The 57671-nt window shown below is 38.4% G+C and carries 48 protein-coding genes, 1 pseudogene and 3 riboswitches (2 of these 52 cut by a window edge); of the genes and pseudogenes, 39 read left to right on the top strand and 10 right to left on the bottom strand.

The features are described from left to right. From J7W16_RS18035 to J7W16_RS18060, 6 genes are all read left to right on the top strand, one after another. Positions 1-232 carry the end of a DUF2264 domain-containing protein gene (locus J7W16_RS18035; RefSeq protein ID WP_210598883.1) on the top strand. It extends 920 nt beyond the left edge of the window, so 232 of the gene's 1152 nt are visible here — the last part of the coding sequence; its start codon lies beyond the left edge, outside the window; the stop codon is at positions 230-232. Between the two features lie 89 nt (positions 233-321). Beyond that, complete coding sequence (locus J7W16_RS18040; protein ID WP_210598884.1) at positions 322-1317, top strand: hydroxyacid dehydrogenase; 996 nt, start codon at positions 322-324, stop codon at positions 1315-1317. Positions 1318-1632: 315 nt separating this feature from the next. Continuing rightward, complete coding sequence (locus J7W16_RS18045) at positions 1633-2190, top strand: nitroreductase family protein (protein ID WP_210598885.1); 558 nt, start codon at positions 1633-1635, stop codon at positions 2188-2190. A gap of 459 nt (positions 2191-2649) precedes the next feature. Then, positions 2650-3729 (top strand): D-alanine--D-alanine ligase, encoded by a 1080-nt coding sequence (locus J7W16_RS18050; protein ID WP_210598886.1) that lies wholly within the window; start codon positions 2650-2652, stop codon positions 3727-3729. Between the two features lie 103 nt (positions 3730-3832). After that, a complete protein-coding gene (locus tag J7W16_RS18055; protein ID WP_419095853.1) occupies positions 3833-5203 on the top strand; it encodes a UDP-N-acetylmuramoyl-tripeptide--D-alanyl-D-alanine ligase in 1371 nt (456 codons plus the stop codon). 217 nt (positions 5204-5420) lie between these two features. Then, positions 5421-6776, top strand: coding sequence for a sodium-dependent transporter (locus J7W16_RS18060; RefSeq protein WP_210598888.1), 1356 nt, complete (start codon positions 5421-5423; stop codon positions 6774-6776). Between the two features lie 449 nt (positions 6777-7225). Here J7W16_RS18060 and J7W16_RS18065 read toward each other — a convergent pair whose 3' ends face one another. Continuing rightward, positions 7226-8299 (bottom strand): M20 family metallopeptidase, encoded by a 1074-nt coding sequence (locus tag J7W16_RS18065; protein ID WP_210598889.1) that lies wholly within the window; start codon positions 8297-8299, stop codon positions 7226-7228. 35 nt (positions 8300-8334) lie between these two features. Further along, positions 8335-9378: an ATP-grasp domain-containing protein gene (locus J7W16_RS18070; RefSeq protein WP_210598890.1), complete on the bottom strand. Its 1044-nt coding sequence runs from the start codon at positions 9376-9378 to the stop codon at positions 8335-8337. Between the two features lie 286 nt (positions 9379-9664). Between J7W16_RS18070 and J7W16_RS18075 the strand changes: the two genes are divergently transcribed. From J7W16_RS18075 to xylA, 4 genes and pseudogenes are all read left to right on the top strand, one after another. Beyond that, positions 9665-9823, top strand: coding sequence for a hypothetical protein (locus J7W16_RS18075; protein ID WP_210598891.1), 159 nt, complete (start codon positions 9665-9667; stop codon positions 9821-9823). A 63-nt stretch (positions 9824-9886) separates the two neighbouring features. After that, on the top strand, positions 9887-10036 hold the full coding sequence (locus tag J7W16_RS18080; RefSeq protein WP_210598892.1) for a hypothetical protein: 150 nt from the start codon (positions 9887-9889) through the stop codon (positions 10034-10036). 63 nt (positions 10037-10099) lie between these two features. Then, positions 10100-10234: pseudogene (locus J7W16_RS18085) on the top strand (hypothetical protein); the annotation flags it as partial. A 192-nt stretch (positions 10235-10426) separates the two neighbouring features. Then, entirely contained in the window at positions 10427-11752 is a 1326-nt protein-coding gene (xylA, locus tag J7W16_RS18090) for a xylose isomerase (RefSeq protein WP_210598894.1), read from the top strand. Between the two features lie 693 nt (positions 11753-12445). Here the strand turns inward: xylA and J7W16_RS18095 are convergent. Then, on the bottom strand, positions 12446-14053 hold the full coding sequence (locus tag J7W16_RS18095; protein ID WP_210598895.1) for a glycoside hydrolase family 43 protein: 1608 nt from the start codon (positions 14051-14053) through the stop codon (positions 12446-12448). Positions 14054-14134: 81 nt separating this feature from the next. Then, positions 14135-15322: an ROK family transcriptional regulator gene (locus J7W16_RS18100; protein ID WP_210598896.1), complete on the bottom strand. Its 1188-nt coding sequence runs from the start codon at positions 15320-15322 to the stop codon at positions 14135-14137. Positions 15323-15578: 256 nt separating this feature from the next. On the opposite strand from J7W16_RS18100, the gene J7W16_RS18105 reads away from it, so the two are divergent. The 3 genes from J7W16_RS18105 to J7W16_RS18115 all read left to right on the top strand — a co-directional run bounded on the left by J7W16_RS18105 (position 15579) and on the right by J7W16_RS18115 (position 18728). Then, positions 15579-16904 (top strand): extracellular solute-binding protein, encoded by a 1326-nt coding sequence (locus tag J7W16_RS18105; protein WP_210598897.1) that lies wholly within the window; start codon positions 15579-15581, stop codon positions 16902-16904. Between the two features lie 109 nt (positions 16905-17013). Then, the gene (locus J7W16_RS18110) at positions 17014-17892 is read left to right on the top strand and encodes a carbohydrate ABC transporter permease (RefSeq protein ID WP_210598898.1); all 879 of its coding nucleotides are present in this window, start codon (positions 17014-17016) and stop codon (positions 17890-17892) included. 14 nt (positions 17893-17906) lie between these two features. Beyond that, positions 17907-18728: a carbohydrate ABC transporter permease gene (locus J7W16_RS18115; RefSeq protein WP_210598899.1), complete on the top strand. Its 822-nt coding sequence runs from the start codon at positions 17907-17909 to the stop codon at positions 18726-18728. A gap of 27 nt (positions 18729-18755) precedes the next feature. Here J7W16_RS18115 and J7W16_RS18120 read toward each other — a convergent pair whose 3' ends face one another. Further along, the gene (locus J7W16_RS18120; protein ID WP_210598900.1) at positions 18756-19376 is read right to left on the bottom strand and encodes a YesL family protein; all 621 of its coding nucleotides are present in this window, start codon (positions 19374-19376) and stop codon (positions 18756-18758) included. Positions 19377-19565: 189 nt separating this feature from the next. Between J7W16_RS18120 and xylB the strand changes: the two genes are divergently transcribed. The 15 genes from xylB to J7W16_RS18195 all read left to right on the top strand — a co-directional run bounded on the left by xylB (position 19566) and on the right by J7W16_RS18195 (position 41191). Further along, positions 19566-21065, top strand: coding sequence for a xylulokinase (gene xylB / locus J7W16_RS18125; RefSeq protein WP_210598901.1), 1500 nt, complete (start codon positions 19566-19568; stop codon positions 21063-21065). A 248-nt stretch (positions 21066-21313) separates the two neighbouring features. Further along, a complete protein-coding gene (locus J7W16_RS22650; protein WP_210598902.1) occupies positions 21314-23383 on the top strand; it encodes a methyl-accepting chemotaxis protein in 2070 nt (689 codons plus the stop codon). 313 nt (positions 23384-23696) lie between these two features. Then, on the top strand, positions 23697-25232 hold the full coding sequence (locus J7W16_RS18135) for a response regulator transcription factor (RefSeq protein WP_210598903.1): 1536 nt from the start codon (positions 23697-23699) through the stop codon (positions 25230-25232). A gap of 9 nt (positions 25233-25241) precedes the next feature. Further along, complete coding sequence (locus J7W16_RS18140; RefSeq protein ID WP_210598904.1) at positions 25242-26999, top strand: sensor histidine kinase; 1758 nt, start codon at positions 25242-25244, stop codon at positions 26997-26999. 375 nt (positions 27000-27374) lie between these two features. Continuing rightward, a complete protein-coding gene (locus J7W16_RS18145) occupies positions 27375-28691 on the top strand; it encodes an ABC transporter substrate-binding protein (RefSeq protein WP_210598905.1) in 1317 nt (438 codons plus the stop codon). Between the two features lie 217 nt (positions 28692-28908). Beyond that, the gene (locus tag J7W16_RS18150; protein WP_210598930.1) at positions 28909-29817 is read left to right on the top strand and encodes a carbohydrate ABC transporter permease; all 909 of its coding nucleotides are present in this window, start codon (positions 28909-28911) and stop codon (positions 29815-29817) included. After that, positions 29810-30637, top strand: coding sequence for a carbohydrate ABC transporter permease (locus J7W16_RS18155; protein ID WP_210598906.1), 828 nt, complete (start codon positions 29810-29812; stop codon positions 30635-30637). Before J7W16_RS18150 ends, J7W16_RS18155 begins: the two co-directional genes overlap by 8 nt. A 35-nt stretch (positions 30638-30672) precedes the next feature. Further along, positions 30673-33726 carry a beta-galactosidase, LacZ type gene (gene lacZ, locus J7W16_RS18160; protein ID WP_210598907.1) on the top strand — a complete coding sequence of 1018 codons (3054 nt, stop codon included), beginning with the start codon at positions 30673-30675 and terminating at the stop codon, positions 33724-33726. A 408-nt stretch (positions 33727-34134) separates the two neighbouring features. Further along, positions 34135-36228, top strand: a complete 2094-nt coding sequence (locus tag J7W16_RS22655) for a methyl-accepting chemotaxis protein (RefSeq protein WP_210598908.1) — start codon at positions 34135-34137, stop codon at positions 36226-36228. A 152-nt stretch (positions 36229-36380) separates the two neighbouring features. Beyond that, positions 36381-36464: riboswitch (cyclic di-GMP riboswitch) on the top strand. Positions 36465-36523: 59 nt separating this feature from the next. Then, positions 36524-37021, top strand: a complete 498-nt coding sequence (locus J7W16_RS18170) for a hypothetical protein (RefSeq protein ID WP_210598909.1) — start codon at positions 36524-36526, stop codon at positions 37019-37021. A 17-nt stretch (positions 37022-37038) separates the two neighbouring features. Continuing rightward, a complete protein-coding gene (locus tag J7W16_RS18175) occupies positions 37039-37992 on the top strand; it encodes a DUF5667 domain-containing protein (protein ID WP_210598910.1) in 954 nt (317 codons plus the stop codon). Positions 37993-38111: 119 nt separating this feature from the next. After that, complete coding sequence (sigI, locus tag J7W16_RS18180; protein WP_210598911.1) at positions 38112-38834, top strand: RNA polymerase sigma-I factor; 723 nt, start codon at positions 38112-38114, stop codon at positions 38832-38834. After that, complete coding sequence (locus tag J7W16_RS18185) at positions 38831-40066, top strand: anti-sigma-I factor RsgI family protein (protein ID WP_210598912.1); 1236 nt, start codon at positions 38831-38833, stop codon at positions 40064-40066. Before sigI ends, J7W16_RS18185 begins: the two co-directional genes overlap by 4 nt. A gap of 117 nt (positions 40067-40183) precedes the next feature. After that, positions 40184-40483 carry a hypothetical protein gene (locus J7W16_RS18190; RefSeq protein ID WP_210598913.1) on the top strand — a complete coding sequence of 100 codons (300 nt, stop codon included), beginning with the start codon at positions 40184-40186 and terminating at the stop codon, positions 40481-40483. A 192-nt stretch (positions 40484-40675) separates the two neighbouring features. Then, positions 40676-41191, top strand: a complete 516-nt coding sequence (locus tag J7W16_RS18195) for a CBO0543 family protein (protein ID WP_210598914.1) — start codon at positions 40676-40678, stop codon at positions 41189-41191. A 367-nt stretch (positions 41192-41558) separates the two neighbouring features. Here the strand turns inward: J7W16_RS18195 and J7W16_RS18200 are convergent, their stop codons facing one another. The 3 genes from J7W16_RS18200 to J7W16_RS18210 form a co-directional block, all read right to left on the bottom strand. Then, positions 41559-41777 carry a hypothetical protein gene (locus J7W16_RS18200; RefSeq protein WP_210598915.1) on the bottom strand — a complete coding sequence of 73 codons (219 nt, stop codon included), beginning with the start codon at positions 41775-41777 and terminating at the stop codon, positions 41559-41561. 23 nt (positions 41778-41800) lie between these two features. Next, positions 41801-42091: a hypothetical protein gene (locus tag J7W16_RS18205; protein WP_210598916.1), complete on the bottom strand. Its 291-nt coding sequence runs from the start codon at positions 42089-42091 to the stop codon at positions 41801-41803. Between the two features lie 127 nt (positions 42092-42218). Further along, a complete protein-coding gene (locus J7W16_RS18210; protein WP_210598917.1) occupies positions 42219-42392 on the bottom strand; it encodes a hypothetical protein in 174 nt (57 codons plus the stop codon). A gap of 191 nt (positions 42393-42583) precedes the next feature. On the opposite strand from J7W16_RS18210, the gene J7W16_RS18215 reads away from it, so the two are divergent. Beyond that, on the top strand, positions 42584-42880 hold the full coding sequence (locus tag J7W16_RS18215) for a hypothetical protein (protein WP_210598918.1): 297 nt from the start codon (positions 42584-42586) through the stop codon (positions 42878-42880). Positions 42881-43245: 365 nt separating this feature from the next. Then, positions 43246-43431, top strand: coding sequence for a type Z 30S ribosomal protein S14 (locus J7W16_RS18220; protein ID WP_210598919.1), 186 nt, complete (start codon positions 43246-43248; stop codon positions 43429-43431). Between the two features lie 409 nt (positions 43432-43840). On the opposite strand, the gene J7W16_RS18225 is transcribed toward J7W16_RS18220, so the two are convergent. Next, complete coding sequence (locus J7W16_RS18225) at positions 43841-44017, bottom strand: hypothetical protein (RefSeq protein WP_210598920.1); 177 nt, start codon at positions 44015-44017, stop codon at positions 43841-43843. Positions 44018-44200: 183 nt separating this feature from the next. Between J7W16_RS18225 and J7W16_RS18230 the strand changes: the two genes are divergently transcribed. The 4 genes from J7W16_RS18230 to J7W16_RS18245 all read left to right on the top strand — a co-directional run bounded on the left by J7W16_RS18230 (position 44201) and on the right by J7W16_RS18245 (position 47968). After that, a complete protein-coding gene (locus J7W16_RS18230; RefSeq protein ID WP_210598932.1) occupies positions 44201-44371 on the top strand; it encodes a hypothetical protein in 171 nt (56 codons plus the stop codon). A gap of 211 nt (positions 44372-44582) precedes the next feature. Then, on the top strand, positions 44583-46292 hold the full coding sequence (locus J7W16_RS18235; RefSeq protein WP_210598921.1) for an ABC transporter ATP-binding protein: 1710 nt from the start codon (positions 44583-44585) through the stop codon (positions 46290-46292). A 173-nt stretch (positions 46293-46465) separates the two neighbouring features. Then, a complete protein-coding gene (locus J7W16_RS18240) occupies positions 46466-47134 on the top strand; it encodes a futalosine hydrolase (protein ID WP_210598922.1) in 669 nt (222 codons plus the stop codon). Next, on the top strand, positions 47135-47968 hold the full coding sequence (locus J7W16_RS18245) for a 1,4-dihydroxy-6-naphtoate synthase (RefSeq protein ID WP_210598923.1): 834 nt from the start codon (positions 47135-47137) through the stop codon (positions 47966-47968). A gap of 757 nt (positions 47969-48725) precedes the next feature. Here the strand turns inward: J7W16_RS18245 and J7W16_RS18250 are convergent. Further along, the gene (locus J7W16_RS18250; protein ID WP_210598924.1) at positions 48726-49907 is read right to left on the bottom strand and encodes a DHH family phosphoesterase; all 1182 of its coding nucleotides are present in this window, start codon (positions 49905-49907) and stop codon (positions 48726-48728) included. Positions 49908-50135: 228 nt separating this feature from the next. Here J7W16_RS18250 and J7W16_RS18255 point away from each other — a divergent pair, with 228 nt between their 5' ends. The 5 genes from J7W16_RS18255 to J7W16_RS18275 form a co-directional block, all read left to right on the top strand. After that, positions 50136-51095 (top strand): AAA family ATPase, encoded by a 960-nt coding sequence (locus J7W16_RS18255; protein WP_210598925.1) that lies wholly within the window; start codon positions 50136-50138, stop codon positions 51093-51095. Beyond that, positions 51095-52255 carry a DUF58 domain-containing protein gene (locus tag J7W16_RS18260; protein ID WP_246880101.1) on the top strand — a complete coding sequence of 387 codons (1161 nt, stop codon included), beginning with the start codon at positions 51095-51097 and terminating at the stop codon, positions 52253-52255. Before J7W16_RS18255 ends, J7W16_RS18260 begins: the two co-directional genes overlap by 1 nt. 26 nt (positions 52256-52281) lie before the next feature. Beyond that, a complete protein-coding gene (locus J7W16_RS18265; RefSeq protein ID WP_346726964.1) occupies positions 52282-54462 on the top strand; it encodes a DUF4129 domain-containing transglutaminase family protein in 2181 nt (726 codons plus the stop codon). 34 nt (positions 54463-54496) lie between these two features. Then, a riboswitch (purine riboswitch) is annotated at positions 54497-54598 on the top strand. A gap of 94 nt (positions 54599-54692) precedes the next feature. After that, on the top strand, positions 54693-56234 hold the full coding sequence (guaA, locus tag J7W16_RS18270; RefSeq protein WP_210598927.1) for a glutamine-hydrolyzing GMP synthase: 1542 nt from the start codon (positions 54693-54695) through the stop codon (positions 56232-56234). Positions 56235-56328: 94 nt separating this feature from the next. Next, positions 56329-56430, top strand: a riboswitch (purine riboswitch). 109 nt (positions 56431-56539) lie between these two features. Then, on the top strand, positions 56540-57671 hold the 5' portion of the coding sequence (locus tag J7W16_RS18275; RefSeq protein WP_210598928.1) for an NCS2 family permease. Its footprint extends 170 nt past the window's final position; the window shows 1132 of its 1302 coding nt (coding positions 1-1132); its start codon is at positions 56540-56542; its stop codon lies off the right edge, out of view.

Consider the following 57671-nt stretch of genomic DNA (forward strand, 5'->3'; position numbering starts at 1 on the left):
TGAAGCCCCTCAAACATTTACTGATTCAGGCTGGCTTACAATCGGATTTTGTGGCCATCAACCTGGAATTGGAGAATTCTATATTTCTACAGGCAGTCTTTATTTATGTTCGGTTGTATTTCTACCATTAGGATTACCGGAATCGGATCCATTTTGGAGTGATCCTGCAACGGAATGGACGTCTAAAAGGGCTTGGTCGGGCAAAGAGTTTCCTATTGATCATGCTTTCTGATCGTTGAGAAGATTAAGCCTAACGTTGACACATAAATAGTGGAAAGACAAAGCATTGTTTTTCAATTAATCAATGGAGTGGTGATTTAAATGGTTAAAGGTTTGTACATTATGGATCAAGATCCATTTGATCTTGTTTATCAAAAAGAAGTAAGAGATGAAATTGAGAGATTAGCAGGTATCGATGCATCTCCTATGTCAAAGGAGGAACTGCATCAGGATCTCTCCATCTTACAGGATGTAGAAGTCATTTTTTCTGGTTGGGGAGGCCCTGTACTTGACCAAACACTTCTAGATGCGGCCCCTCATTTGAAAGCATTCTTCTACGCGGCAGGGTCTGTAAAAGGTATTGTCACAGAGGAAACATGGAATCGAGACATACTTGTTACTAGTGCAGTAACAGCAAATGCGATACCTGTTGCAGAATTTACATTATCGCAAATTTTCTTTTGTTTAAAGAATGGGTGGCAGTTTACTAGAGAGATAAGGAAAACAAAACAGTTCCCTCCGAAACCATTTTCCTGTCAAGGGGCTTTTGGAAGTACGGTAGGATTAATATCCCTAAGTACTGTTGGGAAACAGGTTTGTGAATTACTTAAGCCGTTTGATATCAAGGTAATTGCCTATGATCCGTTTATTACAGAAGAGGTAGCAGAGCAATTGGGTGTGGAATTATGTAGCTTAGAAGATGTTTTTCTAAGGTCCGATGTGGTTTCCTTGCATACACCGCTATTGGAAGAGACAAAAGGGATGATTGGAAAAGAGCATTTTGCTCAAATGCTACCTAATTCTAGCTTCATCAATACGGCAAGAGGGGAAATTGTTAGAGAGCGAGAAATGATCGAGGTATTACAGGAAAGAACTGATATTACTGCGGTTCTAGATGTAACGTTTCCCGAACCACCAGAGCAAGACTCTCCCCTATATCAATTAGACAACGTTGTATTAACCCCACATCTCGCTGGTAGCGAAGGGAAAGAATGCGGAAGAATGGGACAATACATGTTAGAAGAGTATAAGCGATATCTAAATGGTGAGAGGTTAAAATGGCAGGTGAAACGGGAGAATTTCTCCATCTTAGCGTAAGACAGCTATCAATGCTGCTTTATATCATTTAAGCAACTTTATTATAAGCCATCTAATTAGTTCACCGGACTATTTGATGGCTTTTTTCTTGTATTAATGCTATTTGTGCGGGGATTCTAAGTTAATTTTATGGGTAGTAAGCTGGGTTGCTTTAGTTAAATCTTGATCTGTGGAATGACAAGTTTGATATTAATCCAAATTATTTATTGAAGGTTTTGTTAAATTAAAGTAAAATTATGTATTGATAATAATTATCGTTATCAATGCCGGGATCGTTTAAAATTTAAAAATAAATGAAGTATGGAAGGTGATAGAATGACAGCCCTTACAAATTCAAATATCGCAAAGGTGATTCGTGAACGTCGCTCAATTAAAACAGGATATACAGATCAACCTGTCTCACAAGAGTTAATCGAAATGTTATTGGAGGATGCGGTCTGGGCACCCAATCACGGACTTCGGGAACCATGGCGTTTCATCACTGTACCTACTGAAAAAAAGCAAGAGTTCATTAGCGACTTAGTTGCAACCTTTCCTAAAGATATGCAGGAGAATAGGAGAACCTACTTTTCTATGCCTTCAGCTTTTATGGTCGTCATTATGAAAGAGGATCCAAGACAAAAACAATGGGATGAAGATTATGGTGCAGTAAGTGCGATGATTCAAAATTTTCAACTGCTTGCTTGGGAGCAGGGATTAGGTGTGGTATGGAAAACGAACCCGCATAATTATGATCCGAAAGTACATAAGCTATTAGGTGTTGAACCAGGAGAGAAGATTGTTGGTTTCATACATATGGGGTATTTTGAAGATACGCCTATTGCGAGATCCCGTACACCAATAAAAGAAAAACTGTCTATATACAAGGGCTAGAAGCGTTCATTAAGGATAGAACATTTTAAATATCTCTGGTAGACAATCAGCATCATATAAGGAACTAAAAGGGAGTACTGCTACTGTAGAACAATAAGGTCTAATTAAACAAATTGAAAGAGACTGGGACATAACTAAAGTGTCTAACTAGAATACCGAACAAAGCATTAATTTAGCGAAGTATATTTCAGGAGCGGTTTATGTCCGCCAACCACCATTGTTCGGATTTGCTATTAGTTAATTCACTTTTGTCCTAGCCTCTTTCTTTTTCTTTGGAGAATGTCATAGCTATTCTCGAAATAAATTTACAGAAAACATGCCCATAGAAATAATTTTTACATACAATAGTTAAACATAGGCTAAGAAACTAGACTGAATGGTAAATTAGTGAAAATTTCATATTTGATTTAGAAGCGATAGTGTTACAATAATAAGTGGAAATGGATATGGAGGGTGAATATGAAAACAAAACTCGGTTTATTGTATGGTGGAAAATCTGCTGAACATAAAGTTTCATTACAAACGGCAAAAGCGGTTATTAAAGCGTTAGATTTAACAAAATATGAAATACATCCAATATATATTTCAGAAACCGGTACTTGGGTCAGGGGAGAACAGCTTCAAGGACCTGTTGACGATGTGAAGGAGCTTCAATTGAATGATGGGGAATTCATTTCTCCAGTTGCTTTGAATTCAGAAATATTCCCGGTCAATCAAGCGAATGAAGACAAAATTGATGTTGTCTTTCCATTGCTGCATGGACCAAATGGAGAAGATGGAACCGTTCAAGGATTGTTAGAACTAATGAATATTCCTTATGTTGGTAACGGGGTACTTGCTTCTGCTGCTGGAATGGATAAAGTTATGATGAAGAATATTTATGAGCAGGCTGGTATTAAGCAGGCTAACTATGTATGGTATATCCGTAGTGATTGGGAAAAGGATGTAGAAGCAGCCTACAACAATGTCGAAGAAAAGCTTGGTTATCCTTGCTTCGTAAAACCGGCTAACTTAGGCTCCAGTGTTGGAATTAGTAAGTGTAAAAACCGCGAAGGCTTAGAAAAAGCCTTCAAAGAAGCCTTTGAATATGATCGTAAAATTATTATTGAAGAAGGAATCGATGGTCGTGAAGTAGAAATCGCAGTATTAGGTAATGATAATCCAGAATGCTCGGTTGTGGGTGAGATCGTTCCAACAACAGATTTCTACGATTACAAGGCAAAATATGAGGACGGAGACACTGGACTTATTATTCCTGCAGATATTACTGAGGAAGAATATGAGAACATTAAGACTGTTGCAATTCAATCGTTTAAAGCTCTCGATTGCTCAGGTCTAGTGCGCGCTGACTTCTTTTTAACAAAAGAAGGTGAGGTTCTCATGAACGAGGTGAATACAATGCCGGGGTTTACGCCAGTTAGCATGTTCCCATTGCTATGGCAGGAATCTGGTTTACCTTATTCAGAGCTAATCGGAAAGTTAGTTGATCTTGGTGTAGAACGTCACGCAGAAAAACAGAAGATAAAATACACCTTCTAAGCATAATAATAGGAAGGAGGTTGACTACATCGTGGGTCAGCCTCCTTTTACATAGGATAAAAAAGGAACAGCAATGAATGACGATAAAAAGGAGCGATTGCAAGTGATTATAAGAAATTTAAACGATATTGTTGGATGGGTGAACGGAAAGGCTGAAGCTAAAGAAGTAAGCTCTGTGGAGGTTGCGGGAGTCTCAACTGATACAAGAACAATACAAAAAGGTAATCTCTATGTACCGCTTGTCGGAGAAAACTTCAACGGACATGATTTTGTTGAGGTGGCCATTAGTAACGGAGCATCGGGAACTCTCTGGCAAAAAAATCAACCTAATCCTCCTACAGACGTACCGTTAATCTATGTTGAGGACACATTATTAGCATTACAGAGCTTAGCCAAGAACTACTTAGCAAGTCTTTCGACAAAGGTAATTGGGATCACGGGAAGTAACGGGAAAACAACGACGAAGGACATGGTAACCTCGGTGCTTGCAACAACGTATAAGGTGCAAAAAACAGAGGGTAATTATAATAATCATATTGGTCTTCCGTTAACCATTCTCCGATTAGAGGAAGATACAGAAATTGCAGTATTAGAAATGGGGATGAGTGGAAGAGGAGAAATAGAACTTCTGTCAACAATTGCAACACCTGATGCGGCAATTATCACAAACATCGGTGAATCTCATCTGCAGGACTTAGGGTCACGTGAAGCTATTTCAGAAGCAAAGTTTGAAATCACAGCAGGCTTACAAGAGAACGGTACACTTGTTATCCATGGAGATGAGCCTCTATTAACAGAAAAGGTAACGAATAGCCTGTTTACGATCAAAACCTTTGGTAGCTCTCGGTCGAATGATTATTACCCAGTGCAGATTGAACAAAAGAGCAACGGAACTTATTTCACGATGAATGAAGAAATTGAGACTAACTTCTTCATTCCAGTGCTTGGTAAGCACAATATTAACAATGCTCTTTCTGCTATCGCAATTGCAGTGCAGTTTGATGTGCCCATCCCGAGCATCAAAAAAGGGTTAGAGATGATCAAACTGACAGGAATGCGAACGGAATTACTTCAAGGAAAAGATGGAGTGGCAGTTATTAATGATGCATATAATGCAAGCCCAACATCAATGCGTGCTGCAATTGAATTGCTTCAGGACTTAAAAAATTATAAGAAGAAAATCGTCGTCTTAGGTGATATGTTAGAGTTAGGAGATAATGAAGAGACATTTCATTATGAAGTCGGAAAAGGTATTAACATCAATGAAATCGATTATGTTATCACATTTGGACAATTGGGAAGAAAAATTGCTGAAGGTGCGAAAGAAAATTTTTCAGGAAATAACGTTTTCGCATATGATGATAAGCAGGAATTGATTGCAAAGCTTGTAGATGTTGTTGCTGCTGGTGATATTGTTTTAGTCAAAGGCTCTAGAGGCATGAAATTAGAAGAAGTTGTTCATGCTCTAATCTAAAAAGTAAGGCGATACTTTTTGTATTAGTTTCGCTAATAGAGTACCGTAAAACACCTTTGAGTCTCATTGCTCAAAGGTGTTTGGCGTGGTGTCTAAATAGAACTATATGTCTTCCTTCTATCGTTATAGGAGGAAAAATATTTAGATGTTATTTCTAAATACTTTCTAGTATACTTCTTTTTTAAGTATACTATTTTTTTTACGAGAGGAAATGAACATGTCACAAGAACAATGGAAGTCGAAAATTGGTTTCATCTTTGCAGCCGCGGGGTCTGCGATTGGTCTAGGGGCCATTTGGAAATTCCCTTATGTAGCTGGAACTGGGGGAGGCGGTGCGTTCCTTCTTATCTTTCTTTTATTTACTTTGTTTTTAGGAGCTCCTCTTTTAATAGGAGAATTTTTAATTGGGCGTAAAACAAAGGGAGATGCAATTACCACTTATCAAAGGATTGCTCCAAACTCTTCATGGGGAATAGTAGGGATAATAGGAGTCGTTACTTGTTTTATTCTTTTATCCTTTTATAGTGTTGTTGGTGGTTGGATCATTATTTACTTATTCGAGGCTTTAACAGGTGGACTAACCGGTTTATCCCAAGATCAATACGGTATGTTATTTGGAGAGATTATCGCCAATCCGCTTCCGACGCTGCTTGCACAGCTAACTTTTGTCCTTCTGACAATTATAGTTGTAGCAAAAGGTGTCCAAAAAGGTATTGAAAATGCAAGTAAGATTATGATGCCAGCACTCTTTATACTCTTTCTATTAATTGTTATTCGTTCACTTAGTCTTGATGGAGCTAGTGAGGGAGTGAAATTTTTGTTCGTTCCTGATTTCACAAAACTCACTTCTGAAACGATCTTAATTGCGTTAGGACAAGCCTTTTTTACGCTATCATTAGGTGCGTCTGCTATGGTGACCTACGCATCATATTTACCTAAAACTCAAAATCTACCGAGATCCGCTTTGTCAATCGTTCTAATGAATATTGTCATCGCTATACTCGCTGGGTTAGCTATTTTCCCAGGAGTGTTTTCTTTCGGATTGGAGCCTAATGCAGGTCCGGTGTTGATTTTTGCGGTATTACCAGCAGTATTTAGTCAGATGGGATTCGGTATGCTTTTCTTTATTGCCTTTCTTATCTTGTTCTTATTTGCCGCGTTGACTTCTGCTTTTTCAATGATCGAAATCATTGTTGCAGCGATGACCAAGAAAGATAAGTCCAAGCGTAAAAAGTATACGTGGACGATAGGTATTTTAATTTTTATCGTGGGAATTCCATCATGTCTCTCGTACGGGGTCATGTCTGATGTTTTGGTTTTTGATAAAACGATCTTTGATTTATTCGATTATGCAGTGAGTAATGTATTAATGCCTTTAGGTGCACTATTAATCTCGATCTTTATTCCACTAAAACTATCAAAAAGTGAATTGTTTGAAGAGATCAGACTTGGTTCTCATAGTGGAAAAATGTTTTTTAATGTTTGGTATTATTTATTGAAGTATTTTACTCCGGTTGCAATTATTATTGTTTTCATGGATGCTTTGGGGCTAATAGATAAGATCTTTGGTTAACATTTAATTAGAGATTTTAATGAGGACAGGAAGGTAATTATTAGAGATTATAGGTAGTTTCAGGCTTGACATTACGATGAGCTGCCATGCTAAGATGCTTCGACTTCGCTACCGGGATGGGGGGCAGCACCCGCCGGAGGGCGTGGAACTAACCGGCTAAGCCGGTGGATTTCCACCTTGCCCTTTCAATCCTGCAGGAGTCGGCCCTCCCATCCCGTCCGCTTTGTTAGAGGAACAAAGGAAATCTACTTCCTTTTACGTTCTTAATTCTCATAAGTTCTATACTTGTGATTCGGATTGAAAACTGAGAACTGAGAACTGAGAACACCAACCTACCGCCACACTAATCGAAATAGTAAATGTAAAACGCGTCTGAGAATGATTTAACATTCTCAGACGCGTTTTTTATAGGGCTGAACCAATTCTATTTTCTTTGGAAGAAACTTTTTTTAATCGCGATTAGTTAATAAAAAGTCTTCCAATACGTATTGGTATTCTCGAACAGAGTCGATATAGACCATTTCGTTATCGCCATGCCAGTCGTATCCTACTGGGCCGAATTCCACTGCTGAACCGCCATATTCTGTGAAGTACTGGCCGTCATTGGAACCGTGCTGACCAAATATATTTACTTTCTCTAGTTGGGTCTGGTTTTTAATTGATCTAGCGAGCTTTTCGACGAATGGATTATTTTCTTTTGTTTTGACTGGTCTGTTACAAATATGAATGGATACGGTATCTTCGGTTATTTCTTCAATTTGCTTGAAGATTTCATCAGGTGACTGATCTGGTAAATATCTAATATCGAGCGACATTTCACATCTTTCAGGTACCTTATTGTAAATCGTTCCACCTTTGATTGTAGCAAGGTTGATTGATGGATTATCGTAAATAGGTGGAGCGGTTTCGGTGGCAAATGGAAGTTGCAGGATATCTTCATATAAGGTGTAGGCTTTAGTAATTGCATTACGGCCTTCCCATGGTCGACTTCCATGTGCCGGTTCACCTCTGATCACAAAATCTAGCTGCAGGACTCCTTTGGATTGGATCGCAATTCCCATACTTGTTGGCTCGCCACAGATGATGAACTCACCTAGATACCCTTGCTCTGCTAAATATTTTGTACCGTTCACCCCACCTGTTTCCTCATCAGATACTAATTGTAACATCACTTTTGAATGAAGGTCATGATCCTTTAAATTTGCGACTGCGGTCATCATTGCAGCAGCACCTGCTTTCATATCAACAGCACCACGACCGTACATTTTTCCTTCCTTTATATATGGATGAAACTGTTCATCACTCGCTTCAATCACATCAATATGACCATTTAGTACAATTGTTTCATCACCTTGCCCAATTTCACTTACAAGCATATGGTAGCCATTATTTTTAAGAAGCTGAACTGTGAGACCTTCTTTTTCCAACCATTGTTTACAATAAGCGATCGCATCATTTGCTCCCTCTTGTGTAGAGCTGTCAATTTTTATTAACTCTTCTAATAAGTTGATAGGATCACTCATTTTATCCCTCCTTCTTTTTTTTGTCGTACAATCTTTTAAAAGATATTCTGCTCCTCTAGTTCATCTATTTGTACAACGACGTCATGACGAGCTAGCTCAACGCCGTCTCTTTGAGTCAGCCAGCTGTTTTTAACTTTTCCATCGTCTGTTAAAGCAATAATCGCAGCAGGAATATTCGCACCAGCTATATGACTAAATGCATAGCCGCCACCAAAGCGAGGATTAATATCGATGACGTAATAATCGCTGCCGTCGTAATACACATCGGCATTCATATATCCAATATGTCCTAAATTTTCGCCCATTTTCTGAGCGATATCTAATAATTCAGGCGTGTTCACTGTAATACAGCGATCGACGTCACCACCACGCATGTCCAATTGCTTTCGGATAAAGCTCGTGAGAAAATTTCCATCAAGATCGTTGAAGATATCAAGACTAAATTTCTCTCCTTCAATGACATCCTGAATAATAATATTTTCTTCTGGTTTTTTATATGTTGCATCGTCTAATGGTGATTCCTTGATTAATTGTACTGCGTGTTGATGGGCAAACCTTAATTCCTCAATATCATGTGCAATTTCAACACCCATTGAGGCAGAACCATTTCTCGGTTTTACAATTAGCGGGAATGATACCTCGTTATTTTTTAAGCCCTCTTCCGCATCGTTTAAGCTAATGTAAGAACGTGGTGCATTGACATCGAATGGTTTTAGCAACTCACGATATTTTCCTTTGTCGCGCACCTGATCAACAAGATCAGCATTTGGTGTGAACACAGAAACGCCTAGTTGTTCTAGCTCTTCTTTGTGCTCTGATAACTTTGGAACCTCCCAATCATTTAAAGGTACTAAGCATTGCACTGAATGTTTTTTACAAATCTCATAAATTGCATCCATATACTTAGGATCTGTTTGATGTGGGATGACATAACTCTCATCACCAGCTTGAAGTGATGGGGCGTTATGTTCAGGGTCTGCTACAATTATTTTCCCATCTATACCGATTTCCTTGAAGGCATCTTTAAAGAAATTAACAAAGTCTATACGTCTTGCAGTTGATGTTATTAAAATATTCATCGTTCATCATCTCCTGTTCTAGTTCATTTATTTTCTAGAGACTCCTATACCCGAGATAAAAAAATTAAACCTAATGACATTATGATTGAAAGGGATCTGAGGTAATTGTTTGAGTTGAGATACTAAAGGGAGGGGGGATTATCGATTTTATTTAAAAAATAGATAGTAGGATGACGGTGAGTTATTTTTAAAGAAAATTAAACTTTGATGTTTTATAAAAATGAACACGTGGTAGAGCATAAGTGTCAGGCGATGACAACCCAAACTATTGAAAGGAGCTGTTATTATGGCTAACAACAATAACAACGGTAAAATGTCTCGTGAAGAAGCAGGAAGAAAAGGTGGAAACAAGACAGCAAGAGAGCATGGTCAAGATTTCTATGAAGAAATCGGTGAAAAAGGCGGTAAAGAAAGTAGCCGTCAAAGAAACAACAGTAATTCTTAATTAAAGTAAGTAGAATAGCTAATCTAAAAGCAAACACATTATAAAAATGAGGAGCTGATAGAAATGGCAGATAATAGCAAGATGTCTCGTGAAGAAGCAGGAAGAAAAGGCGGAAACAAGACAGCAAGAGAGCATAATAAGGATTTCTACGAGAAGATCGGTGAAAAAGGCGGTAAAGAGAGTAGCCGTCAAAGAAACAACAGTAATTCTTAATTAAAGTAAGCAGAATAGCTAATCTAAAAGCAAACACATTATAAAAATGAGGAGCTGATAGAAATGGCAGATAATAATAAGATGTCTCGTGAAGAAGCAGGAAGAAAAGGTGGAAACAAGACAGCAAGAGAGCATGGCAAGAATTTCTATGAGGAAATTGGAGAAAAAGGCGGTAAAGAAAGTAGCCGTCAAAGAAACAATAATAACTCTTAAATAGAATAAAAAAGAGAGTAGAGTTGTAACTCTACTCTCTTTTTTTATAGAATTAACGTATAAAGTTAAACTATTCTAAAAAACCTTAGTACGTTCGATAGACAAACTAAGTAAGGAGTGATATAATTCAATTATGAAAACGGTTACTAAAAAACAACATTAATTGGGGGATTGAACATGAGTTATTTTAAAGGTATAAATCAAGTTAAATTTGAGGGTTCTACCTCTACAAATCCATTCGCTTATAAATACTACAACCCAGAAGAACAAATTAATGGACAGTCGATGGAAGAGTTTCTTCGTTTTGCTGTGTCTTACTGGCATACATTTACTGGAGAAGGTAATGATCCATTTGGAGCTGGAACTGCAGTACGACCATATAATCATTTAACAGGAATGGATTTAGCAAAGGCTCGTGTAGAAGCTTCATTTGAATTCTTTGAAAAGCTTGGCGTACCTTACTTCTGTTTCCATGATTTCGATGTTGCACCTGAGTCAGATTCTTTAAGTGAAACGTTAAATAATATCGATGTCATCGTCGATATGATCGAAGAATACTTAAAAACAAGCAAGGTTAAATTGCTTTGGAATACAGCTAATATGTTCACACATTCTCGTTGGTTGCATGGTGCAGCTACGTCTCCAAATGCCGATGTATTTGCTTATGCTGCGGCAAAAGTAAAGAAAGGTCTAGAAGTAGGTAAGCGTTTGGGCTCAGAAAACTATGTATTCTGGGGTGGACGTGAAGGTTATGAAACGCTTCTAAATACAGATATGGGTCTTGAGCTAGATAACCTTGCTCGTTTCTTCCATATGGCAAAGGACTATGCAAATGAAATCGGTTTTGACGCTCAATTCTTAATTGAACCAAAGCCAAAAGAGCCAACTAAGCACCAATATGATTTTGATGTGGCAACTGGTTTAGCTTTCTTACAAAAATACGATCTACAAGATACGTTCAAATTCAATATCGAAGCAAACCATGCAACTCTTGCTGGTCATACTTTTGAGCATGAGTTACGTACAGCTCGAATCAATGGCATGTTAGGATCTGTTGATGCAAACCAAGGTGATACATTACTTGGTTGGGATACAGATGAATTTCCGACAGACCTTTACTCAACAACTCTAGCGATGTATGAAATCATTAAGAACGGCGGCTTAGGATCAGGTGGATTAAACTTTGATGCGAAGGTAAGACGTGCTTCATTTGATACAGATGATTTGTTCCATGCTCATATTGCTGGAATGGATGCATTTGCAATCGGTACAAAAGTTGCACAACGTATGATTGAAGACAAAGTTTTAGATAACTTCGTTGCTGATCGTTATAGTAGCTACACAGAGGGAATCGGTCTTGATATTGTCCAAGGAAAAGCAGATTTCCACAAGCTAGAAAAGCATGCTCTAGGACTTACTGAAATTAACAACAAGTCAGGCAGACAAGAGTTCTTAAAAGGTACTGTAAATAAATATCTATTAGAAACATTTGCAGGAAAATAATTTTAAATCAAAGAGGTTAGGACAAAAGTGATTTAACTAATAGAAAACCCGAATAACGATAGTTGGCGGACGTAAACCGCTCCTGAAATATACTACGCTTTCCGCGGGAAGCCGGTGAGCCTCCTCGGCTACGCCTGTGGGGTCTCACCTCTGGCTTTATCATCCCGCAGGAGTCTACGTATATTTCATCCGCTATGCAATTGCTTTGTTCGGGATTTTCAGTTAGACACTTTAGCTATGTCCCAGCCTCTTTTTTGGTTTAAACAGAGGACAGTAAAACCAACTAAAAGTATTTATAGTTGATTTGGATTCTTCTATTGTTAGACCGCATAATCAAGTGTTTCCTGTATTGATATATTTCAGCTTATATTTAAGGGCTTTTAGCATCATTGCCATTGAAATGAGTCTTATATTTTTTTGATAGAGCCTTTAATCAGTATCGCCTCCTTTTATGGGGTTAAAAGGTAAGTGTTTTTTTATTTACCCTGTAATCAAGCGGACGGGATGGGAGGGCCGACTCCTGCAGGATGGGAAGGGCAGGTGGAAATCCATCGGCAGAGCCGGTTAGTTCCACGCCCTCCGGCGGGTGCTGCCCCCCATCCCGGTAGCGGAGCCGAGCATCTTATATCGCAACACAGCTAAGCCTACTATGAACACATAGTAGGCTTTTGTTGGTGGAATTATAGCTGTTTCTTATTTATCCTTATATAAGAAGTAATCAAAATCTGCAGGGAGGCTAGCTCCTGATGTATCTTGACACTGCATACCAACGAACGCTCCAGTGAAGAACCCGCCGCCTTGGATGTAATCATCTGATAGTTTATATGAATAGAAATCAATCGGGATTAGGGTCCAGCTGTTACCGTCAAAAGAGTAGGAATAGCGATACGTAGCAGTGTTTACGTCGACGCGTAAGTATACATACTCTACTTGTTCAGGAACAATAATTTCATTACCATGTAGTGGCTGATCAAAAGTGAAATTATCACAAGTAGTTAAATCAAGTATTCTTCCTTTCTCTTCATGCCAACTAACCTGAAGAGCTGTCCAGTTCTGAGTGTTATAGTAGTTCACCAAGCCTGCTGCTTGTTGGAAAGTCTCAGGATTAAAGGCTACTTTGGTTTCTGCTGTGAAATTGAAATGCTGCCAGCGTCTTGCTACAAAAGCTTGTGTGAATTTCGATGATAATGATTCCTTACCATATAAGCGTAAATGGCCTGGGCGATCATTTAGAGATACAGTTTTCTCCCCAAGAGGGATACGTAATGTTTGAAAGTGAAGATTTAATGTAGTTGAATTAAAATCATCCTTCTCATCAAAATCCCTCTCCCATTTCACTTCTTCAATGGCAGGTCCTTCAATTTCAAGTGATGGTTGATTTCCACCTACTACATAAGGCCAGTCATTTTTCCATTCAACCCGTTGAATAGCAGTTTCTCTTCCAAGTGGACAAAACCCTCTTGGATCTAGAAGTGGTTGGCCTTCTTTAGGTAAAGGACGACCAGTTAAGTGAACAAGAAACCATTCATCTGTGTGAGTTTGAACGATTGAAGCATGGCCAGCTTTTTGTAATGGGTTTCTCGGGTGCGAGAAAGAACTAATGAGTGGGTTCTCCGGATGCACTTCATAAGGTCCCCATAAATTTTTTGAACGAGCAATTGTGGCTTGGTGATCGTACTTTGTTCCACCTTCAGCTGTTAGTAGATAGTAATAATCGTTTATTTTATATAAATGAGGTGCCTCAGTTAGCTTAATATCTGTGCCTTTGAAGATAATTTCTTTTTTACCAATAAGCTTCTTTTCTTCAACACTATATTCTTGTAAAACAATACCGTAGAAATTATGATTGGCAACTCGGTGATCCCAAACCATATTTACAAAATACTTTTTTCCGTCTTCATGATGGAATAAAGATGGGTCGAAACCAGAGCTGTTCATGTGAATAGGCTCTGACCATTCGCCGTCAATCGTTTCGCATGTTACAAGATAGTTATGGCTATCTTTCCATTGCCCATCTGTTACCTTAACATCTGTGTAGATTAGCCAGAACTGCCCGTCACTATAAGAAAGAGCGGGAGCCCATATACCGCCAGAATCAGGATTTCCGATCATATTTAGTTGGCTAAGACGATTTAAAGGTCTTGATACAAGTCTCCAGTTTTTTAAATCCTTTGAATGGTAGATTCCCACGCCAGGAAACCACTCAAATGTGGAGACAGCAATATAGTAATCATCTCCAGCACGACAAATACTAGGATCGGGATTAAAACCTGGTAGAATTGGATTTTGTATTTTTGTCATAATCTACTCACCTCTAAGTTATATTTTTTTTCATTACTAGAAACAACTGAATCAATTCTTTTGGAAAGTACATCCCCCCTTTTAATTTTCTTCTAGATTCATAGCTAGAAAATCTTCAACTGCAAACGCAGAAACACCTAGTGCAGCAGAACGCTTGTTTAATTGGGAAAATTGAATTTTTAAATTGTCTTGATGGGCTTTAAATACCTGCCTTTTTAGCTTTTCATTTAAAGAATCCTCTAGCCAACTCCTTAGAGCAACCAGACGATTACCAATAATAATCTGTTCGGGATTAAACGTGTTAATAATATTGTTCATCCCAACGACTAAATGATCACTAAGCTCTTGAATGAGGTTAATCGTTTGTTTATGCCCACTTTCGGCAAGCATAACTAATTGCTCTAGTGAAACATCATCGATTTTTTCATTGAAGATGCCTTGGGTAACAGCCATTTTTAGTAGAGCCTGTTCGGAGGCATAGAGTTCCCAGCAACCTTTATTACCGCAGTTGCAAACAGGACCTTCCATATTAATCGTCATATGACCTAATTCACCAGAGAGACCGTTATGTCCCTGATAGAGCTTGCCATCCAAAATGAGACCAACACCGATCCCAATCCCTCCACTAATATAGACAATATTATTAGCTTCTAGCCCAGCTCCAAATCTTTTTTCGCCATACGCACCAGCGTTAGCTTCATTCTTCACTCGAACAGGAACTTTATACATAACTTCAACTATATTTTTTAGATCAATATTTTCCCAGTTTAAGTTAGGAGCTAATAGAATATTTCCAGTGCTGCTTACGGTACCTGGTACTCCAATTCCAATACCAATCAAACCATAAGGACTCTCAGGCATGTTCATGATGAATTCATCAATGACCCCAAATAGGATCTCTGTAGCTTCTGTAACGGTTAGATTTCTAACCTTTACTTGTTTTTCGTTACAGATCACACCTTGTAGGTCTGTCAGGATAAAAAGAATATAGTTTACCCCGATATCAATACCGATGGAGTATCCGGCTGATTGATTAAATAGCAGCATAACAGGTCTTCGTCCGCCACTAGAAATTCCTGGACCTGATTCGAGGATAAGATGCTCGTCAAGCAGTTCGGTTACAAGTGAGGATACCGTACCTTTATTCAGTCCGGTTTTATTAGCAAGATCAGCACGTGAAATCGGGCTTAGCTCCTTAATTGAATGAAGGATTAGGGACTTGTTCTTTTGCTTCACTACATGTTGGTTGAATGTTTGTGTTATATTCACATTTACTCACGCTCTCTTTTGAAATTTTTTATGAATAATTACAATAAATACATCTATTAAAAAAGAATAAAGTCAAAAAAGAATTTCTGAAAAGAAAGCGTATGCTTCCTTTAACAACTATTATAACACTAACACTATAAATTTATTATACACTTAGTTTATCCACTAGACAAACGATGTTTTTAATGATAATCTATGTTTAAGTTAGCAAAAACAACTCAGCTAACGTGTCTAATCATTTTAAGGGGGTAGTGTAATGAAGAAAAGGAAAGCGTTTTCATCATTGTTGGCTTTAGTGGCAGGAGCGGTAATTGCTACAGGGTGTGCTAGTTCTGACGAAGGTACAGAAGGAGAAGGAACTACTACAGGTGACAGCACAGGAGATACAGCAACAATTGAATTCATGCACTTATGGCCAGAAGGTAGCTCTGCAGAGCATAACCGAATTGTAAGTGAAATTGTTTCAGATTACGAAGCAGCAAACGAAAATGTAACAGTAGATCTTCAAGTTCTAAGTAATGAGCAATACAAGGATCAAATTACGGTCTTATCTTCGTCTGACCAACTTCCAGATATAGGGATGACTTGGGCAGCTGGATATCTTGATCCATTTGTTGAAGGTCAGAAATTCGCACCACTTGATGATGTATTAGAAGGTGGTTTAAGAGAAGAGTTTGTTGCTGGAACTCTTGAGGCATACGAAAAAGAAGGGCAAACATACGGTCTTCCGTTAGAGTTAAACACAGTGTATGTCTACTATAATAAAGCAATCTTTGACGAGTATGGACTGGAAGCTCCAGAAACATACGAAGAGTTTGAACAAGTGATTAATACATTAAATGAAAACGATGTAACTCCAATTGCATTAGGAAATAGAGATAGCTGGACTGGCTCTATGTGGTATATGTACTTCGCTGACCGAATTGGTGGTTCTGATGTTCTAACAAACGCTATCAATCGTTCAGGTTCATTTGAAGACCCGGCTCTAGTTGAGGCAGCTGCTAAAGTTCAAGAAATGGTAGCAAATGATGCATTTGCAAGCGGATTTAATGGACTTGCTGATGAAGAAGCAAAGAGCATGTTTATGAATGAGCAAGCTGCAATGTATATGATTGCAACTTGGGATCTACCTAACTTCACAACAAATGAAAGCGTTCCACAAGAATTCAGAGACAGTGTTGGCTACTTCAAGTTCCCAACAGTTGATGGATCAGGCGATACAAACAGCTTTGTTGGTGGACCTGGTGTTGGATTATTCGTAGCTGAGAATTCTGATGTGAAAGAAGAAGCTAAGGAATTTGCTGCTTATTTCGTTGAACAATGGGGTTCAAGAGCAGTATCTGAAGCGGGGGTTATTCCAGCAACTATCGTTGATGGTGAAAGTTTAGATCTTCCTGATATGTATGTAGAAGTATTACAAGACTTAAATGAAGCAACAAACCTAACTCTATATGCAGATGTTCAAATGAGTGCAGGAGTAGCTCAAACGCATTTAGATTTAATTCAATCACTATTTGGTGAACAAATTTCTCCAGAAGATTTCGCGAAGCAGCATGAAGAGGCTCTTGCAGCGGAAGAATAAACTGATTGAAATAATGTAAATGTTAATAGAAGAAAGTACCAGTATTTAATGAAAAGGACGATTCCTTAACTGGGTTGTCCTTTTCCATTCTCAATAGGGGGTTAGCGGTATGAACAAAGTAATGTCGAATAAATGGTTTATATCTTTATATGTTCTCCCTGCATTGTTACTTGTAAGTGTTTTGATATTCATTCCTCTAGTGTTAACAGGTTATTACGGGTTAATGAAATGGGATGGAATCGGAGCAATGCAGTTCATTGGTTTAGAAAACTATATTACAGTCATCCAAGATGAGAAATTTTGGTCTAGTGCTGGGCACTCATTTTTACTAGCCGTTTTTTCGACGCTAAGCTTAATTGTTTATTTAGCTGTTTCGATGATATTGGCTTCAAAAATTAAAGGCTCTGACATTTTAAGAAAGATATACTTAATTCCGATGCTGTTATCATCAGTGGCAATTGCTCAGCTTTGGATTAAAATTTATAACCCGTCAAATGGGATGTTGAACACAATGCTAGGCTGGTTTGGAGTAACAGAACCGCCGTTATGGTTAGCAGATCCTAACATTGTATTAATGTCTATTTTCATTCCGATTTTATGGCAATATGCTGGTTTTTATATTCTTATCTATTATGCTGCACTAAAAGGTATTCCTGAATCAATTATGGAAGCAGCAAAAATTGACGGAGCTTCACCTATTCAAATTGCGTATCGTATTAAATTACCTTTAATTATGAATGTAGTAAAAGTAACGGTGGTTCTTGCAATTGTTGGGTCATTAAAATACTTTGACTTGATTTTCGTAATGACTGGTGGGGGACCTAACGGAGCGAGTGAAGTAATGGCATCATACATGTACAAACTTGCATTTGGTACAAATGACTTCGGTTATGGTAGTGCAGTTGGTTTCATGCTATTGATTATTACATTAGTTGTTACGGTTATTATTCGTAAGGTCACAGCCGATAAAGAAGAGATTCAATATTAAGGGAGGTAATTTTGATGGGGCGTATAGGTTACTTTTTTCTTTATTTAGCTTTAGGTATTGTTGCTGTTTTTCAAATCTTTCCCATTGTCTGGCTGTTTCTATTCTCATTAAAAGACAATCGTGAAATTTTTGCAGGTTCTCCTTTTGCACTTCCAGAAGCAATTAAATGGGAAAACTATTTAGCTGTATGGGAAGGTGGAATTGGTCTATATTTCTTTAACAGTGTGTGGATTACAGGTGTATCGATTGCAATAACATTACTAGTAGGAAGTATGGCTGTCTTTGTTATTACAAGAATGCATTGGAAATTAAGTAAGCTAGTATTGGGACTCTTCATGGTTGGGTTAATGATTCCAATTCACTCTTCACTTATTCCGCTTTTCAGTATGTTTTTGAACCTAAACTTAATAAATAACCCTTGGTCGATTGTATTAACGTATACGGCATATAACTTGCCGATTACAATGATGATCTTACTTGGATTCTATACAACTCTTCCAAAGGAAATCGAAGAAGCAGCCATTATTGATGGAGCTTCATTACATCGATTGTTTTTCAGAATTATTATACCGATCTCAACACCGATTTTATCGACTACAGCGATTATTAACATGATCTACAACTGGAATGAGTTTGTCTTTGTTAATACGTTTATTAGCTCTGATAAGTATAAAACGTTAACAGTCGGGATTCAGAACTTTGTTGGTCAATATATGACTGACTGGGGAGCAATTGGTGCTACTTTAATTATTAGTGTTCTTCCAATCCTAATTGCCTTCTTATTCTTTAGTAACAAAATTGTTGAAGGTATTTCTTCTAGTGCGGTTAAAGGATAAAAAAAACCACCTCGCCCTTAAAAGGGATCAGGTGGTCGTATCAGGGGCTTTCTTTTTATCGATTTTGTTAAAGGCATCAAGTGCAAACCACATTGTGATAAAGCAATAGAAGCTTGCCCCAAATGCCAGCCCCAAAGCAGGTATGGCAGAGACGATAAAATAAAATGCTCCTAAACTAATAAAAATCAAAAATGTATGCATGGGACTCACTAACATCATTAAGAAGGCATTTTTGAAAATCTGACTTACTTTCAGATCGAAGTGAACATACGTTGGAAAAATGTAAAAAAGCAATATGATAAATAAAAGGAACCCTGCAAGTAACGGTGCGTACGTCCAAGTAAGAAGCTCACCGATGTTTGCTTGGAGAAAGAAAATGTTGAAAATGAATATAAGGGAAACCATATAAACGATTACACCAAGACGGTTGCTTTTAAAAAACTCACTTTTATAGTATTGCCAGAAGGATTTAAAAACGGGTAAATCAGAGTTTCCTTTTAGCCATTGTCGAATCAAAGAAAACATTGCGATTGTGGCCGGGAAAAGTCCTAACAGAATTCCACCGACTAAACTAAAAAAGACCCATAGTATATTTATGTAGGCAAACCGTGTAATCCATTCTAAAATGCTGTATAACGCACGACTCATTAATGTACCTCCTTAGTAAACACATATATTTAGTATAAAGGGTTCTAACTAAATTATCATAATATATTTCCAATTAGTTTGTCCATCAGATGAACTAACTAGTTGAAACAGGTTGGTTACTCTCTCACTTAATGGCTATTTAAATATTCAGGCAGTACTTATAAAAGCTGAGGCTGGAGGAGATAAGGGATGAAATATGTAATCGGGGTAGACTTGGGAACAAGTGCAGTTAAAATTTTGCTTGTTAATCAGAATGGTGAAGTGACAAAGGAAGTATCAAAAGAGTATGCCTTAATTCAAGAAAAATCGGGTTATAGTGAACAGAAGCCAGATGACTGGGTCGACCAAACAATTGCAGGTCTGACAGATTTGTTAAAGGATTTCAACGGCGACAATCATCAGATTGAGGGAATTAGTTTTTCCGGGCAAATGCATGGGCTTGTGTTATTAGATGATAATAATGAACCTTTGCGTAATGCAATCTTATGGAATGATACCCGCACAACTGCTGAATGTGAAGATATCTATAATCGTGTTGGTGAAGCACGCTTACTTGAGTTAACGAAGAACCCGGCACTAGAGGGGTTTACTTTACCCAAAATTTTATGGGTGAAAAAGCACGAACCGGATACTTTTTCGAAAGCTAAAACCTTTGTATTACCTAAGGACTATGTTCGTTTAAAGCTTACAGGGAAACTTCATATGGATTATTCAGACGCAGCAGGAACTTTGCTCTTAAATGTTGCCGAGCAAAAATGGAGTAAAGAAATCTGTGATCTATTTGATTTAGGAGCTGAGTTTTGCCCGCCATTAGTAGGATCTCATGAAAGAGTGGGAACACTTCTTTCAGAACTAGCAGAACGAACTGGTTTGTCCGCTGATACGCTTGTGTTTGCAGGTGGAGCTGATAATGCGTGTGGAGCGATTGGGGCTGGAATCCTTGAAGAGGGTAAGACATTAGCTAGCATCGGAACATCTGGTGTTATCTTATCCTATGAAGCAAGTGAGGATAAGGACTTTAAAGGTACCGTTCATTATTTTAACCACGGTGCACCGGATGCATATTATACGATGGGTGTGACACTTTCTGCAGGTCACAGTTTAAGCTGGTTTAAGAATGTATTTGCTAAAGAGGAAGACTTTTATGACCTACTAGCAGGTATCGATTCAGTCAATCCTGGTGCCAATGGACTTCTATTTACACCTTACCTAGTTGGAGAGCGAACGCCTCATGTTGATTCAACGATTAGAGGTAGTTTCATCGGAATGGATAGTTCGCATGAACGTAAGGATTTTGTTCGTGCGGTAATTGAAGGCATTACATTTTCGTTAAATGAATCAGTTGAAATTTTCCGCGATCATGGAAAGACAATTGATACGGTTGTTTCTATTGGCGGTGGAGCGAAAAATGAAACATGGCTGCAGATTCAAGCAGATGTGTTCAATGCGAAAATCGTCAAGCTTTCAAGTGAACAAGGGCCAGGAATGGGTGCAGCTATGCTTGCAGCATTTGGATGTGGTTGGTTTGAAACGCTGACAGATTGTGCCGATGCGTTCTTAAAGGTAGAGAAGGAATATCTTCCTAACGCAGAACATGTCCAGACATATAAGGAGCTTTTCCAGCTCTATCAAAATGTGTATAAGCAAACCAAAGAACTAAATCAAGATCTGGTCAAATTCAGAAAATAAACTTATAATATTAGCTTTTTAGCTTGTCGACAAGGTCTCAATAACGAGATCGTCGACAAGCTTTTTTTGTAATAGTGACATAGAACTTAATAAATTTCGGTTGATTACCAAAATATTCAACTAGACAAATTTCGACAAAATAATACTTTTCTCGCGGTGTTTTTGATATTATTAAAGTAAGCATTTTCAGGGATAGATAGGTAATAGATTTGAAAATACTTTACTTAAATAAGAGAGGAAAGAAAAGAATGAAATCAATTAAGACAAGGATGCTCGTTTTATTTACAGGACTTATATTATTAACGGTTATTGGTGTCGGGGGCTTGTCTTTATATTCTAGCACTGAAACATTACGTCATGAAGCCAATAAAGGAATTCAGAGTGCAGCGGTTGAAGGCTCTAAACTTATTGAGGCATATTTGCTTCAGCAGAAGGCTTATATGGAGGCATTAGCGACTAATCCAGTACTTATGGATGAATCGGTTCCGTTTGAAGAAAAGGTTGCCTTCTTTGAAAGAGAAGCTGAAAGATTTGGGTACGATTCGTATACGGTCGGTAATGTAGCAGGGGATGCTCAAACAATGAATGCAGATGGAGCTACATTCAATATGGCTGAATTTCCGCAATACCAACAAACATTAGCAGGGGAATCGGTGGTTTCTGATGTCGTAATCATTGAGGAAAAACCATATTTAGTCTATTCAGCACCGATTACTGAGGGAAATGAAGTTGTTGGAGTATTAATGGGAACTAGACCTGCAAATATGTTGAATGAGGTAACTGGAAATATCGTGTATGGTGATAATGAATCAACGAGAGTATTCATTACTAATCGTGCTGGAACATATCAGGCACACCCTGAAGCAGTTCTAGTCGACATGCAGTTGAATTTACTAGAATTAGCGAACCCTGAAGAAGTTGAAGAACTAGAAGAACTTCCTGAAGCCGAGGGTGAACAGCCAGCAGAGGATACTTCGGTAGAGGAATTGGCCAAATTATTTGAAGATCATATTAGCAAAGGTGAAACGGGATACGGAACACACACGTTTGCTGGTGTTGACATATTAGTTGGTTATGCACCTATCCCTGGAACAGATTGGGTAATGGGAATTGAAATAGACGAGGATGAGATCTTTTCATCATTAAATCAATTACGAATGGGGTTAATGATTGTTACGGTCTTCTTCTTATTACTCGGGATTGTGATTACGTATTTCGTGAGTAACTCAATCAGTAAACCTTTAGTAGCTGTATCAAAAGAGATAAATAAATTATCAAATTATGACTTAACCAAGACTGAGGATGCTAAATTACAAAAGTATACAAAACGAAAAGATGAGGTCGGACAAATTACACATGCATTAGAACAAATGCGTGAGAGCTTTGGTCAACTTATCAATTCGACTGGGGATATTGCAGGCCAAGTTTCTGCATCATCGGAGCAGTTAACAGCGACTAGTCAACAGGCAGTTAGTGCAGCCGAAGAAGTAGCTAACACGATCGATGAGATTGCTTCAGGTGCAACAGGACAAGCAAAGGATACCGAAAAAGGAGCTGCACAAATTCTTGAGCTAGGCAATTTAATTGAGCAGGATCAGAAGTATGTGGCGAGTCTTGTTGAATCAACAGATAATGTAAGTGTATTAAAGGATGAAGGATTAGATAGTTTAAAAGAATTAATTGAAAAAACAAGTACAAACACAAAATCAATCAAAGAAATTAAGGAAATTATACTGACAACGAATGCTAGTGCAGAGAAGATTGCATCAGCAAGTCAGATGATCAAAAGTATTTCTGAGCAGACAAATCTCCTAGCATTAAATGCGGCGATTGAGGCAGCAAGAGCTGGAGAAGCTGGAAAAGGGTTTGCTGTTGTTGCGGATGAGGTTCGTAAGCTTGCAGAGCAATCAAATGAGTTTACTGAAGACATTGTGAAGATCATACAGGAATTAACGATGAAAACGGAAAATGCAGTAAGCACAATGGACCTTGTTGATGAAAATACAACATCGCAAGTGAAGAGTCTTGAGTCTACAAATACAAAGTTTGTTGGAATTGCCGAAGCTATTCAAACAATGACAGAGGCGATGTCACGTATTACAGATTCTGGTCAAGACATGCAAGTGAAAAAAGATGAATTAATTTCTTTAATAGATAATCTTTCTGCAATTGCCGAGGAAAATGCGGCAAGCACTGAAGAAGCCTCTGCATCAGTTGAAGAACAAACTGCTTCGATGAATGAGCTTGCAACATCAAGCGAGGAATTAGCAAAGCTAGCGGAGAAAATGCAAGAAAGTATCTCTAAGTTTAAAATTTAGTTGAAAGATAGCTTAAAGCCGTCTTACCTTTAGGGTAAGGCGGTTTTTTAGTTAATAGAAATAGATCTTATAGTGGGAAATTAGAGAAAGTATTTTTTTCACTCTCTGCTCATATGAATCTAAGACGAAGAGTCGACTGAAACGTTGCTTTTATCAGATTCAAGGACGCAGCAATGGGTGGATTTATTATCATTCGAACTATGTTAGAATAAATTAGAAAATTACTTTCTTAGCTATCGAAGAAGAACCTTTTAAGTCATTAATTATGAAGGCGTTATCAAAATGATAGATTGCTGTTAAAAGGGAGGAAGCCATGACTATTGGAGAGCCTTGTAGAGTGATGATAGTAGATGATGAGACATTAATTAGACAGGGAATTAAACATTACTTTAACTGGGAAGAGGAAGGCTTTCTGATTGTCGGTGAGGCTGCCAATGGTCAGGAGGCACTTGAAATTATTGAGGAGATTCAGCCGCATATTTTGATTACTGATATTGTGATGCCAATTATGGACGGCGAAGAACTAACGAAAATAGTTAAGGGGAAATATCCACATATTGAGATTGTTGTGCTTAGTAGTTTTGGAGAATTTGAATACGTACGATCGAGCTTTCAGAATGGAGTCGTTGACTATATTCTCAAACCAAAGCTAAATGCTGAAAATTTACTAGCGGTCTTACGAATGGCGGCGAAAAGGATTCCTCACCTTCAATTGTCAAAAAAAAGTGCAGGGGTAGCGTTATCTGTTGATCAACTATTAGATAAGCTAATTGCAGGATTCGAGATTGATGAACATATCGAGGCGATTAAAATGCATTTTCCTCGGGAAGCCTATTTGTTAGTTGGAATCACCATATGTCAGAAAAGTAGCAAGGAGAAGGGTGTTAAGGATTTAGCTCAATCAATTTTTTCAGAGAAATTGAATCATATTTATTATCCTATTAGATCAGAAAAGAAAACCGATGTTTTTTTATTGAATATAGATAAGGCCAACTATTCTAGAATTGTTGCTAGTTTAGAGGGGGATTCTGATAAGCAACCGGAATATCGCTTTTTAGTAACAGAAATGTTTGATCAAATTACAGAGGTAGGCAAGGTTTACAAAGAAAGTTTATTGCAGCTCATGGACTATCATTTTTATTTCCCAGAAAAAAAGCTAGTATTACAAACAGAAATATTACCTGCTTCAAAGCCATCCGTTCATTTTAATTTAGAGTTACTAACAGAGGAGCTCAAAAGAGAACGGTTTGCTTCAGCGTTTCAGTATGTACGTGAACATGGAAAACATTTATCGACATGCTTCACAGTCGATGTTCAGGAATTCAAGTCGAGTTTTAACAATATTATCTTTACTATTACAATCCTTTTAAGGAATATCGGCTACGATGTGAAGCAATTAGAGATTGATAAGTATTCGCATATGGCACTAATAGAAGAAGCGAGTCATGCAAGGGAAGTGCTTAGACTGCTTGATTTATTTTTAGATAAGGCACTGAATTGTGTTGAGGGGCAGCAGCTTAATAATCCGGATCGTAATATGAAAGAGCTATTAGATTATATTTCTGAGCATTATATGGAACCAATTACATTAACGAGTGTTGCTAAGCATTTTCACTTCAATCCTTCCTATCTATCAAGCTATTTCACTAGTCATAATAAAGAGGGCTTCAATGAGTATGTTAATAAACTTAGAATTGAGGCAGCGACCCAAAAGCTAAGAATAAGTTCTGCATCAATATCAGAAATAAGTGCACAGGTAGGCTATGCAGATCATAGCTACTTCTGTAAGGTATTTAAAAAAATGACCGGTTACTCGCCGAGTCAGTATCGCAGAAAACAGTTGAAGTAGGAATGCATTATGAAGTTAATAATAGATAGTTTAAAATATAACGGTTTGTTTATTAAGCTCTTTTTACTTACTTTTGTCATTATTATTTCAGTTTCGGTGACGATAACTATGACTACTCTAAGACTATCAGAACAATTATTTATTGATACCTTTAGCATTACAAATGAAAAGGTACTTGATCAAATTATAGGTAACTTTGAATCTTATAACTATTCGATTATTCGGTCTGCAAATCATTTACAGCAAAGTGGGACAATGAGGACGATGCTATCTCGTCAGCATACGAACTTTGATTTGATGAATGCATACTACCATATGAGTACGCAAATGGATTTAGTGAAATCAAATTTTGAAAGATATGATATGGGAATTATGATGACGGGTGTTAACGCTGTTACCTATTCTAGCGACCGATCCTACTGGCCTTTCACTGATGAGGAGTGGTTAGAACATCCAATCATAGAAGATACATTAGCAGAGCCAAGGTGGCTTCATTATCAAACCTATCACACGGAGGATGAACAAATTATCGTTGCATCGAAAGCCTTAATGGAACGAATATCAGGGACGATTTATGGGACGGTTCACTTTGCAATGAACGAAATTGACTTTCGGAGGTTCTATCTCAACTTTACAAGTCCAGGAAACGATGTCTATCTACTTGATCAATATGGTCAAGTCGTTTCAAGTAACGTCGTTGAACGTATCGGTCAGACAAATAAGGAGTTACTCGAGGCGGCTTCAACGATAGAGAATTCGTCTAAACCGTATATAAATATGGAGGCTATGGGTGAGGAGCAGATTGTGTTAACAGAATACCTACCCTATTTTGATATGTATTTAGTTAATACAATTAATCGGGATGTGGTAAGTGCTGCTGTCATTGATAAAAAAAGCATCGCGATCTTTAGTATTGGGACTGTGCTTTTAGCAATGGTTATTGTGTTTTTTATCTCAAGGAAGCTAACTAATTCCCTTTCTTCTTTAGTGAAACAAATTGGTAATGCATCGAAACATAATTTCCATCAATATGTTTCGGTAAATGGTGCATATGAAACACGTCAAATTGGTATTGCATTTAATGCCATGCTTGATGAATTACATGAGTATGTAGAACAGGTAATGTCCTCCCAGAAGAAACAAAGAAATGCGGAATTAGCTGCATTGCAGCAACAGATTAATCCTCACTTTTTGTATAATACACTCACTTCTATTACATTCATGGTTCAACAAGGAAGTAAGGATGACGCAGTCGAAACCATTCATTCCCTCATTTCCTTACTACAAAATACGATTGGAAATGTGGATGAGATTGTAACGGTTGAACAGGAATTAGACAATGTAGCGAACTACGTATTAATTAATCAAAAAAGATATGGCGATCGGATCAAAGTAAATTACTTTGTTGCTCCAGACTGTGTTTCATATCATGTTCCAAAGCTCATTCTTCAACCATTTGTAGAAAATGCATTTTTCCATGGCTTTAATAAAAAAGCGAGCGGATCTATTCATATTATGGTGTGGAGCGAAAGTGATACGTTAATTTGTGAAGTAGTTGATAATGGCGATGGAATTCCGCGAACGAACGAGCAAACACTTCCACAAACCAAAAGAAAATCACAGCATTTTTCAGGCATTGGCATCAGAAATGTTCATGATCGTATTCAATTGCTATACGGAGAAAGGTATGGATTGGAAATTGAAAGTAATGAAGGTCAAGGAACAAAGGTCCGAATGACATTACCTTTAATAAAAGAGCGTGTGTAAAAAAGGTACGCTATAAGACTTGCAATGGCTTTGTTGGCTACTCGAGTTTAGGACATAACTAAAATAACTAACTGAAATACCGAACAAAGAAATCACGTAGCGAAGTATATTTCAGAGCGGTTTATGACCGCAAACTCGTTGTTCGGATCTTCTATTAGTTAAATCACTTTTGTCCCAGCCTCTATAAAAGAATTAAAATGACAAAAACCTAAAAATAATACCAATTTGTTTTTTCAAGAGAAAGAAACGTATAAAAATAACACAAAAGAATGAAAAGATAATCCTAACTCTCAAAAACATGCAGATGGTAACATGAGCTTGTAAGTAAGAAAACGCTTACAAAATAGAAAATTACTAAAACATAGGGGGATTATGATGAGAAAATTTATTATCACATTGTTTTTAGTAAGCCTGATGCTACTTGCTGCATGTTCTGGAGGTGACTCTGGGAGTTCAAGTGAGGCAAATGGTGGGGGAACGGATGAGGGCTCTGGGGGAAGTGCAGAGGGAGTAACAGTATGGGCTTGGGATCCTAACTTTAACATTAAAGCGATGGACTTAGCCAAAGAAACCTATGCCGCGGAGAATCCTGATCTAGAAATTAACATTATAGAATATGCTCAGGATGATATTATTCAAAAGCTTAATACGAGCTTAAGCTCGGGTTCAACAAGTGGTTTGCCACATATTGTTCTAATTGAGGATTATCGTGCACAAAGCTTCTTGCAAGCATATCCTGGATCATTTCACCCGATAACAGGTGCTTATAATACAGATGATTTTGCACAATACAAGATTACACCAACTAGTCTTGATGGAGAAAATTATGGCTTGCCATTTGATACAGGTGTTGGCGGGTTATATGTCAGAACGGACTATTTAAGTGAGGCTGGTTACTCGGTAGAGGATTTACAGGATCTCGATTGGAATCAGTTTATCGATATTGCGAGAGATGTAAAGGAAGCAACTGGAAAGCATATGCTTTCAATTGATCCGAATGACCTTGGTTTGTTAAGAATGATGATTCAGACGGCTGGATTCTGGTATGTAGAAGAGGATGGATCAACACCTCATCTTGCTGAAAACGAAGCAATTAAAGTAGGATTTGAAGTGTTTAAAACATTAATTACAGAAGACTTAGCAAAACCAATTTCAGACTGGAGCCAATTTTTAGCCAGCTTTAATAGTGGAGATGTTGCTTCTGCTCCAACTGGAAACTGGATTACACCATCGATTAAATCAGAAGAATCGCAATCAGGTAAATGGGCTGTCGTTCCATTTCCAAGTTTGCCTGGTTTCCCTGAATCTGTGAATGCAACGAACTTAGGTGGAAGCTCTTGGTATGTTCTTAATATCGATGGAAAAGAAGATGCAACAGACTTCTTAGCAAAGACATTTGGATCGAATACTGAATTATATCAAGATTTATTTGCTGAGATTGGTGCGATGGGTACGTATCTTCCTGTTTCAGAAAGTGATGCGTATCAAGTAGAGGATGAGTTCTTTGGCGGTCAAGCAATCTACTCTGACTTTTCAAACTGGTCAGAAGAAATTCCACAGGTTAATTTTGGAATGCACACATATGCCATTGAAGACATTCTAGTTGTTGAAATGCAAAACTATTTGAATGGTAAAGAGGTTGAGCAGGCGTTGGCCGATGCACAAACTCAAGCAGAGGCACAAATCAAATAAAGACGGGGTTAGCCGTTTTGAAATGAGAAGCTTTGGAAACTCGCCGACTTCGCCATTCCCATTGAGGGACCGGTTACAGGTGAAGTTTCCAAGCTTTTTCTATAGATCTTATGAATTACCTAACAACTAGTGTTACTGATTGATTATCGTTTTAAAGAGATGACCGTAAGGGAGTGAGGTTCACGTGGAAACAGTAAAGACAGTCCCGCAAAAGTCTATGACTACAAATAAGCGACCTAAAAGGCGAGGAAGCAGTCTCCGCTTTAAAAATGGTCTAATTGGATGGTCCTTCGTCCTAATCTCTGTTGTACTAATCTCAGTATTTTATTTTTATCCAATGGCATCGGCCTTGCTTTTATCATTTCAAACAGGGACAGGAAGAAATCTTTCATATATTGGTTTTGATAACTATATTCGGTTATTTAGTGATCCGACCTTCATCACAGCGGTTAAGAACACAGTCATTTATTTATTAGTACAAGTGCCGGTGATGATTTTCTTAGCTCTATTAATATCGGTGCTATTAAATGATAAGAAGCTGATGGCCAAGGGGTGGTTTCGTACAGCAATCTTCCTACCCTGTGTTACCTCTCTTGTCGCTTACTCGGTCATTTTCAAGTATTTGTTTGGTACCGATGGCTTAATTAATGTGATGCTGATGAATATGTCGCTTGTTTCACAGCCGATTCAGTGGCTAACAGATCCGTTTTGGGCCAAGGTAACCATTATTATTGCAATTACATGGAGGTGGACTGGTTATAACATGATTTTCTATCTTTCCTCCCTGCAGAACATTGATAATTCAATTTACGAAGCGGCGAAGATAGATGGAGCTTCCGTTGTACAACAGTTCTTTAAAATAACGATTCCGATGTTAAAGCCAATTATTTTGTTTACGTCAATTACTTCAACGATTGGAACTCTTCAATTGTTTGACGAGGTCATGAATATTACAGGTGGGGGACCGGGGAATTCGACATTAACCATTTCTCAGTATATTTACAATCTGTCGTTTAAATATACGCCAGATTTCGGTTATGCATCGACTGTGTCTTATGCCATCGTGGTTTTGATCGTATTTTTCTCAATATTACAGTTCAGAGTAGCGGGTGATAAAAATGCGTAGAGTGAAGCGATTACTCATATATTTAATACTGTCAACGATCTCAATCGTATCGATCTTTCCATTTTTGTGGATGATTATAAGTGCTACAAATAAATCGGTAGATGTAACACAAGGAAGATTGCTGCCAGGTACACACTTAGGGCAGAACCTTGAAAACCTACTAGAGACAGTGAATCTCATTCCTGCCTTAGTCAACTCTGCTCAAATCTCTATTTCAACAACGATTTTGTCTTTATTAATTGCTTCACTTGCGGGGTATGGCTTTCAAATCTATCAAAGTAAAGCGAAGGACATCGTATTTAATATTCTATTATTGTCGATGATGATTCCATTTGCTGCATTAATGGTACCCTTGTTCCGGATGTTCGGTACGCTCTCACAGCGCATACCATTTATCGGAATTGATACGATACCAGCTGTGATTTTACCGACCTTAACAACAGCGTTTCTCATTTTCTTCTTTAGACAGTCGACGAAGATGTTCCCTAAAGAATTAATAGAAGCTGGGAGAATTGATGGACTATCAGAGTTAGGGGTTTTCTTCCGTATTTATGTTCCAACAATGAAAACGACGTATTCAGCTGCGGCGATTATTACGTTCATGGCAAGCTGGAACAATTATTTATGGCCCCTTGTTGTATTACAGTCACCAGAGAATCAAACAATTCCATTACTGATTTCCAACTTAGGCTCAAGTTATACTCCGGATTTCGGTATGATTATGACAGCAATCGTTATTGCGACATTACCAACAGCTCTTGTTTTCTTTTTGATGCAGAAGCATTTTGTTGCAGGAATGATGGGTTCAGTGAAGGGCTAGATGATTTTTAGAGATAGAGAGGAAGGAAGTAGAGAATGACAATGACACCGACATTGAAATGGCTTTCTGATCCGAGTGTGTTTGCTGTAAATCGTCTTCAAGCACATTCAGATCATTATTACTATGAAACGATAAGAGAAGCAGAGAAAAAGGTTAAGATGGCTTTACGACATGATTTAAATGGAAATTGGAAGTTTCACTACTCCTTAAGTCCAGTTGAACGCCCAAAAGATTTTTACAAGTTAGATTACCATTGTGCTGGCTGGCAGGATATTCACGTACCTGGTCATATGCAATTACAGGGTTATGGAAAGCCGCAGTATGCGAATACGATGTACCCATGGGATGGTCATCACCATCTGAGGCCACCGGAAGTGTCGGCAGAGGATAATCCAGTAGGTAGCTATGTAACCTATTTTCATCTTCCAGAAAAGATGAGCGGTAGACCTGTGTATATTTCGTTTCAAGGAGTAGAATCTGCTTTCTTCCTCTGGTTAAATGGACGATTTATCGGCTATAGCGAAGATAGTTTTACACCAGCTGATTTTGACCTGACTCCATTTTTACAGGAAGGAGAGAATAAGCTTGCTGTAGAGGTGTATCAAAGGAGTACAGGTAGCTGGTTGGAGGATCAGGATTTCTGGAGATTTTCAGGTATTTTTAGGGATGTGTATTTATACACAGTGCCAGAGATCCATCTTTTTGATGTAGACATTCGAACAGAGCTAAATGATACGTATAATCATGCTGTGTTAAAAGGGGAATTGACTAGTTTAAATGAGATTCCATCTGGTGCTAGTTTGGTCGCAGAGTTACGTGATCAGGAGGGTCAGTTCATTTCTAGGTCAACTGCAACGATAGAGAGTGAGCGAAATTGGTCATTATCGGTAAGCGTGGAGAATCCGGAGCTGTGGAGTGCAGAAAATCCATATCTGTATATGCTCTATCTAAAGGTCTACAATGCGACTGGCTCATTAGTCGAGTGTATCCCACAAACGATTGGCTTTCGCCGATTTGAAATGATTAATAAAATAATGTGTCTGAATGGCAAGCGGATACTATTTAAAGGTGTAAACCGTCATGAATTTAATTGTCGTCATGGTCGCGCTGTGACGAAAGAGGATATGCTCTGGGATATAAAAGCATTAAAGCAAAACAATATTAATGCCGTGCGAACCTCTCATTACCCTAATCAGAGCTATTGGTATGAGCTATGTGATCAATATGGTGTATATGTTATTGATGAAATGAATTTAGAGACACATGGATCGTGGCAGAAAATGGGTAAGGTTGAGCCATCATGGAATATCCCTGGAAATCTACCTGAGTGGCAGGATATCGTAATGGACCGGGCGATTTCAATGTATGAACGCGATAAAAATCACCCATCGATCCTGATCTGGTCTTGCGGAAATGAATCCTATGCCGGGGATGTCATCCTTAATTGTAGTAAGTATTTTAAGGAGGTAGATCCGGGAAGACTTGTTCATTATGAAGGGGTCTTTTATGATCGACGCTATGAAGCGACAAGTGATATGGAAAGTAGAATGTACGCCAAGCCAGCGGATATTGTCCAATACCTCGAGTCCGCTCCTTCTAAGCCATATATTAGCTGCGAGTATATGCATGCAATGGGGAATTCAGTTGGTGGAATGTATAAGTATACTGATCTAGAAGAGAAATATCCTATGTATCAAGGTGGGTTCATCTGGGATTATATTGACCAGGCGTTGATGAAGCAAAATAGATATGGGGAAGAGTTTCTTGCATATGGAGGAGACTTTGAGGATCGTCCAACTGATTATTTCTTCTGCACGAATGGAATTGTCACAGCTGATCGGAAACTTTCTCCAAAAATGCAGGAAGTGAAGTTCCTCTATCAAAATGTGAAGCTCAAAGTCGATAGGCAGGGAACTACGATCAAAAATGATCATTTGTTTTTAAATACAAGTGAGTATGCCCTTGAATATGATCTACTTGTAAATGGTATGATCTGTTACCAAACAAAACAGCAATCGATAGATGTTGCCCCAGGTGAACATGGAAGAATAGAGTTTGAGTTTCCAGATGAAGTATTTATTGAAAATGGTAGAGAATACTGCATCCATGTCCGCTTAGTTTTGAGGAAGGATCAACGATGGGCGGAAGCAGGGCATGAGGTGGCGTTTGGCCAATATGTTTTTTCAGAAGGAAAGAAACGTACCTCTATAGATACCGTAGGTCCACAAGCAAAGGTAAAGGTAGTCGAAGGTGATGTGAATATTGGTATACATGGAAAGGACTTTGGCATTCTATTCTCTAAGCAGGCCGGCACGCTTGTATCGCTAAATTATGGTGGTAGAGAAATGATTGCTGTACCACCTTCACCATTGTTCTGGAGAGCGACTACTGATAATGATAAAGGATATTCACAAGCTTTCCATTCTGGTGCTTGGTATACAGCTAGTATTGCTCGTAGATGTGTAGACATTCATTTGGAGCAGGGGGAAGACCGAGTAAAGGTTGAATTCACGTACCAATTTTCGATAAGTGATGAATTGTTAGTAAAGATTGCCTATCATGTACTCTCTGACGGTAGTATGCACGTTCGTTCAATATATAGTGGAGCTGATAGTCTTCCGCAGCTACCGATATTTGCTTTATCATTTAAGGTTCCCGCTGAATATGAAAAGCTAAAATGGTATGCAATGGGTCCAAAGGAGAACTATTCAGATCGTTTGGCTGGAGCAAGGCTTGGTATTTTTGAAAATACGGCAAGAGATAACGTCTCTCCTTATGTTATGCCACAGGAATCAGGTAACCGGACAGGTGTAAGAAGTCTCGAGGTAACAAATCAGATGGGAAATGGTATTAAGATTTCTGCGATCGATACACCAGTGGAATGCACTGTTTCTCCCTATACCGCATTTGAGTTAGAGAATGCTAATCATCATTACGAATTGCCGAATGTTCACTATACAGTTTTGACAATTGCGGGAAAACAAATGGGTGTCGGTGGTGATGATAGTTGGGGTGCACCTGTTCATGACGAACATCTGATCAAGGCAGATGGGATGATTGAGTTTAAGTTTAGGATTTCACGGATATAAATTTATTTTTTGAGGCTGGTTTTTAATTAATCTAAGCAGAAGATCATTGTTCCTTAGGGTTCATGAATTTCTGCTTTTTTTATGGAATTAAAACAAGTTGTTGAATTTTGTTTCATTTGAATGTGTATGAACAAATCGTTTTTAAATATGTAGTGATTGATTCGTTTACCAGTAATTTCAGATAGAAGTGAATATTCATTTTCCGATATAAAATAGGGATTTCATTTTGAGAGGTGGAACTGAGTGAAAAGGGGGGAGGTAAAAAGGTCTGGTAAAAAAACTTAGTTTACATCGGATAGCCAACTGTGATGAACATCACAGTTTTTTCAATGGAATGCCGTTAAAATGATGAAGAAACTGTGAGCAATAGTAATAAACCTTAAAAGACATCTAGGAGGAAAGATCATCATGAACGTATTTTCACCAATTATTTCTTTAATGAATCGACTTAAGTATTTCGGTAAATTCAGTGTGATCGGAGGACTTTTTGCTATCCCGATTGCTGTTATGATGTATATGCTTTTGACAGATATTAATAAAAATTTAAGTGTGTTAGAAGAACGGCAAGATGGAGCAGCCTATAATCTGCTTTTAAAAGATTTACTACAGGATGTCCAGCAACATAGGGCTTTATCGGTCGGCTTCATTGGTGGTAATGCTTCATATGAAGCACAAATGGAAGAGAAGCAAATGGAGGCTACTGAAATCATTCAGAAAATTGATGCCAATCATAGTGCTAAAGGGCAAGGTAGTGAGGAGTGGAATCAATTAAAAGGAAATTGGGAGGAGATTGTTTCAAGTGTGAAAAGTCTCTCAGCTAGTGACGCTACACTTGTCCATATTGAGTATATTGGTTCATTGTTATCCTATATGGCTGAAGTTGGGGATCAGTCCAACATGATGGTTGCAGAAACAAATGAAGGAATGTATCTTGCTAAGAGTACGATCCATACTTTACCAAATTTAACGGAAAGGTTGGGACAACTTCGTGCCTATGGGATGCAGGCGGTGACCTCTGGTGAAATGACTGAGGAACTAAGAGGAGAAATTGTTTCAATTAATACATTGATCAATGAGTCCTTAGAAACGATTAAATATGAAGTAGATGTGATGACGGAAGATCCGGTGTTGCAACAATCATTAAGTGAAATTGCCAAAAATGCTGGTACAAGTACCAACTCCTTTTTAAGTACACTTGACTCCGAGGTGCTTCAAGCATCAACTATTTCACTGAGTTCGGACGAGTTTTATAATCTGGCTACTGATACAATCAATAAAACGTTTGAGTTATACGATGAAGGAGTCAATCAGTTAGTTGAGCGAATGGATAGTCAGGTAAATGAACTAGAAATGAATCGTGTTGTAGTTATTTCATTAATCGTTGTTATCTTTTTATTAGTTATCTACGGATTTATCGGTTTCTACCTATCAATTAGAAATAATATTATTAAATTAAAAAGTGTTGCAGTAGGTGTTGCTGAAGGTGATCTAACACAAGAAGTTTCATTGAATACAAAGGATGAAATGAACGATATTGAGGTAGCCTTCAATGATATGATTGGTAGTTTGCGACGTTTGGTCAATCAAATTAATAGTAATGCCGATCAAGTAGCCGCATCATCAGAGCAATTGACTGCAAGTTCAGAACAAACAACAATGGCAACTGAACATGTTGCAGCGTCTATTCAGCTTGTCTCGAGTGGGGCTGAAAAGCAAATGAGTGGAATAAGCGAGAGTTCAAAGGCTCTAGAAGAGATTGCTATAGGTGTTCAACGAATTGCAGAAAATAGTAGCAGTGTTTCAGAACTCACAGTACAAACAGCAGAGCTAGCAGATGAAGGTGCTAAGTCAATCGAATTGAATGTGAACCAGATGAACAGCATTTATGCTTCTGCTACGGAATCTAGTCAAATTATTAAAGCTTTATATGATAGTTCACAAGAAATCGGTAAAATTCTAGATGTCATTAAAGGAATAGCGGATCAGACGAATCTGCTTGCATTAAATGCTTCAATTGAAGCAGCTAGAGCCGGAGAGCATGGGAAAGGATTTGCTGTAGTTGCAGATGAGGTCAGAAAATTAGCTGAACAATCTCAAGCGTCATCACTACAGATTGCTGATTTAATTAAAGGGATTCAAATAGATACTGAGAAGTCAGTTGAAGTAATGAAAGGTGTAACGACAAATGTTGATTCAGGTTTGACAATTTCTAAGCAAGCAGCTGACAAATTCGTTCAGATCGTAAAAGGAATGAATATTATTACACCTCAAATTGAAGAAGTATCGGTGACGGCTCAACAAATGTCAGCTGGTACTCAGCAGGTTGTAGCAGGTGTTGGAGAAATTGCCACTATTTCTAAAGAGAATGCAGTCACTTCTGATGAAGTTGTAGCATCGACACAGGAACAATTGGCTTCCATGGAAGAGATCTCTGCTTCGGCTAATGCATTAACACAAATGGCCGAGGAATTACAAGAGGTAGTTAAGACCTTTAAGGTATAATCGTCATTTCTAGAGATTTAAGTGAGTTTGGAAACTTACTTAAATCTCTTTTTTGTAAAAATATAGAGGGAAGATAAGACATTAGAAAAAAATTTTAAAAAGATGTTCAGTGACCCCCTAAAAAGGAGACAAGCTCTCGTATAGATAAGTGTAAGAGAGAAAGGCAAAGCCATTGAAAGGTGGCGACGCAAAGCTAAAGGGACTAAGGATTTATTCTATGTTTGCCAGCTACCGTCGTGTAAGCTTCATTCCTTCGGGTATTCTTTCATCAAAAGATCATAGTGGAGGTGAGTAAATGAAAAAGAGAGTGACGGCTTTGTTGTTAGTATGCAGCTTGTTTTTCATGGGGGCTTGCCAAAATGAAAGCACATCTGATAATCAAGTTAATGCTAAGGAATCTACTCAAGAGGAACAAAAGTATTTATTTGAAAGCGAAACGGTTAAGGTGATTGAGACAAACGGATGGAAGGAAAATGAGACTCAATCCGTTGAGGGTAATTTAGTTTTTGAAAATGATCATGTTAAGGCAATTATAAGTGAAGTATCAAACGAAAAGTCTCTCGAAGAAATAAAAGCTGAATTAATCGCTTCACTTGGTAGTGTGGAGCCGATCGATGACTCGGATCAGCATTTCTCGGTTAAGTCGCTGCGAAAAGAAAGTATTCGGACAGATGTTTACCTGAATCGGGGAGAAGAGTATACAGGGATTATCATATTCATGACTCGTAATGATGATTATGAACAAAATAAATCAGCAATAGAAAAGTTTAAAAGTCATGTGGAATTTAACTAGAAAAGGTGGAGATTTGAATGAAAAAGGTAATTGCAGGAGTAGTAGTAGGATTTTTACTCGTAGGGAGCAATGTTTATGGAGCAGAAGATCAAGTGACAGATCCAAATTCAGAACTATATGATGCAACGCGTTTGATCGAAGAGACAGAATATGAACTAACTGAGGAAAACAGCGAGAAGGCATTGCTACAAGATGAATTCGCTGATGACCGTCTAGAGGAAGCTGAAGTTGTGCTTAAAGAGGGTGATCAGGAACTAGCTGAAGAGTTACTAGAAGATTATGATGAGCATGTTCAGCAAATAGAAGAAGACCTTGATGCAGCAAAAGAAGCAGGTGAAGAAACGGCTGAAGTTGAGGAGATTGTGGCTGACAATACTGAAAAGCGTTCTACACAGCTTAAAGCATTATTAGAGCGAGAAGATTTGCCGGAACAGGCGAAAGCAGGAATAGCCAAAGCTTTAGCAAATCAAGAAAAGGCAGCATTGAAACGAGCTGAAGCTCAAGTGAAGGAAGATGAGCTTGAAGAAATAGATGTTGAAGATACAGATGAAAACGAAGAAGAGATAACAGAAAAACTTGAAGATGAAGCAGAAAAGGCTGAGGAAGAGGCCGAAAAAGCCAAAGAAGAAACAGAAGAGGCTCAAGTAAAAGCTGAGAAAAAAGCAGAAAAGGCTCAAGTAAAAGCTGAAGAAAAAGCAGAAAAGGCAAGAGAAAAAGCTGAGGAAAAAGCAGAAAAGGCAAGAGAAAAGGCTGAGGAAAAGGCAGAAAAGGCAAGAGAAAAAGCTGAGGAAAAAGCAGAAAGAGCAAGAGAAAAGGCTGAGGAAGAAGCAGAGAGAGCAAGAGAAAAGGCTGAGGAAGAAGCAGAGGAAGCAAGAGAAAAAGCTGAAGAAGAAGCTGAAGAAGAGGAAGAAACTGAAGAACAAGATAAAGGAAACAAAGGTAGAGGATCAGAAAATAGTAATAGACCATAGTCAATCTAAAGAGAAAGTGACCCTTCCAAAAATTGGGTTGCTTTCTTTTGTTACAAAGTATTTACCCTCAACTACAGATAGCGTACTCTTATTTTTAGAGAGTCTACAAGGAGGGCACCATGAAGGATTTAATACTTAAAAATGCTCTTTGTAAAATAAAAGATGGTGATGATCTAGAACGTGAGCGTGTAATTAGACATTATCAGCCTTATATTCAGAATGTTGTTAGTCATATTTGTAAACGTTATATTAATTGGAGTAGCGATGAAGCGAGTATTGGTCTAATTGCCTTTAATCGTGCCTTAGATACATTTGATAGTGAAAAGGGGCGTACGTTTTTGAACTATGCTTTTTTACTTATTCAACGTGATCTGATAGATTATTTCCGGAAAGAAAATCAGCATTACCAGCTGTCTGCTATGTCTTCTTCAGAAGAGGATAGACGAGAATATAAAGACCAGTCCAAAGCCTCGCTTGAAATATTTAAGCAATCAAAACAAGCCTCATCCCTGGTCGAAGAAATATTAGAACTAGATGAGATTCTACGAAAATTCAGAATATCATTTGAAGAACTTGAAAACCATTGTCCAAAGCATAGTGATACAAGGTTAGGGTTACTGGAAATGGCCAATGCATTTATTGAAAGTCAAGAGTTAGTCGATGAGCTATTCAAGAAATGTCTGCTACCTATTAAAGAATTCACAAGAAAAACAGGGTATCGACCAAAAAATATTGAACGTCATCGGAAATACTTAATTACGATTATTGTAATTAAGTTAAATCCAGAATGGACTCATCTTTCGACTTTCATAGCGGGTGGAACTGGGAGTGTGAAAAAATGATTAAACAGCGAATTGAAGGCGTTATTATCAAGGTGACTGATAATCAATGTGTTGTTTTAAGTGATGATGGGACGTTTCAAAACGTACCGTTAGAGAACAATGAATATCCACTAATAGGTGAACGGATTACCTATCAAAAGAAAACGACTTCATCCTTCCCTTTCAAAATGATGGTGTTAGTCGCCTCTCTTTTTGTAACGAGCTTATTAACTTACAGTCTTTTTTATAATAATCATGAACCGCATTATGTTGCGGTTATAGATATTAATCCAAGCATTGAAATTTTTTTGGATCAGGATTATCGTGTGCTTGACGTAGTTCCGTTAAATTCTGATGCAAGTAAACTGATGGAATCGATCGAAACTGAAGATAGTGACTTGTATACCATGGTAGCAAACATTGTTACCAATTCAATCGCAAAGGGGTATTTAAAAGAGGACGAGAACGGTATTTTAAACGCTAGTATTATAGACCTGAAAAATGAGAGTGAGCAACCCTCTGTTGAACATCTAAGTGAAACGATTAATGAACAGTTATTGAGTAATAATATTTCAGCTGATGTACAGGTTTTTAGTGAGGGAAAGGATTTTTACGATCAGGCAAACAGCGAGGATGTATCGGTTAATAAATACAGAATGTTTCAAATTTTGAAGAGTAAAGGGATAGCGGAGGAGCTAGTTCAAGTACAAGGGAAGTCGGTCAAACAACTACAAGAGATGATTGTGAATAGTGTTGAATCAAATTCGTCGTCAAATAAGCATGACCCTTCTAAATCAGCAGATCAGATTCAAGATCCTATTGATGAAGATACGACTCCTATACAGGATCCAAAAAATAGTAGTGAGAAGAAAAATGAGGCCCCAGGTCAAGTAGAAAAGGAAAATGCAAAACAAGCAGTTGATAAAGACCAGGTAAAGACACCGGTGTTAAAGCAACCAAAGGAAAAGGATCTACCGGCAGGAAAACAAGAGAAACAGAAACAAGAGAAACAAGAGAAACAGAAGCAAGAGTCTGAAAAAAAGGAAACAAAGAAGCCCGATGCACCATCTGATGCGAAGAAAAATGCAGATAAGCAAGACCTATTAGAAGATGAACCGGATGAACAGAAAGAAGAACGTAATGAAAAAAGGAATAATGAAGCAAAAGAAACTCAGGAATCAGTCCCAGACCATGTGGAGGAAAAGAAAAAGGATGGCAAAGATCAAGCTAATTCTAATTCGAATGAACCATAAAACCCGCCTTATTTGTTCCTAGAAGGTATTTCCATTATAATGAGTGGACAGCTTCTGTTTTTGGAGCAATGAGGAAAAATTGAAGTGATAAGCAGAACATGATAAAGGGTGATGAAGATGAAAGTAAATATGAAATTGAAAGACCCTGCAATTGTTCAATTGATTTCTTTTTCAGATGATATTGTTTCTGATCAAAAGGTTTTCTTTGAAGGAACAGCTCAGCAATTGAGAGATCAACAATTTGGTTTGGAGTGGGATGGATTTAACCTAGGGGATCGATTTACGGTTGAAGACAATGAAGTGAAGGTTTTTAAGGTAACAGAGGAATTTGGTTCTAATTTGGAGGTTAGTAAAATTAAATACCTCATTGGCCCGACACATTTAGATACGGATAAGGTAAATAAAGCAGTTAATTAAACTACTCAGAAATGGGTAGTTTTTTTTGCTGTTAATAAAAATCATCTTGATGATGCTGTAAAACATGAAAATCGATGTAAATTTTTTGGAAGAAGATTAATATTATTTTCCTACATACACATGCTATAAATGAAATGATTATGGTGAGTTCATAAACTATTCATTTTAGAAATTTATAAGGGATGTCAACCTATGCATATATTCACTGCCATAATTAGCATTATCGCTGTTTTTATTTGGGGTGATTGGAGAAATTGGAAGACGTATCACTCAACGATATTGTTCTTTGCACTAGGTAATTTATTGTATAATTTTTTAACTGCTAATCATATATTATGGAGATTACAAGGGAATGTCGTTCCAAATCATTCACTGACTGAGATGCTGTATACTTTTGTGATTTTCCCAGCTACTGCCATTCTTTTTCTAGGGAATTATCCGAATGGAATCTTGAAGCAACTGTTACATACGCTTCAATGGATTGCTATATATGGAATTTGGGAATTCGTATATACGAAAACAGGACATATTGAATATCAACATGGCTGGTCTCTTAGCTGGTCTATCTTTGTTCTATTTATCATGTTCCCGTTGTTAAGACTCCATGTAAATCGACCTCTGCTAGCATATCTTTTATATGCAGTAGCTTCTGTTTTTCTTCTGTGGTGGTTTGAAATTCCGGTACATATATCAATTGAAGATCGTTAAAAAGAGGCTGGGACAAAAGTGATTTAACTAATAGAAAATCCGAACAATGGTGGTTGGCGGACGTAAACCGCTCCTGAAATATACTTCGCTTTCCGCGGGAAGCCGGTAAGCCTCCTCGTGCCTTGCACTGCAGGGTCTCACCTTTGACTTTTAGGTGAGGCCACTAAAAAAGGTGAAAATCACACATTTTCAGTGGCCTCTTTTAGGTCCGGCAGGAGTCTACGCATATTTCATCCCTACGTGATTGTATTATTCGGTATTTCAGTTAGGCACTTTAGTTATGTCCCAGCCTCTTTTTGCATTTATTCAAACAAAAGCCTACTATAAGTAAGTTCTTATAGTAGGCTCATAGTGTTAAAGTGCCTTTTTATTGTGCAGATCTAAAGGAAAGTCCTTTCTCTTGAATAAAAGAGACAATGGTTTCTTGTTTTATCTTATTTGAATTATACGTTAATTTTACTTCACCATCAGCAACGTCAATTAAAGCCCGTTCTATCCCTTCGATGTCCATCAGAGAAGTTTCTAATGTTTGAATAGATTTTCGATTCTGAGCAGCTTCTTCAATATAAATGGTCATTTCATTCATAGTTACATCCTCTTTTCTGAAGACTATAACGGTGCATCCTTATAAGGTTCTTCTCGGTCCTTATTATCTTCATCATGGGTGTGATGTGCAGCAGGAAATTGTCTAGGGAGATCCTGGTGCAAGTTCCTGAATTCATATGAAGAGTTACTATAATATTGTTGACCGTGCGTCCATGGGGTTTCTTTATTTTTCACAGGCTCGTTTACTCCACGGGGGGAACCATAAAAACCCTCTGGGAACTCTTCAGCTGTTAAAAAGGTTCTTTGTGTCTCTACGTTCGTGAAATCCGTATACTGTTCATCTTCTCGGCTCATATGACCCCTCCTAGATGAAATTAAGAAAGAGGTCGGAACATGATTATTATGTTTAACGAAATTCCAAACGAGTTAAGGAATTTCATCTATTTAAACAATTTTATTCCGACCTCAATCCAAAGACAGGCTACTCTTGATTCATTTGGTTGAATGCTTTTTGGATAGGCTGCATCATGTTATTCATTCCGCCGTTGTTACGACCTCTCATTAAGCCGTAAGCTGCAGCGCCAATTCCTACACCTACTAGGGAATACATCATAGCATTTCCGTTACCTTTACGCTTTTTACCATTTCCAAACATGTAAACAACTCCTTTTAGAATTTAATTTAACTAACAAGCATTTCTTAGTTTTCATTTTTACTGTCAAATTAAACAAGGGGTTCGTTACCAATTTGACTTAATAACTTTGGACTTAGCACATATTTCCTAAAATAGTGGTTAATTTAAGCTTGTAAGAAAAAATACAACATGGTTGTACAGGAGGAATTCAAATGTTTCAAAATCAAATGAACTCATCTTCAATGGGACATCAAGTTCAAAGCATGATCAACCAAATGCAACAAATGGAGCAGCAGCATGCTCAGCAATTAAAGCAGGTATCTGGGCAATTACAACAAATGTCACAACGTGAAGCAATGGTTGGTCAGCAAATCCAACAATTATCACATCTGTGCACACAGCTTATTCAAGAGAATCAACGCTTATCGTCACAATCTCAACCGCATTTTAATCAAGCTCAGCCTATGTTCAACCAGAGCCAAAACCAAAACCCAAGTCAATTTCAGTAAAACCTAACAATCATCCGGAGGGGTTTACTTGCGAGAAAAGGTAATTGTTACTGAAATCCCTAGAGAAAGACAAGAAAAGTATTCGGTAAAAGAGCTTTTTAAGTCTCCTATCTTCCATAGACAAATTCATGGCGATCAAATCTACATACCATTGGATAAGGAAAGACTCTGGGGTATATAACAGAAAGAGGTGGAAATCTTATTTCCACCTCTTTTTGCTTTGATCCATTCTGGGTTGAAAAATAACCCAGGAAAGCCAAAAATAAATAATAGAAATCATGTGATAATCAGTTTATAATACGACTCCTATCTATTTAGTACATGGGTTTGTACTACTTAAGTATCGAAAATTGGAGTGATAATATATGGCAAAGAAATCAATGATTGCAAAATCAAAGCGAGTACCTAAATATAATGTTCAAGCATATACAAGATGTCAAAAATGTGGCCGTCCTCATTCTGTTCTTAGAAAGTTTAGACTCTGTCGGATTTGTGTTAGAGAATTAGCTCATAAAGGTCAAATTCCTGGTATGAAAAAGGCTAGCTGGTAAGAGAAATAGTATCTAAAAAGGATGGGACATAAACTAAAGTGGTCAACTGAAATTCTGAACAAAGCATTTATTAGTGAATGAATATCATTAAACTTGTAACCTGTCGACCAAGTCTCATGAAGTGAGACGGCCGACAGGTTATTGGTACTTAAAGAGAGTGGCCAAAAAAGTAGCTTCGAATACGCTACCAGGATGGGGGGGCACGCACCCGCTGGAGGGCGTTAAACTAACCGCCCTCACGGAAAGCGAATTATATTTTAGGAGCGGTATCTGTACACTTCTTTGTTAGGGCTTAGATCAGTTTAGACAATTTTGTTCCTGTCTCTTTCTAGATATGCGAGGGTTACATCTAACGCTTGAAGGGTAATAAAATATAGTAAAACAAACCTTGCCAAAATACGATCCTTCTTTAATCAGAATTTGCTCGATCTGTCATACGCCAGTTAATGATAGCGATTGCTACGAAAAGAATAAACAAAAAGATATAGACTCTGTCTGACCAATTTCCGATTCCTGTAAAAGCAAGAAATACCCATAATAAAGCAGCGATAAATAGAATGATACTTCCAACCGGTATCTTTTTCATATATACGTCCTCCTAAAGCATCAGTTTTCTTAGTTTGTGCATCATCGATTAAATTAAACATGTTGAAATCCGCACAAATTGATGATGGATGCATAGGGTAATAAAGAGTGACATTTAACTTAATAAAAAAAACGAGCCTAACACGAATTAGAGAAAAACAGTATGCTAAAGGAGCTGATTATCTTGAATGAGTATGAAGGCTTGGAGTGGGAACGGCTAGTTAGGAAGCACATACCGAATGTGACAGATGAGCAATGTGAGTACATCCTTTGGGAGAAAACGACGTTCCCTTTAGGGACAATTGAGGAAATTGAAGAGAAGCTCGTCGAATACAAGCAGAAGGTTAATGGCTAGGCTACTACTGTTTCAAATTGCTATAGTTCCTTAAGGAAAAGGACTTATAGCAATTTGAAAAGAAGGATGATTCGTTTTGAAACCGAGCATTTAAGCTCGGTTTTTTTAAATTCATTCCTTTAGTTAAGAATTGAATTTATTGTATTTGTCAATTATAATTGATTTTCATTATCAATTATAATTGACTTGGTAAAGTTGAAGGAGTGAATATATGTTAAAGCGATTTTTCTCGTATTATAAGCCATATAAGTTCTTATTTATTTTAGACTTTTCGTGTGCTGTTTTTGTTGGACTGCTTGAGTTAGCCTTTCCGCTTGCGGTTAACCATGTTATTGATGAATTGCTACCGAATTCGAATTGGACCGTCATTCTTTGGGCTTGTTTAGGTCTATTGCTGATCTATACTATTAACACAGGGCTCCACTATGTTGTGACCTATTGGGGGCATATGCTCGGTATTAATATAGAGACGGATATGAGGAGAAAGCTATTTCAGCATATGCAAAAGCTTTCTTTTGGTTACTATGATAGTAATAAGACAGGGCATTCGATTTCAAGATTGACGAAGGATCTTGAAGAGATTGGCGAAGTTGCTCATCACGGACCTGAGGATGTCTTTGTTGCAGTGATGACTTTGGTTGGTGCATTTATTTTAATGCTTACAATCAATTGGAAGTTAGCAATTATTTCTTTCATTGTTATTCCATTTCTAACGTATTTAGCGATCTACTTTAATAAGAAAATGACCCGAACCTTTAGAAAGATGTTTAGTGATGTAGCAGATATTAATGCTCGTGTTGAGGACAGCATCGGTGGAATTCGTGTTGTACAAGCATTTGCCAATGAAAAACACGAACAGAAGCAATTTGGTGTTAATAATGAACGCTACCGGAAAACGAAGCTAGAATCTTATAAAATTATGGCCCAAAATGTAACGGCCAATTATATGTTTATGAGAATTATTACTCTATTTACGCTATTATTCGGAACCTTTTTTGTTATCCGTGGAGAATTAACGAATGGTGAATTTGTTGCCTTCATCTTACTAGCTAATATTTTGCTTGGACCGATTCAGAAGATTAATGCGGTTATTGAGAGCTACCCTAAGGGGATTGCTGGATTCAAGCGTTATACTGAAGTATTAGATACACAACCAGATATTGAAGATGTACCTAATGCAAGAAATGTTGAACTGAAGGGAAATATTGATTATAAACATGTTACCTTTGGTTACGAAGGTGTAGACAATGTCCTAAATGATATTAGTTTGTCAGTAAAAGCTGGCGAGACGATTGCCTTTGTTGGTCCTTCTGGAGCAGGGAAAACGACATTATGTAGCTTATTACCTCGTTTTTACGAAACAAAGGCAGGAAGCATTGAAATTGATGGAGTAGACATTCGTGAAATGAAGCTTGAATCACTTCGTAGTCAGATTGGGATTGTTCAACAGGATGTCTTTTTATTCTCAGGTACAATTAGAGAAAATATCTCCTATGGAAAATTAGATGCGACTGATGAAGAATTGCTTGAAGCGGCAAAACGAGCACAATTAGAGGAATTTATTAAGACGCAGCCACAAGGATTGGATACAGTCATTGGTGAAAGGGGAGTTAAGCTCTCAGGAGGACAAAAGCAACGACTTGCAATCGCTAGGATGTTCCTGAAGAACCCACCAATTCTTATTCTTGATGAGGCGACATCTGCCCTCGATACAGAGACTGAAGTAGCTATTCAACAGGCATTAGCTGAGTTGTCTAAAGGAAGAACAACACTTGTCATTGCCCATCGGTTAGCTACAATTAAGAATGCTGATCGGATTATGGTTGTTACAAAGGATGGTATTGCTGAGGAAGGAAATCATGAGGAACTAATTGAATCTGATGGGATTTACCGCAGATTGCATGTAGCTCAGTTCGGGTAAAAGCAGCGTATGTCGATCAACGAATTTTTTACTTGGAATTAGGGTGTTTTAATGAAAAGGCCATTGGAAAAAGGGTTAACCTTGATCAATGACCTTTTTCTATTTACTAGCAAATTGAAAAATAATTCGTTACACTAATGGATACGCATGTTGGTTTGTTGGGAGGAAAAATAATGCAATCAGATAACGAGTTCAAAGTTCCAAAACAGGTGCTGATTATGACCTCCGTCGAAGCGGAAAAAGAAGCTGTGTTGCGAGGGATTAACGGATTAGAGAGTTTTGATGTAGAGGTAGCAGGTGTAGGACCAGTAGCTTCAGCTATTTCAACAACGATCGCACTATCAAATAAAGGATATGACCTTGTTATTAATATGGGAATAGCCGGTGGATTTAAGGAAATAGCAGAGATTGGCTCGATTGTCGTTGGGACTGACTCAATTGCTGCAGATCTAGGTGCTGAAACTGCTGAAGGTTTTCAAACAATTGAAGAGTTGGGATTCGGAACATCTCTTGCAATTGCTGATCATGAGCTAGTTACAAAACTAAAAGATAAGTTGAAAGACACAGAGCTTATTGGACAAGCTGCACCGATCTTAACACTGTCAACTGTGACTGGTACGGTTGAAACCGCGCAGCAATTACAGCAGAGATATCCTAAGGCTGCAGCAGAGGCAATGGAGGGATTTGGCGTTGCAATGGCTGCTAAGAAAAAGGGAATCCCCTTTCTCGAAATCCGCTCAATCTCAAATATCATAGGTCCTCGTGACCGTGATTCATGGAAAATCAAAGATGCTTTAGTCTCTTTAGAAAAAACAGCGAAACTAGTAACGGAGGTAGTCTAGATGAACATTGCTTTTTCACCTTGTCCAAATGATACATTTGTATTTTATGCTTGGGTTCATGGTCTTATTAAAGATGCCCCAGCTCTCGATGTTACCTATGCGGATATTGATAAGACGAATAACTGGGCTGCAGAAGGCCAGGGTCCTGAAGTAATGAAAATCTCATATGCGGCTCTCCCATGGGTGCTGAAGGATTATGCTCTGGTTCCTTGTGGCGGAGCTTTAGGTAGAGGGTGTGGTCCCTTAGTTTTAACGAATTCTTCTTCGAAAGATCCAAGTCAACTAAGTGGTCGAAAGGTAGCCGTGCCAAGTGAGCGTTCAACGGCCTATTTATTATTCCGTTTATGGGCTGCCGAGCACGTTCCAGGTGGTGTTGGAGAAATCATCGTCATGCCATTTAATGAAATCATGCCGGCTGTTAGAGATGGAAGGATAGACGCAGGACTTGTTATACATGAAGCACGATTTACCTATCACAATTATGGATTATCGATGTTAACTGATTTAGGAAACTGGTGGGAGGAAGATACGAAATTACCGATTCCACTTGGGGCTATCATTGCTCATCGTTCAATGGATGCAGGTGCTATTGCAAAATGGGCAAGAGCGTCTGTTGACTATGCATGGAGTCACCCAGAAGAGACAAATGACTACGTGATGAAGCATGCCCAGGAGCTTTCAGAGGATGTAGCGAAATCACATATTGATCTTTATGTTAACGACTTTACTGCTGAATTGGGCGAGGATGGATATGGGGCAATAACTGAACTGCTAGGACGAGCAATGCGAGAGGGGCTTGTCCCGGAGTTTGATCTTGAATTGTTGAAAAAATAACAAGTAGGAGTCCGGGACAAATGTATTTTAATTAAATGAAAAGGCGAACAATAATAGATGGTGCAGAACCACTGTTCCCTGAAATTTACTTTGCTTTCCGCGGGAAGCCGGTGATCCGCATTACGCTACGCCTGTGGGGTCTCACCCTTGGCTTTTACATGAGGCCACTGAAAAAGTCACTTTTAGCAGATTCGAGGAAGCAGCAATGGCTCCACACGTTGCACGCCTGCTATGAGAAACCCACTCATAGCAGGCTTAAGACAAAGCAACGGTTACGCTCATTGCTTAAAGGCCACTGAAGAAAGGTGAAAATCACACCTTTTTCAGTGGCCTCTTTTACATCCCGCAGGAGTCTACGTATATTTCATCCGCTATGTGATTGCTTTGTTCGGTATTTCAGTTAGACAATTTAGTTATGTCCCAGCCTTTTTTGCATAAATTCTTTTTTTAATTCTTTACCCATACAATCAAGTCTTGTAGTTTAACTATCAGATAGAACTGAAGTATCTATATATGAGCCGAATAGTAAGTATGGGTTAGAAAGAAAGTAGGTAAGTTAAATTCTCATCTATCCTCTTATCAAGCGGACGGGATGGGAGGTCCGACTCCTGCAGGGGGAAAGGGCAGGTTGAAATCCACCGGCAGAGCCGGTTAGTTCAACGCCCGCCGGCGGGTGTGTGCCCCCCATCCCGGTAGCGGTGCCGAAGCATTTTATTATGGCAACGCTCATCACTACTCCCTATTCATAAGCAATATATTAGGATTTCTTTCCTTCAATCATTGTTTGTCTGATAAAGTGAATAAATTGATCATCACGCACCAACCAGGCCTTTTCGTAGCGTTTAATATTATTTTCAGCTTCAGCGAAGGAAGGGTAGGTTTGCTTTTTCACCTTATTCTCTTCTAACACCCATTCCTTATCACTTGCTGGATAAATATAAAAGGTTTTGTCTTCACTTCTATATAAGGAGCCGAGTTTAGATTCTTTAATATTAAACTGATTACGCAGTGCATCAACTCTAAGTGGTTCAATTGAAAAAGGAGTGGCGATAAAGAGCTTATAAGCTTCCTCAGTTAGTGTTGCGCCTGCTGCTTTTACGTGCCCGCCTCCGTTAAACTTCGCTGCTACTGCAGAGACATCCACTTCGTCATGGATGGTTCTAAAACTCATCTTTTTGCCGCCAAGATTTAAAATTGTAATGTAATCAAGATGTGGACAGTCTTTCCCTAAGACGTTTCCAAGTTCTGAATGATATGATTCAGCGTGAACGATGCCGACGCAGTAATCTCCAATAAATGTTTGAACAAGTTCTCTTCGCTTTCGCTTTATGTAACGTTCAATCTTTGTTTCTTCCATGTCGAGAAGTTTCTCTTCGAATTCATCAAAAGAAAATGAGTCTTCAGAAGTTAGTCGCCTTACCATTCGTTCCTCGAATTCATCAATTGATAGCATATAAAAGAGATCGTTAAGTCTTTTGGCATTCATTGTCTTATTTTGATCCCATTCCCATGTATCCCATTGCCTAACAAGGTCGACAAATTCATTTAAAGCATTTGTTTTTTCGAGATCATAGTGTTCAACTAAATAATCATATAATAATGATGTTGCACATGCGAGATGTCCATCTGGATAAGCGACTGTAACATTTCCCCAAGTGTAATCATTTAAATGTAAAGCTGTTTTATGGTGATCAATAAGAGTCACATTGCCTCCTTTTTTTATAAAGGATTCAATTCGTTCTTCATTTTCCTTATTGACCGATAAATCGGTGATGAATAAATGATCATCTTCAACAGCCTTTTCCAAATACCGTTCAACTTGTAAATCAAGTCCTTGAACTGAATTGTAACGATTGGTAACATTTGCTCCAAAAGCGATACGAGCAATAATGCCACAACTAACTCCGTCTAAATCGTTATGAGAATATACATGATACATAATAAATCCCTCCTACCTCTTTAGTATGCTGTTATTTTAGAGAATTATCGAGTCTAAATTACAATTATCTTTAAAATTAGGCGTAATTTAGAAAGAAGGGTCATTGAGGAGCAACATTAGACAGCTCAATTTTAAAAATTGGTAAAACAAATGTAACGGTAATTTACACAAGGTAATGGTATCATGGAACTAGATTGGTTTTTTTTATGCAGAAATGGAGGCCGTTGGATGGAAACGAACTTAATGCGAGTGAGAGATATCATAGAAAATATTGAACGCGTTGTTGTAGGGAAACGAAAAGAAATCGAACTTAGTCTCGTTAGTCTATTTGCTGGAGGACATGTTCTTTTGGAGGATGTTCCTGGTGTCGGTAAAACAATGATGGTCAAGGCCATTGCTAGATCGCTTGGAGCGGATTTTAAGCGTATCCAATTTACACCTGATTTGCTCCCCTCTGATGTGACGGGGGTCTCTATATTTAATCAGCAAACTCAACAATTTGAGTTTCGTCGAGGACCAATTATGGCAAATGTCGTATTGGCGGATGAAATTAACCGAACATCGCCAAAAACACAGGCAGCTCTTCTTGAATCTTTAGAAGAAGGTAGTGTGACGGTAGATGGTGAAACAATTAAGTTAGAAAGACCATTTTTTGTGATGGCAACCCAGAATCCGGTTGAATATGCGGGGACGTTCCCGTTACCAGAGGCACAGCTAGACCGATTCTTACTAAAATTAAAACTAGGTTACCCAGATGAATTAGATGAATTTGAAGTATTAAATCGTCTGCAGCACGAGCATCCTCTTGAAAGATTAGTACCAGTAATGTCTACAGAAGAAGTTATTAACATTCAAAAGAAAGTGATCGATGTTCATGTAGGTGATGATTTAAAGGGGTATATCGTTGATTTAGTGCAACAAACGAGGAAAAATCGTTTCGTCGAACTTGGCGTTAGTCCACGTGGGACGATTGCTTTAATGAAAGCTTCGCAGGCTTTTGCGTATATTCAAGGACGTGATTATGTGATCCCTGACGATGTAAAGCATCTTGCCCCATATGTATTAGCACACAGGTTAATTCTTACAGCAGAAAGCAAAATGACGAACCGAACAGAAGAACAAGTCATCTACGCTATCCTTGAACAAACGCGCGTACCTGTCCAACAAAGAAGGTTATCTAAAACGTGATGAGAAAGCGATTAGGAATGATCGGTTCTTATATTAAATATCTATTTCTCTTTGTGATGCTAGTAATTCTGTTTGCTTATGCGATGTTTCAAGGTGGTTTTGTTAGCTGGTTTCTTTTCTATAGTGTAGTTACGGTTTTAGTATGCACTGTTTTAGTCACTCTTTACCCCTTTCAGGTTAAGGGAGTTGAAAGGATTGTTTCGAAGGACGCGTTGCAAGCAGGGGAACGGTTAGATGTTAAGGTTATCCTTTATAAGCATCCCCTTCAGCCTTTTTTCGTCGTTCGTGTATTTGATCGGTTGCCTGAGAACCTCGGCAAACAAAGCGGTCAAGGGGCATTATTTTTCTTTTCGTTTCAAAGGAAGCTTGAATTAACCTATACGATTGATGACGTGAAAAGGGGAGTACATTCCTTTGGTGATGTGACGGTAGCTTTTGGCGACTTGTTTGGTCTATTTGAACTGAAAAGAAATCTCGCGGTTAAATCGGATACAGCTGTGCTTGTGTATCCTGCATACCGTATCCTAGAATCATTACCGTTAGCGGGTAATCCAAAGCATCTAGAAGGTCAACAGAATCGCCATTCTTATCAGGAGGATCGAGCTCTTGCAGGAGTGCGTAATTACGTACCCGGTGATCGATTGACGAGTATTGATTGGAAGCAGACTGCTAGATCGACTAGTCTGATGACAAAGGAGTTTGAATCGTTTCAAGGAGAAGGTGTCATCGTTGCATTCGATTCGTTTGTAAATAAGAAGTCAAAGGCTGTGTATGAACGTACTATAGAGCTTGCCGCGTCAATGTTGATGACCTTTGCTAAGAAACAATCTTTCCTTCAAGTATCTGTCCGTTCGGATCATTGGAATACCTTATCTGTTTCAAAGCACTCGTTAACGACCGGACTTAGGCTATTGGCTCAGGCGATGCCAATTCAGGATCCTGTTAAACCGATAGATAAGATTTATAAACACTGGCAAGGAATGCATGTCTACTATGTTAGTACTGAGTTAGATCATCAACTTCTCGCCGCTTGTCAAACGATGCGAGAGCAAAAAGTTATCGTCACTATATGCATGATTGCAATCACTGATCATGATCGTTCTTTTATTAAAGAGTTTCAGAAATATGGAATTGAAGTAATTGAACTAATGAATGAATGAACTGACGGGGTATAGGAGGGAATGTCGTGCGAGTTGAAAAGAAACAAATGGAAATAGGCAGAGACTTCTTTCTATATGGTCTGAGTTTCTTATTGCTTATGGAATGGCTACTTCCGCTTCCGCATATAACAGATACCGGCTATATCCATGTCTTTGTTTTATGTATGGCGGTATTTTTCTTTATCACCTTTCTACAATTGCCGATTGTGCTTTCAATGCTGCTTAAATTTTTGACAATTGTCTACGGAGTATATTTAGTTTTCTATAATATGTCCTTTTTTTCGATAGATTGGGTTCTGATTTTTCTTGATGAGCTGCTGCTAAATCTTAACTTTATGCTTAGCGGGGAATGGCATGCCTTAACAGATGTGTTTCGAAGTATGTTATTTTTGGTGCTCTTATCAATTATGAGTTATCTATTATTCTATTGGACTGTGTATGCACGAAGGGTTTTATTCTTTTTTGTCTTTACGGTAATTTTTGTCACTGTCATCGATACATTTACAGCCTATGATGCGACGTTCGCCATTATCCGTACATTTTTTATTGGCTTTCTGTTGCTGGGTCTTATTACAATGTACAGATTGATTGAACAAGAAAAGCTTCACTCGGGACCTAAATTTTTACCAGCCAAATTGGCATCAGTCCTTGTGGTGATGATTGTTTTTGGGGCGACGTTCGGATTACTTTCACCGAAGCCAGATCCTCAGTGGGCTGACCCTGTTCCCTATGTTCGTGCTGCTATTGGCTTACCAAGTAGTGGTGAGGGAGTCCGGAAAATTGGTTATGGAAATAACGACGAAAGTCTAGGTGGGGGCTTTGTTGACGATAGTTCATCGATTTTCTACGCGGCAGCGAAGGAAGAGCATTACTGGCGTGGAGAGACGAAAGACTTCTATACAGGACGTGGTTGGGAGACTACCACTCCTGATGAGGTAACTGATATGGTTACAATCAACGACAATGCGGGATATGTGACGACTGAGGAAATGATTGCGGAGGTCGCTTTTAGTGAGGAAGCGTCTACTCGTCATGATCATTTATTTTATCCAGGAGCTTTTCTTGAATTATTAAATAAAGACGAGGTTGATGTGAGAGTAAATCGTTATACGGAAAAGGCGAGTACGATTAGTGGTGGAGAATTAGTCGGTTTAGCTGATTATCGTATGACCTATTCCTATCCGACTTACTATATTGAGGGTCTGAGGGCAACGAACGAACAAGATCCCGAAGAAATTAAGTCATACTATACACAAGTTCCTGAATCACTCCCAGATCGTGTCAGAGAACTTGCTCAAGAAATTGTTCAAAATGAAGATAATCGTTATGATAAAGCAAAAGCAGTTGAGCAATATTTCTCTTTAAATGATTTTGATTATGAAACAGAAAATGTCCCAATTCCGGTAGGGCAAGAAGATTATGTCGATCAATTTTTATTCGAAACAAGAAGAGGTTACTGTGATAATTTTTCAACTTCAATGATTGTCTTATTGAGAACACTTGATATTCCTGCACGCTGGGCAAAGGGCTTTACTCAAGGTGAGGTTGTAGAACAGCTTGATGATGATAGGAATGTCTACGAAGTGAAAAATAGCAATGCCCATTCTTGGGTTGAGGTTTACTTCCCTGAAGTAGGCTGGGTACCGTTTGAGCCGACACAAGGATTCTCCTCTGCGTATGAATTTGTTGAGCCGGAGCTTGACACAGAGCTTCCGGATCAACCAGAAGTGGAGCCTGAACAACCAGTTCAGGAGGAAGAAGAGCCTGAGGTGGAGGAAGCCTTTGCAGATGCCGAGGAGAGCGAGGTGTCACCACTTCCTACGCGTTCATCAAACTGGACGATTCCAGGTGGACCTTGGTTACTTGCAGGCGTGTTTCTTGCTTTAGTGATGTTCATTATTATTAAGAATAAAAAGATCGTTCAATACTTTGTGTTAAGAAGGTATAAGCACCGAAGAGATGAAACGGCATTTCTTCCTGCTTATGAGCGTTTACTCTGGTTGTTCCAGTACTTTGGTTATAAGAGAAATGATGGAGAAACATTACGCGAATACGCAACAAGAATGGATCGAACACTTGAAACGGAAGAAATGACTGCATTAACAACCGAATACGAACGAATCACTTACGGGGGACGCCCTCTTGATTCTAGTTGGAAAGAACAAAAATCGAACTGGTTAACACTAGTTCAGAAAATCGATTCTTGACCATCTAATAGGTGATTGTTAAAATGAATCAGTATTTATCAGAGAAAATAACCTTCGTATATCCTAAGGAAGATGGCCTAGGAGTCTCTACCAGATGTCCAATTACAATCTGACTACGAAGGCAGGATGATGCTAGAATTCTGCCTTTGTCAGTATATGACTCGGTACGGATTCTAGCTTCTTTTTTTATATGCTTGTAAGGTTGAATCTACTATAAAGGATGGGACAGAATGAGTGAAATTAATCAAGAAATGATTGTTGTTCTAGATTTTGGTGGTCAATATAATCAGCTTATTACTAGACGTATTCGTGATTTAGGTGTGTACAGTGAGCTTCGTTCTCATAAAATCACAGCTAAAGAGATTAAAGAATTGAATCCAAAAGGGATTATATTCTCAGGTGGGCCAAACAGTGCTTATGTTGAAGGTGCTCCTCATTGTGACCCGGCTATTTTCGATTTAGGTATTCCGATTTTAGGGATCTGTTATGGTATGCAATTGATGACCCAGCACTTTGGCGGGAAGGTCGATGCAGCTGATCACCGTGAATACGGGAAAGCAACAATCAAAATTGAAAACCAGTCGAAGCTTTTCCTAGGTTTGCCAATTGAGCAAACGACATGGATGAGTCATGGTGATTTAATTTTATCTCCACCAGAAGGATTTGTTGTCGATGCATTTAATCCTTCTTGTCCGGTTGCGGCAATGAGTAATGAATCAAAGCAATTCTACGGAGTTCAGTTCCATCCAGAGGTTCGTCATTCTGAATTCGGTGATGACATGTTGAAGAATTTCACTTACGAAATTTGTCAATGTGATGGTAAGTGGTCAATGGAGAATTTCATTGAAATCGAAATTGAGAAAATTCGTGAGTTAGTTGGGGACAAGCAGGTACTATGTGCGCTAAGTGGTGGTGTTGACTCATCTGTCGTAGCTGTCTTGATTCACAAAGCAATCGGTGATCAACTAACATGTATGTTTATCGACCATGGTCTTCTTCGTAAAGGTGAAGCGGAGAGTGTCATGAAGACATTTAGTGAAGGTTTTAATATGAATGTCATTAAGATCGATGCACAGGATCGTTTTCTAGGAAACCTAAAGGGGATTTCTGATCCGGAACAGAAAAGAAAAATCATTGGGAATGAATTCATTTATGTATTTGAAGAAGAGGCAGGAAAGTTAAAGGATATGGACTTCCTTGCACAAGGAACGCTTTACACAGATATTATTGAAAGTGGTACAGATACAGCACAAACGATTAAATCACACCATAATGTTGGTGGTCTCCCTGAGGATATGAAGTTCAAGTTAATCGAACCTTTGAACACATTATTTAAGGATGAGGTTCGTAAATTAGGAAGTGAGCTTGGTATTGCGGATGAAATCGTTTGGAGACAGCCATTCCCAGGTCCAGGTCTAGGGATCCGTGTTCTTGGAGAGATCACAGATGAGAAATTGGAGATTGTTCGTGAATCTGATGCGATCCTTCGTGAAGAAATTAAGAAGGCTGGACTTGAACGCGAGATTTGGCAATACTTCACAGCTCTTCCTAATATGAGAAGTGTCGGTGTCATGGGTGATGCACGAACGTATGACTACACGGTTGGTATTCGTGCGGTCACGTCAATTGATGGGATGACATCTGACTGGGCAAGGATTCCGTGGGATGTACTTGAGCTTATTTCAACTCGAATTGTAAATGAAGTAAAGCATGTAAATCGTGTTGTTTATGACATTACATCTAAGCCGCCTGCGACAATCGAGTGGGAATAACGAATAATTATTAATAAAACCATTTTAATGTTCGTATTTTCGTTGACAAAAACAAGGTTGATTGATAGACTCTTTTTAGAGATAAAAAGCAATATTAGTTTCATAAGAGTCTTTTCGTATATATGCAGGAATAAGGCCTGCGCGTTTCTACCGAGCTACCGTAAATGGCTTGACTACGATTAATCAACCTGCAGTTTTTGTTTTCGGGATACGATTTTTTGTTAGTTAAGCTTCCATTCGGGACGAAATGGAGGCTTTTTTTGTGTATATTAACGAGAAGACACAAACTTGGAGGGTGAAGAGAGATGGATCGTTATTTTGGTTTTAAGGAGCATGGAACGAGTTATGGACGAGAGGCAATTGCTGGTTTAACAACCTTCTTGGCTATGGCGTATATTTTATTTGTTAATACAGATATTTTAAGTGCAACTGGTATGGATCCTGGGGCTGTTTTTACAGCGACAGCATTGTCTGCTGCGATTGGTACGCTGATTATGGGGTTAGTTGCTAACTACCCAATTGCATTAGCACCGGGGATGGGATTAAATGCATTCTTCGCCTTTTCGGTTGTTATTGGATTAGGGATCGATTGGAAGGTTGCTTTGTTTGGAGTATTTGTTTCTGGAATTATTTTTATTATCATTTCTCTATTCAAAGTGCGTGAGTTGATCATTAATGCCATTCCGGCTGAACTAAAATACGCATCTGCTGCGGGTATTGGATTATTTATCGCATTTATTGGTCTTAAGCAAGCCGGAATTGTTGTTGCTGATGAAGCGACAGTTGTCGGTTTAGGTCATATGTTAAAGCCTACAACGCTATTAGCTATTTTTGGGATTATTGTATCAGTTATTTTAATTGTTCGTGGTTTTAAAGGTGGAATCTTCTATGGAATGGTTATCACGGTCATTGCTGGGATGGTTACAGGGTTAATTGACCCTCCAGCTTCTATTGTTGGACCTGTTCAAAGTCTTGCTCCGACATTTGGTCAAGCATTTAACTTAGATTGGTCAGAGGTCCTTACTTGGAAACTATTAATCGTCATTTTGACATTCTTGTTTGTTGATTTCTTTGATACTGCCGGAACGCTTTACGCCGTAGCTAACCAAGCTGGATTCGTAAAAGATAACAAGCTTCCTCGAGCTGGAAAAGCTCTTCTTGCGGATTCTACAGCGACATCTGTTGGTGCCATTCTTGGGACATCAACGACTACAGCCTATGTTGAGTCTGCGTCTGGTGTAGCGGCAGGTGGACGTACTGGTTTTACTTCGGTGGTTACGGCTGCATTGTTCTTAGTTGCTTTGTTCTTTTCACCGTTACTAGCTGTGGTAACAGAACAGGTGACAGCTCCTGCATTAATTATTGTAGGTATTTTAATGGCTTCTTCATTAAAGTTAATTGATTGGAATAAGTTTGAGATTGCTGTTCCAGCTTTTC

Origin of the sequence: Halalkalibacter suaedae, from assembly GCF_017939705.1 — a bacterium.
Classification (GTDB): domain Bacteria; phylum Bacillota; class Bacilli; order Bacillales; family Bacillaceae_D; genus Halalkalibacter; species Halalkalibacter suaedae.

What these genes read in the sequence shown, in the direction of transcription:
- J7W16_RS18185 (WP_210598912.1), top strand. Translation starts at nt 38,831, where the DNA reads ATGATTAAACAGCGAATTGAAGGCGTTATTATCAAGGTGACTGATAAT.
- J7W16_RS18190 (WP_210598913.1), top strand. Translation starts at nt 40,184, where the DNA reads ATGAAAGTAAATATGAAATTGAAAGACCCTGCAATTGTTCAATTGATT.
- xylB (WP_210598901.1), top strand. Translation starts at nt 19,566, where the DNA reads ATGAAATATGTAATCGGGGTAGACTTGGGAACAAGTGCAGTTAAAATT.
- J7W16_RS18135 (WP_210598903.1), top strand. Translation starts at nt 23,697, where the DNA reads ATGACTATTGGAGAGCCTTGTAGAGTGATGATAGTAGATGATGAGACA.
- sigI (WP_210598911.1), top strand. Translation starts at nt 38,112, where the DNA reads ATGAAGGATTTAATACTTAAAAATGCTCTTTGTAAAATAAAAGATGGT.
- J7W16_RS18225 (WP_210598920.1), bottom strand. Translation starts at nt 44,017, where the DNA reads ATGAAAAAGATACCGGTTGGAAGTATCATTCTATTTATCGCTGCTTTA.
- J7W16_RS18155 (WP_210598906.1), top strand. Translation starts at nt 29,810, where the DNA reads ATGCGTAGAGTGAAGCGATTACTCATATATTTAATACTGTCAACGATC.
- J7W16_RS18195 (WP_210598914.1), top strand. Translation starts at nt 40,676, where the DNA reads ATGCATATATTCACTGCCATAATTAGCATTATCGCTGTTTTTATTTGG.
- J7W16_RS18245 (WP_210598923.1), top strand. Translation starts at nt 47,135, where the DNA reads ATGAACATTGCTTTTTCACCTTGTCCAAATGATACATTTGTATTTTAT.
- J7W16_RS18170 (WP_210598909.1), top strand. Translation starts at nt 36,524, where the DNA reads ATGAAAAAGAGAGTGACGGCTTTGTTGTTAGTATGCAGCTTGTTTTTC.
- J7W16_RS18095 (WP_210598895.1), bottom strand. Translation starts at nt 14,053, where the DNA reads ATGACAAAAATACAAAATCCAATTCTACCAGGTTTTAATCCCGATCCT.
- J7W16_RS18140 (WP_210598904.1), top strand. Translation starts at nt 25,242, where the DNA reads ATGAAGTTAATAATAGATAGTTTAAAATATAACGGTTTGTTTATTAAG.
- xylA (WP_210598894.1), top strand. Translation starts at nt 10,427, where the DNA reads ATGAGTTATTTTAAAGGTATAAATCAAGTTAAATTTGAGGGTTCTACC.
- J7W16_RS18075 (WP_210598891.1), top strand. Translation starts at nt 9,665, where the DNA reads ATGGCTAACAACAATAACAACGGTAAAATGTCTCGTGAAGAAGCAGGA.
- J7W16_RS18040 (WP_210598884.1), top strand. Translation starts at nt 322, where the DNA reads ATGGTTAAAGGTTTGTACATTATGGATCAAGATCCATTTGATCTTGTT.
- guaA (WP_210598927.1), top strand. Translation starts at nt 54,693, where the DNA reads ATGAGTGAAATTAATCAAGAAATGATTGTTGTTCTAGATTTTGGTGGT.
- J7W16_RS18080 (WP_210598892.1), top strand. Translation starts at nt 9,887, where the DNA reads ATGGCAGATAATAGCAAGATGTCTCGTGAAGAAGCAGGAAGAAAAGGC.
- J7W16_RS22650 (WP_210598902.1), top strand. Translation starts at nt 21,314, where the DNA reads ATGAAATCAATTAAGACAAGGATGCTCGTTTTATTTACAGGACTTATA.
- J7W16_RS18110 (WP_210598898.1), top strand. Translation starts at nt 17,014, where the DNA reads ATGAACAAAGTAATGTCGAATAAATGGTTTATATCTTTATATGTTCTC.
- J7W16_RS18145 (WP_210598905.1), top strand. Translation starts at nt 27,375, where the DNA reads ATGAGAAAATTTATTATCACATTGTTTTTAGTAAGCCTGATGCTACTT.
- J7W16_RS18205 (WP_210598916.1), bottom strand. Translation starts at nt 42,091, where the DNA reads ATGAGCCGAGAAGATGAACAGTATACGGATTTCACGAACGTAGAGACA.
- J7W16_RS18115 (WP_210598899.1), top strand. Translation starts at nt 17,907, where the DNA reads ATGGGGCGTATAGGTTACTTTTTTCTTTATTTAGCTTTAGGTATTGTT.
- J7W16_RS18240 (WP_210598922.1), top strand. Translation starts at nt 46,466, where the DNA reads ATGCAATCAGATAACGAGTTCAAAGTTCCAAAACAGGTGCTGATTATG.
- lacZ (WP_210598907.1), top strand. Translation starts at nt 30,673, where the DNA reads ATGACAATGACACCGACATTGAAATGGCTTTCTGATCCGAGTGTGTTT.
- J7W16_RS18255 (WP_210598925.1), top strand. Translation starts at nt 50,136, where the DNA reads ATGGAAACGAACTTAATGCGAGTGAGAGATATCATAGAAAATATTGAA.
- J7W16_RS18200 (WP_210598915.1), bottom strand. Translation starts at nt 41,777, where the DNA reads ATGAATGAAATGACCATTTATATTGAAGAAGCTGCTCAGAATCGAAAA.
- J7W16_RS18070 (WP_210598890.1), bottom strand. Translation starts at nt 9,378, where the DNA reads ATGAATATTTTAATAACATCAACTGCAAGACGTATAGACTTTGTTAAT.
- J7W16_RS18175 (WP_210598910.1), top strand. Translation starts at nt 37,039, where the DNA reads ATGAAAAAGGTAATTGCAGGAGTAGTAGTAGGATTTTTACTCGTAGGG.
- J7W16_RS18210 (WP_210598917.1), bottom strand. Translation starts at nt 42,392, where the DNA reads ATGTTTGGAAATGGTAAAAAGCGTAAAGGTAACGGAAATGCTATGATG.
- J7W16_RS18060 (WP_210598888.1), top strand. Translation starts at nt 5,421, where the DNA reads ATGTCACAAGAACAATGGAAGTCGAAAATTGGTTTCATCTTTGCAGCC.
- J7W16_RS18235 (WP_210598921.1), top strand. Translation starts at nt 44,583, where the DNA reads ATGTTAAAGCGATTTTTCTCGTATTATAAGCCATATAAGTTCTTATTT.
- J7W16_RS18045 (WP_210598885.1), top strand. Translation starts at nt 1,633, where the DNA reads ATGACAGCCCTTACAAATTCAAATATCGCAAAGGTGATTCGTGAACGT.
- J7W16_RS22655 (WP_210598908.1), top strand. Translation starts at nt 34,135, where the DNA reads ATGAACGTATTTTCACCAATTATTTCTTTAATGAATCGACTTAAGTAT.
- J7W16_RS18120 (WP_210598900.1), bottom strand. Translation starts at nt 19,376, where the DNA reads ATGAGTCGTGCGTTATACAGCATTTTAGAATGGATTACACGGTTTGCC.
- J7W16_RS18065 (WP_210598889.1), bottom strand. Translation starts at nt 8,299, where the DNA reads ATGAGTGATCCTATCAACTTATTAGAAGAGTTAATAAAAATTGACAGC.
- J7W16_RS18150 (WP_210598930.1), top strand. Translation starts at nt 28,909, where the DNA reads ATGACTACAAATAAGCGACCTAAAAGGCGAGGAAGCAGTCTCCGCTTT.
- J7W16_RS18260 (WP_246880101.1), top strand. Translation starts at nt 51,095, where the DNA reads ATGAGAAAGCGATTAGGAATGATCGGTTCTTATATTAAATATCTATTT.
- J7W16_RS18105 (WP_210598897.1), top strand. Translation starts at nt 15,579, where the DNA reads ATGAAGAAAAGGAAAGCGTTTTCATCATTGTTGGCTTTAGTGGCAGGA.
- J7W16_RS18050 (WP_210598886.1), top strand. Translation starts at nt 2,650, where the DNA reads ATGAAAACAAAACTCGGTTTATTGTATGGTGGAAAATCTGCTGAACAT.
- J7W16_RS18250 (WP_210598924.1), bottom strand. Translation starts at nt 49,907, where the DNA reads ATGTATCATGTATATTCTCATAACGATTTAGACGGAGTTAGTTGTGGC.
- J7W16_RS18220 (WP_210598919.1), top strand. Translation starts at nt 43,246, where the DNA reads ATGGCAAAGAAATCAATGATTGCAAAATCAAAGCGAGTACCTAAATAT.
- J7W16_RS18215 (WP_210598918.1), top strand. Translation starts at nt 42,584, where the DNA reads ATGTTTCAAAATCAAATGAACTCATCTTCAATGGGACATCAAGTTCAA.